Raw genomic sequence first — 57,671 nt, forward strand, 5'->3', positions numbered from 1 at the left:
CATATACACAGAAGTGCAAAACGACTTAAACTATCATCGTCTCTCCCCCTCAATGTGTATATGCTCCTGTATTATCTTGGTCAATTTGATGATGCAGCGCTGCATTTAACCCACTCGCTATTACATTTGCCATATCCTCTATAAAAGCATCTACTTCTTTTGGGGTCACCATTAAATTATGACCGAGAGGAGACAGTACTTCATAGATCAATTTTCTTTTTTCTTCTTCTTCCAACGTACCAATAGCACCTAAAAACATATTCCGACTTTTTTCATCCGGCATATCTTCTTCTGTTAATTTTTTCTTTTCTCCGAATGAAAATCCCGCTGGTAATAAAGACCGTGACGGCTTATGTCCCTCTTTCATCTCTCTTCCAAAGTGCTTCAAAATAAAATCGATCGTATCACTCGTAATAGAAACTGCGTCTACTACAGTTGGAACACCAATCGCAATAACAGGGATTCCTAATGTTTCTTTACTTAGTTCCTTACGTTTATTCCCAACACCAGATCCAGGATGAATCCCTGTATCCGAAATTTGTATCGTACTATTTACACGTTCAATAGAGCGTGCAGCTAACGCATCAATTGCAATTACAAAGTCTGGCTTCGTCTTCTCAATGATTCCATAAATAACATCGCTCGTTTCAATTCCTGTAATTCCCATTACTCCCGGACGAATTGCACTAACAGGCCTAAAACCTTCTTCTATACTTTCAGGCTGCAATTGAAACAAATGTCTCGTTACCAATACGTTTTCTACAACTATCGGTCCAAGTGCATCCGGTGTTACATTCCAATTCCCAAGACCAACAATTAAACAGCTCGCTTCTTTTGTAACGCCAACCTCTTCTAAGAAATAAGAAAATTCTTTCGCAAAAATACGCTCTACCTTTTGTTGCAGTTCCGTATCTTGTTGACGTATACCTTGCACTTCAAGCGTTAAATAATTTCCAGGTTTTTTACCCATCGATTCAGATGCAACTTCATCAATTGTTACTTTTGTAATTGTAATACCCTCTTCTTCCCTCTCTTTTACAATAACTCCTTGTACCCCTTCTTGTTCTTCTTGGCGTTCTTGCAACATTTGATGCGCTTCTACAGCAAGGTCAGTTCTAACACTATATTTACTTAAATCTAATGGTTCTTTCATCGTATCTCCTCCGTAATTCATAGTAAATATCGTTAGATTTCCCAAAGTTATATAAGGTCATTCTTTCCTTTACGTGAAATTTCATTGATATACTATTGCAATTCTCTTCACCGTTTGATAGAATATCACTTGTTCTATGTTAAGAATCGAGTCATTCGATTGCACCAGGGAGGTGAAAAGTATGGCAAACATCAAATCTGCTATCAAACGCGCTAAACTTAGCGAAGAGCGTCGTGCACATAACGCTTCTATCAAGTCTGACATGCGTTCTGCTGTTAAAACTGTAGAAGCTTTAGTTACTAATAACGATCTTGAAAATGCTAAAGAAGCTTTCAAAACTGCTTCTAAAAAACTTGACAAAGCAGCTCGTAAAGGTCTTATCCACCAAAACGCTGCAGCTCGTCAAAAATCTCGCTTAGCGAAACAAGTAAACGCGTAAGGCGTTTAAAAAACGATCCATTTGGATCGTTTTTTTATATACAAAAAAGTTCACGTAACAAGTACATGAACTTTTTTGTATCACTACATATGATTTAGCCGCAGCAGGAAAAACTCAAGCACAAGTTTCTTATCCATTTTCCCCGTCTTCATACTATAATCAGCTTCCGCTAATTCTATAATAACTTTTTTTAATTCTTCAAAAGAGAAAAACTTCGTTTGATTCATCGCCAACTTTACACGATACGGATGTACACCAATATGAGACGCGATTTGATTTTGTCCGTAACCACGTTGTTGCAACTCTTTCACTTGATGCAGCAAGCGGAATTGACTCACTAATAACGCAAGCAATTTAATCGGTTCTTCCTGCTGCGTAAATAATCCATCTAAAATTTGCATTGCACCCGCAATATCCTTTTTCACTACTTTTTCTGTCAAAGCAAATACATTTTGCTCCACAGACTTCGGCACAAGCTCTGTAACAAGTTTCGGTGTAATCTCTCCGCCCATACCAACGCATAACGTTAACTTGTCCATTTCCTTCGCCAACATCGTTACATTACTTCCCACAAGCTCTAATAACAAACTAACAGCTGCATTATCAATATGCACATGTACTTCATCAGCACGAGCACCAATCCATTTCTGAACATCTTGCACTTGCATCGCATTCGCTTCTACTACATCCGCTGTTTTCTTTAATAGTTTTGTAATTTTTTTTCGTTCATCGAGTTTTTCGTAAGGCGCAACAAAAACAAGAATAGAAAATGGAGAAGGTTCACCAATATATTCTTCTAAAATTTTTATATTTTGTTCTAACTTTTCTTTTTGTGAAGTTAAAAAAAGTGGTGATTTCATTAATAGTACTTTCCGTTCCCCAAAAAAAGGAAGTGTACGCGCATCCTCAACCACATCTTCTAAATAGGATTCTTCCAAATCGTATGTCACAACATTAAATTCTCGATCTTCCTCTTCAAGTGCTTCTGTTGTAATAAGCTTTATCGTTTCATTTATAAAAAACGCTTCCGTTCCATACAGTAAATATAACGGAGCAAACTGCTTCTTTTTAATTTTTTTATGTATATCACTCATACTTTTTTCCTACTCCCTAACTTGGCAATATATATTTATACTAATGCCCTAGCTTTTGTTTTACAAGTACAAAGGAACAGGCTTTACAACCCGCCCCTTTATTTATATTAAACGCCACGCAATAAGTCCCGGGTTTCTTATTGGTGTGCGGTAATCACCTTCCCTTTATTATTCACAATAAAAATCCGAGTATAAGTGCCAACTCTTAACATGCTTGGAAACGAAAAACTCATGTCACTTAACGAACTAGAAAGTAGTAAAAATACTCGGTTCCTCTTCATATGGAAATTGTAGATTTTTTTCTGACAATATTTTATACTAAAGTGGAATGTTGGGGAGGGATTCTAAATGAATGATTTTGAACAAAATGTTCAAAGTAAACGCAATGACGCTATTGATTCAGGGGTAGGATTTATCGTCTCATTTGGTTTTTTCGCAACACTTTTCATTATTGCAACTGTTATTAAATTCATCGGTTCTTAAAGGCTGCCATTTCATGGCAGTCTTCTCTTTTTCATCTATTATGTATTTCATCATATGTGATTTTACTTTTAAAGGTTCCGGTTTCCCCTTTAAAAACATAGGAAATAGCACCTTGTTTATCCGTTCGCCATATTTCAGTACCCATCTTCTCAAAACGCTCTATCACCTCCTTATCCGGATGTCCATACCTATTCCGTTCTCCCACAGAAACAATCGCTATACTAGGCTGTATAAGCCTCAAAAAAGGTGCTGTAGATGACGTTTTACTCCCATGATGCGCAACTTTTAAAACATCCGCCCGTAAATATGGATATGTCGATGCTAAAAGTTCCTCTCCCTCTTCTTCTAAATCACCTGTAAACAGCCATGTTAATCCTCCTAATTTGGCCCACATTACAATTGAAGAGTTATTTTCACTTTTTTCTTTCCCTTTCGGAGCTAGTATAAAAAATTCCGCTCCATTTATACTCCAACACTCCCCTTCTTCCACTATACTTATTTTCACTTCTTTTTCTAATGCTTTTTTCTTTAACACCTTTTCTAATACTGTCTCTTGTTTCTTTTGACCAAATACAACTTCTTTTACAGTTATATACGATAATAAATCCGATGCGGCACCTATATGATCCGCATCTCCATGCGTTATGATTAATTTATCAATTGTTTTCACACCTTCCTTTTGCAAAAAAGGAACAAGAATATCGTGACCAACAGAAAATTCATGCTTTTTCCGTTGCCATTCTTCTTTATTTATCCGAAGTGTTCCACCTGTATCAATAAGATAAACCCCTTTATCATATGGAAGTCGAATTAATATTGCATCACCTTGTCCAACATCAATAAATGTCACACTCCCACTCTCGCGAAAATACGGGTATACATAATGACACGTGCTAATAAAAAGAAAGCCACTCATGACTATGAACACAATTTTTTTCGGCATCCCTCTTTCCAAGACGATCAATATACTAATAATTATTACACAATATACAACTATAAGAAGTATGGGTGTTTGCCCGAAAACTAGGCGGGTAAACGGTAAGCTTTCACAGTAACTTAGTAAATTATTAGAAATAATTAAACCTACTGACAGTACATTCGCAAGTCCTTTTGCGAGAAATGGGATAATTGGTATAAATACCAGAATAATAATACTACATGGTAATACAATTATAGATAAAAATGGAACGTATATGAAGTTGAGGAAAATACTATATGGAGAAAAATAACCAAAATGATATAACAAAATCGGGGTACTAACGAGCTGCGAGATAATAGAAATATAAATAGCATTTCGAATTACTCCATTACTACGCCTTAGTAGTATCGGAGCAGATAAAATTAAAGCGAAACTACCTACAAATGAAAATTGAAATCCTATATTAAAAACAAGATATGGGTCGTATATAAGCATACATATAGCCGTTATACTTAAGGCATCTAAACTAGATAAGCGAACAGAACAAATGAAAGCACCCAACAATAAAACACCTGTTATAGAAGCTCTTATAACAGATGGTGATGCGCCTGCTATAATCATGTACACTGGAATACAAACAATTAGAAATACTGTCGCCATCTCCTTCGTCACACCACTTCTCAGTAAAACAAAGTAAACTATCACCATTAACAGAACAATATGCGACCCTGAAATCGCCAATAAATGCACAAGACCAAATTGCTGATACTGTTCTTCAACTTCAAACGTCATTTGTTGTCGGTCACCAAATAATAATGCATTCATAAAAGCACCTGATTGCTCTGGAAACATTTCTGTAACTTTAAAGATTATGTGCTGCCTATAAAAAAGAATCCATTGCACAAATGATAATGATGTTTTTTGGCACTCAGAAATATATGTAGCATGGAATATAAAATGAATATTTTGTTTATATAAATAATCTCGGTAATCAAAACCATGAAAATTCCGAGCAGTTTGCGGTTCTTTCCTCTCACCTTTGAATACACAGGATACTCCCGCATATAATTGTTGTAATTGTTTCTTTTCCAAGGCTGATTTCATTTTGTAACTTAACTGCACTGTATTTTTATTCTGATCTTCAAATTGAAAAGATAGGCGATCCCCATTAATAAGAGGTGTATTTTGTATCACCCCTCTTGTAGCTTCATAGGGCTCCCCTAGAGGCTTATTTTGCCCTTGAACATACGAAGTGTACATAGCACCACTAAAACACGCTATCATACAAAAAATGAAGGTTTTACGCGAAGTACGATATAAACAGAAGAAAACATATAAAACGAAACAACAAGCAATCCATAAAAATGACAAGGAAAAGGCGATTGCAATCCCCATTATAAAAGAGATTGCAATATAGCCCCATTGTTCATGCAACTTATACTCACTCCTTATAGCATCATTTTTGCTTTCGTGAATACATGCTGTAATTCTTCCATTGATAAATTATCTTTTTCGAAAGACGCAAATAATTCTTTTAACTCCGTATAACGTTTTTGCTCCTCTAATGCAGCAATATCATATTCTAGTGGAACGTGCTTCACTGTTACATTCGCTTGTTCAAATAACTCTATGGCGTATGGATGATTTTTATAATCCTGCGCATAATAAACCGCTGTAATACCACTTTGAATAATTGCCTTACAACATTGTAAACAAGGGAAATGCGTAACGTAAATTTCTGCTTCCTCTGTTTTCGCACCAAACTTGGCACATTGTAATAAAGCATTCATTTCTGCATGAATTGTACGAACACAATGATTATCAATGACATAGCATCCATCATCGATACAATGTACCCCACCTTTAATTGAACCATTATAGCCGCCAGCAATAATCCGCTTGTCACGAACGATTGTTGCCCCTACTGCAAGTCTTGTACATGTACTACGTAAAGATAACAAATGACTTTGCGTCATAAAATATTGATCCCACGAAATTCGTTCCATATTTTTCACCTTCTTTTTTGTCTACTTGTAGTGTAGCGAATGAAGAAAAACTTCGTCAATCTTTTACGGAATAATAATTTGATCTTTTATTTTTTCCAAAGACTTCACACCAATCCCATCAATCTCTAATAAATCTTCTATTTTCTGAAACGGACCATGTTCCTCTCGATATTTCAAAATACTTTCCGCTTTTCGAGAGCCAATGCCTGTGATTTTTTCAAGTTGCTCTTTAGAAGCTGCATTTATTTGAACTTTCCCTTCCCCCTTTGAAGAGGTAGCCACATCTTGCACTTGCTCATTTTTATTGGGTACATAAAGAATCATTTGGTCTTGTACAATTTGTGCTAAATTCACCTTCTTTATATCTGCCTCGGGCAAAAAACCACCCGCCTTTTCAACGGCATCCTTGAACCGATCCCCTTCTTTCATTTCATACACCCCCTCTTTAACAACGGCCCCTTTCATATCAATTAGTATTTTTTTCTGTTCCTTTGCATCTAATATTTTCGGTTTACTTTTTTTCTCTACATCTTTCGCCTGAACATCCGTTGCAATGACCGATCGCTCTGTATGCTGGTTTGTTTTCCAGAAAAAAAGAAAAAGTACAGTTACAATAATAGCTACTAACCCCAACCATTTTTTCGGAAAATCCCACATCATTTTACACCTCTAATCATAAATTTATAACATCATTCATATTGTTTAGGAGAAAGCTGTTACGAAGGAGGGATGAAACATTGAACATAGGAATTATAGGGACAGGAAACATGGGGAATATACTAATCGATGCATTTTTAGAGACCCGTGCTGTCAAACCTTCGTGCCTTACAATCATTAATCGGACGCCTGCCAAAGCATATCATATAAAGGAAAAATACCCTTCTATTCATATAGCCAAAACAATCCCAGAAGTACTCGAACAATCACAACTTATTTTTATTTGCGTTAAACCGAAAGATATATACCCTATCCTACAAAAATATGCTGAATATTTTTCTGATGAAAAGTGCTTAGTTTCTATCACAAGTCCAATATCCCCATCACAATTAGAGACACTTGTACCTTGCCACGTCGCACGTATCATTCCGAGCATTACAAACCGCGCCCTATCTGGCGCATCATTATTTACATTTGGAAGTAAATGCTCTGAAGAGTGGCAACAAAAACTACTTCGGCTATTCAAAAAAATTTCTACTCCACTTGTAATAGAAGAAGATATAACGCGCGTTTCATCTGATATAGCAAGCTGCGGCCCTGCATTCTTTAGTTATTTATTACAATGTTTCATTAACGCTGCTGTAGATAAAACAAATATTACACATGAAGAAGCTACTACTTTAGTAAGTGAAATGGTCGTTGGAATGGGGAAATTACTTGAAAAAGAGATTTTCACATTACCTACCTTACAAGAAAAGGTATGTGTCAAAGGCGGCGTTACAGGAGAAGGTATTCTAGTTTTAGAAGAACATGTTGGAGATATGTTTCATAAATTAATCGAACGGACACACGAGAAGTTTGATGAAGATTTAAAATGCGTTGATCAGCAATTCAATAAACACACATAATAAATACGCCATCGCCATTCCAAATCCTTTTTATTAATACGTATCTTTTTTATGCTACATTTTCACTAAAACTAGCATTTTTGTACTTTACATGTATCATCTTTTTAATATTCTAGAAATAAAATCAAATCTTTTCTAAAAAAACAAAAGCAACCTTATCGGTTGCTTTTGTTTTATCCATTCTTCTTCGCCATAAAAAAGATGCGCTCTGTTTGTTCTGTCACTTCAATTCGTTCAAAGTCTCCTGTGACGCGAAGCACTGTAAATCCAGCCTCTTCAAGCCATTTCGTTAATTCTTCAACCGAATATGCTCGTTGCACGTGACATTCATCAAAACGATGATATACATCTTCTTCTGGATCTTGTACAAAGAATGTCAAATCATGTTCCACACTATTGGATTCTTCTCCAGGGAAACAGTTCCAAATAAGTGATATTTCCTCGCCATTCACTGTATATGTTTCATTTTGAAATACGTGATGTATTTTATATAAAGAGTGTACGTCGAATAAAAACAAGCCATCTTGACGTAAATGATGGAAGACTCTTCTAAACGTTTCTTGCACTCCACCTTCTTGCAATACATAGTTTAACGAATCACAAAAGATTGTTACACAATCAAATTCACCAGGAACATCAAGTTCTCTCATATCTTGTTGATAAAAAGGAAGAAAATAACCTTCTCCTCCTAATTTCTGCTGTGCGACAGTTAACATTTCTTCTGAAAGATCGACACCAGTTAAATCATAACCTTTTCGCATAAGCGGTAGTGTTACGTTACCAGTTCCACATGCTACATCAAGAATTTTTGCCTCTTTCATGCCCGCATGCTGCAAACTTTCCTCTGTGAACTCTACCCATTTATCATACGGGACATCATTCATCAGTTCGTCATACAGTAATGCAAATTGTTCGTATTTCATTGATCTAACTCTTCAGTAATATCTTCACGTGGTACATCGCCCCATAGACGCTCTAAATTGTAGTGATCACGCTCATCTTTATGGAATACATGAGCAACCACATCACCAAGGTCTACTAATACCCAACGAGCCTCATCAAAACCTTCCATACGTTGTACATTAATTTCGAATTCATGCGCCTTCGCTTTAATTTCACGCGCAATTGCTTGCACCTGTTTATCAGAGTTTCCGTGACAAATAATGAAATAGTCTGCAATTGGTGAAATCCCTTGCATATTTAGTACAACCATATCTTCTGCTCTCTTATCATCAGCTGCTTTTGCTGCTAATACTAATAAATCTTTATCTTTCATTTAATAATTTCCTCCTTGATAACTGCATTGTATGTTTGGAATGTTAATGGATAAATCGTTTGATCTTTTTCCATTAAAAATTGAATTGTTCGCTTTAAAGCAAACAGTAACGCTTGATTTATATCTTTATATGCGAGTTTTCTCGCTTCTTCTACACCAGGAAACTTACGCCCCGGCTCAATGTAATCTGCTACATAAATCACTTTATCTAACATCGTCATTTTCTCATGACCACTTGTATGGTATGTAATAGCTTGCAAAATTTCAGGATCCGTAATGCCTACTTCTTTTTCTACTAAGTATGCCCCAACAGGTGCATGCCATAACTCTTTGTTATAGTGAAGTAGATCCTTCGGCAAACCTTCCCTCTTAATAATCTCTTCCATTTCTGAAATCGCTCTACATTTTGCATAATCATGAAAGATAGCAGCTGTTTCTGCCTTTTTCTCATCTACATCATATAAACGAGCCAGTTCAATCGCTGTTTCCATTACACCTATTGTGTGTACATAACGCTTTTCATGCATTTGTTGTTTAACAATATGAAGTGCTTCCTCACGATTCATACAACCCATTCCTCTCGATATATACCTGTACTTTTTCCGGAAGTAAATATTTGCACGTTTTCTTCTCCATATACCTCTCACGTAACAAAGAAGAAGAAACTGCAAACTCTGGAATTTCCACTTTTACAATATTATAAGGCGTATGCAATGTATAACCTGGTCTCGTAACTCCAACGAAAGTTACAAGTGTAAGTAACTTTTCAATGTTATACCACTTTGGCAAATACTCAACCATATCTCCACCAATAATAAAGTGGAACTGCACATCCGGATACTTTTCCGTTAATTGTAACATAGTGTCATACGTATAAGATGGGCCTTCTCTGTTTAGCTCTTCTAAACAAATTGAAAAGTATGCTTCTTCCTCAGTCGCAAGCTCTAACATCTTTAAACGACTTTCTACACTTGTAATATTCCGCCCTTGTTTATGTGGCGGAATTTGATTTGGCAGGAACCATACTTCTTCCAAGTCCAAAGCGTGATATACTTCATTTGCAATTAGCAAATGCCCATAATGAGGCGGATCAAATGTACCGCCAATGATGCCAATTTTTCTCAAAAGAAACGCCCCTTCCTTTTACATACAGCAACTCTCTTCCTATCAATTCGAAGAGAGTTCACTGTTAATAAAAGTTCAATTGGTTTCGCTCTCTACATCATTAAGCACTAGCAATAAAAGTACCGCATGCTAATCTTTTTATCGAGGAAGCTTAATTTGTTTATTTTCTCTTGATTCTTTATATAAAACAATTGTGCTTCCAATTACTTGAACGATTTCAGCACGTGCACCTTGTGCAAGTTCTTCTGCAACTTCACGACGATCGAATTCACAATTTTGTAGCACGCTCACTTTAAATAATTCACGAACCTCTAATGCTTCTCCAATTTGTTTCACCATATTTTCATTTACGCCGCCTTTTCCAACCTGAAAAATTGGTGTTAAATGATGTGCCTGTGCACGTAAAAATCTTTTTTGTTTTCCTGTTAACATATAATTAGCCTCCAAGCTTTCTCATTACTAATTGTTTCATTCTATCAATATTTGGCACGCGTCCTGTCCACATTTCAAATGCAAGTGCCCCTTGATAAACAAACATATCAATACCATTTTGAATGATTGCACCTTGCTCTTTTGCCTCACATAAAATTTTCGTTTCAAATGGATTATAAATTATATCTGATACAATTGTTCCTTCTTTTAACGAACAAATTTGTAATGGCGTATGTTCGACATGCGGATGCATACCTCTTGTTGTCGTCTGAATGATAATATCATAATTCCCTTGTTCTTCTGTCGCTTTTTCTAACGATAAAGCAACAGAATGAACATCAGCCGCACATGCAGCAATAAGTTCTTTCGCCTTATCGACTGTACGATTTGCTACATCAATTTCTTTCACACCTACATCAGCAAGAGAAAAATAAATAGCTCGGCTAGCACCACCAGCGCCAAGTAATAAAATACGTTTCTCTTGAAGTGGTTCACTACTAATTGACTGTAAGGCTCGGACAAAACCGATTCCATCTGTATTGTAGCCAATTAATTTTCCATCCTTATGAACCACTGTATTTACTGCACCAATTTGCCTTGCTAGTGGGTCAATCTCATCCAAATAATCCATAATAGCAACTTTGTGCGGAGTTGTTACATTAAATCCTGAAATACCTAACGCTTTTAAACCTCTTACTGCTTCCCCTAGCCCTTCTTCTACAAGAAACGCATGATAATGGGCATCCATATTCAAGTGTTCAAATGCATCGTTATGCATAACGGGCGATAATGAATGTCCAATTGGATTTCCGATTACACCATATAATTGTTTCATAAATCCCTCTCCATATTAAATTAAAGATTTACGCAATGAAACACTTACTCCTTTTGGTACGTGAGCAACAATTTTTGCTCCTGATTCGTTTACAGTAACCCATCCTAATCCAGAGAATACAACGTCCGTTTTCGGTTCACGAATATTAAACTCGTATTTCACCAGCTCAGGCATATTTTCTAATTCTTCTGGTGTTGGCGGGCTTAGTAAATCTCCGGCATGATTTTTATACAATTCATCTGCTTTCTCAAGCTTTGTACGATGAATTGTTAAACGATTTGAGAAGTGACAAGTAAACGCACGACGACCACCACTTACATAATCAAAGCGTGCCAATCCACTAAAGAATAATGTTTGTTCCTCATTTAATTGGAATACCATCGGCTTAATTTCTTTTGTTGGTGTAATAAGCTTTAAGCTTTCCTTTCCAACATAATGAGCCATTTGATGGTGGTTAATAATACCTGGCGTATCATATAAAGAAGATTCTTCGTCTAATGGAATATCAATTAAGTCAAGTGTTGTTCCTGGGAAATGAGATGTTGTAATTACATTTTCAGTCTCATCACTAAATTCTTTAATCATACGATTAATAAATGTAGATTTTCCTACATTCGTACATCCAACAACGTAAACATCTTTGCCGTCGCGATAATACTCAATAGCATCCGCTAATTCAGCAATCCCTTGTCCCTTCGCTGCACTAATTAAAAAGACATCCTCTGGCTTTAATCCTAACTGCTTTGCACTATAGCGCATCCAATGCTTTACTTTATCATGTTTTACTGACTTAGGAATTAAATCCGCCTTATTTCCTACAAGTAATACTTTATTATTTCCTACGAAACGATGTAAGCCAGGTAACCAGCTACCATTAAAATCAAAAATATCTACAATCTTGACTACTAATGCATCTGACCTTCCAATTCCATTTAGAATGCGTAGGAAGTCATCATCTGTTAGCGATACATCTTGAATTTCATTGTAATGTTTCAAGCGAAAACAGCGTTGACAAATCACTTGCTCTTTTTCTAAAGATGAGGCAGGCGCATACCCAACTTCATTTTTATTTTCTGTTTGAATTTCTACACCGCAACCAATACATTTAATTGTTTCAGTCAAACTTTATTCCTCCCAGTTAATTAAACCTTTTTTCTTCATATTTTTCATAATTCTTCGTTCAATTTTTCGATTAAAGCGAGTCACCAATCCATCAGTTTGCGCTACTGGCACAACTAAGATTGTATGAAGTCCTACACGATTTCCACCAAGCACATCTGTAAGCAACTGATCCCCAATTACTACAACTTCATCCGGCTGCAGGTGCATCTCTTGTATCGCACGCTTAAATGCACGAACAAATGGTTTACGTGCACTATGAATAAATGGAATATTTAATGGATCAGCAAAGTCTTTCACACGTTGCTCATTATTATTCGAAACGACCGTTACTTGAATGCCTTGCTCTTTCATTTTTAAAAACCACTCTTCAAGTTGCGGCGTTGCATTTGGACGATCCCATTCAATTAACGTGTTATCTAAATCAGTAATAACTCCTTTAATTCCACGTTTTTTCAAATCTTCTGGTTGAACATGATATACATTTTTCACATATTCATTTGGTAAAAATAATTTCAATTTCTTTCACCTCTTTGAGGATTTTTCATAAAATTTTTCGACAACATTTTTCGATATACAACCTGTGGATAAAATTGTACACACTTTCCACATTAATTTTTCAGTCAATTTGGAATTTACTAACAATCTATACACAATTTATCCACTGTGGTATGTGGATAACCACTTGTTTGTGACTGTCATATTTTTTTGGTACATTAAATGCAACAACGAATCAATCCTTATATTATTAGGAGGTGACTCACCTTGAAAACAAAACATATGGAACAGTTATCTACTGAGTTACTCACTGAGTCTTATTATAAAGCAAAAGAACTAAAATTAAATCCCGACTTCATTTTACTTATAAAACAAGAAATTATTAGACGCTCATTAGAGGACAAGCTTGCCAAATCTTCTTGAGTACATATAGATTACTAATAACCTGTAAAAAGAGCCATCCTACGATGGCTCTCGAATAAACAAGTACTCCCATCTAGGGGGATTTCATCATTAAGCATCTTTGTCCATAACTCTTATTTACGATTATAAAATCTTCTCTTTACTTGTGAGTTAATCGAGTAGCAATTTTTTCACCGAGACGAAGTTCTTGTCCGCTCTTCAAATTCTGCACTACTTCTATCATATCTTTTTCAAACAATAATACAACTGTTGAACCAAATGTAAAGTATGCCATTTCTTCACCTTTTTGAACAGTACTTCTTTCATGCAAAAGCTCAATACTATTAACAAACATAGCCCCTACTTTTACAAGTGCCATATGTTCGCCGTCACTATTCACTTCTGTAACAGAACGATAATTTTTTGACAGTGGTTCTTTACCGTATTCCATACCAGCTGCATTTACCGGATATGATTTTCTACCGAGTACAAATCTTTCAGTCACAGCCCCAGAAAGTGGACTATGAATGCGATGATAATGACTTGGACTCAAATAAATGACCATGTATGTACCGCCTGCATATCGCTTTGCACGTTCTTCATTACCTAGCATATCCACAATTGAATAACGCTTACCTTTAATATCAAATGTTTTTGTATCCTCAATAGGACCGTGGTCAGCAAAAACACCATCAACAGGGCTAACGATACTCGATGTATCTGTATCAATACTACGCTTTCCTTCTTTTAGCCTACGCGTAAATAAGTCATGCAATGTTCTATATTCCTTCAAACCCTTTTCCATCTCATCTTGATTAATTTGAAAAACTTTCGCATATGATGGAATTATGATGGAGCTCAAACGAGATTGTGCAAATTTACGTAATATATAAGAAGTAAAGCGACCATTTGTAAGTTCTATCATAAGTCGATATAATGTACGTCGCAAATTGCGAAACCTCCTAACCAGTCTATAACTTTAGTTTTCCCTTATTTTCTTTCTATATCATATGTAAAACTGGTTCTTATTCCCACATATCATATAGAACTGTTCATTATGCAAATCGAAAACTAAGTTAAGTATGGTATTATTCTTAAATTGTTTAGCACCCTCTAATATTACAGATAGAATCCGTCATTTTCAACAGTGAACATGTATTTCTTCTTAATACAACTCGTTTTCTTTCCTTATTTACAAAAAGAAAAGCAGCCCATTTTAAAATTTGGCTGCTTGCAATGCACATTATTCTTTCGCTTTTTTCTCTTTCTCTGCTCTTACAAATTCATGGAACATTTTCATTAACGCACGCTTTTCAATTCTTGATACGTAGCTCCTTGAAATACCAAGTGCCTTCGCAATCTCCCGCTGCGTTTTCTCCTTATCAAGCCCAAGTCCAAAGCGCTTTACGATAACTTCTTTCTCTCGTTCGTCTAAAATATCGATATACTCTTTAATCTTTTCTAACTCCATACTAAGCTGAATCATATCAATTACATCTTCAGACTCAGATTTTAATATATCAATAAGCGATATTTCATTCCCCTCTTTATCTTGCCCGATCGGATCATGAAGTGAAACGTCTTTTTTCGTTTTCTTTAGTACACGTAAATGCATCAAAATTTCGTTTTCAATACAGCGTGCTGCATACGTCGCAAGCTTTGTTCCTTTCCCTGCTGAATAACTCTCAATTGCTTTAATGAGCCCAATTGTACCAATTGAAATTAAATCTTCTGCATCTTCTCCTGTGTTTTCAAATTTTTTAACGATATGAGCTACAAGCCGTAAATTATGTTCAATTAAAAGATTTCTCGCTTGAGCATCACCTTGCTCCATTAACTCTAAGTACTTTCTCTCATCATCTGATGATAACGGCTGCGGGAACGCATTATTCTTCACATAAGAAACAAAGACAAACACTTCTCGAACCATATATCCAATTGCGGCGAATAGACTCAAACCTTTCACCTCCGCCAAAATAGTGGTCTTTATTATGTGTATGTGGGCGTGAGGTTGTTTGTGTCTGTACGATATCATTCCAATATGTTTTTACACATAATATTTGTCTCAAAAAGCTTTGCTACATATACTTAAACAAAAGATTGGAGAGTGGAATATGAAACATTTCATTACCCTCTTGTTCATAAGTAGCTTGTAAGAGATGAACTCCTTGTACGCTCTTGCAAGCTACTTGTACTACAAGGAGTGATTATACAAATATGAAATTTGAAAGAACACGTGCTTATACAAGGCACCAACGTCAGCGTACGATGCGCCGAAAGATGATTATCGTAAAACATGCATGAGGACATACACCTAAAACAGCTGGTATTTTTGCAAAAAGAAAAATTCACTGTTCCTGTGGAATGTGCACAACAAAGTGGAGAACAGAAGGACCACCTGCTAGTGTACAAAAGTGGTTATACAAAATCGATATATACGAAGAATAAATCGTTATTTCTAAAAAGAGGTCTTCTCTCGAAGACCTTTTCCTTATTCACTCCAAATTTTCTCCCCAGTATGCGCATCAATATAACGAATTTCTCGACTACAATCGAAGGATTCTTTATGATTTTCATCCGTTGTTTGTTTATACAGTAGTACGTAGTTCGTTTCCTCTACATCATTTTCTAAAAACCATTCTAAATTCACTCGCATGGCCCCTCTGTATATTTCTAGCGCTTTTTCTTTTGTTATTTTTATTGTTGTTTCATATGTAAGTAATTCTTTTATAAAGTTGCTAGACTCTCCGGAGTAGTGCATCACAGCACCATTTTCTGCATTGATATTGACCCTAAATTGGTTATACTCTGCTGGAATACCATTCACATATACGGAAAAGGTAAACCTTTCAATCCCATCTTCTGCTTCTTCACGTTCTTCCCAAAGACGTAGATATTGTGTGACATCTGGAATAACTTGTTCCAAAAATTGAAGTGCTTTTTGTATGCATTCCTCTCTAGACAGTATTTGCTTTACTTCATTATCGTCTGTCAGTTTTATAAAACCAGTTAATTCATTGGTAGATTTATCAATCATAACGCCAACAAAATTATTATATTTTAACATCGGTAAATGCTTTTTAAAAAATTCATTCATTAAATATGGATTCTTTTCTTCTTTCTGTTTCTGTAATTCCTCTTTCGGAACAAATTTCATCCTTATTTCATAATCATTTTCCTTCTCAGCTACTTTTGTAAAATTTTCTTTATCCCAATCAAACAAATCGAATATATCATCTTGTCGAATACCTTTTTTCGGGTTTTCAACAGCTACAGTTAGAGGCAATTTATAATGATCTGTTCCAAACAAATCTTTACCTGTACTTGCATCAATAAACGCATGACTAGGTTCTGGTTCATATACAAGATGATACCCTTTTACTTCCTCACCATTTTCATATTTACATGAAGAATGTGTTAAATCTACAAATACAAGTCTCATATCTTGTCTAGCTTTCAGATTTTCTAAAACGACGTTCTCCTCAACAATTTCACTTGGCCATAACGGTTTTTTCTCAATAGCTTTTTGTCCATTATAACGAAAATGTACAACATTGCCTGAAGGATGAACTCGCACAACACACCCTGCATTCGGTAATGGGTAGCCATTCACTTCTTGCATATAATTTACTTCTTTCCACCCACGCCTGTCATCCTTAACCGTTATATATGTATAAAACTCATATCCTTCTTTTGTATATTTTTTTAAGAATGCATTTGCAATCTCTCTTGCTTTATTCTCATCTATCGCTTCCTTACCACTCGAAAAATAAATTTCATCATCTATACTAAATTCAATTAAATTACCAGTATGTCTATTCAACGTAATTTGTATCGTTCTCTCCTCATCCTCTTTATGCTCCCACCATACTAGATGATATGGGTCATCCACACCTTCTTGATCATCTACAACAAGCCTATATTCATCTGGAATGTCAATCATATGAGCCACTTGCTCTTTTCTTTCTTTATCTTTTTGATTCATCATACCTCTCCTTGCGTTACAATTTAAGGTAATTATAACAAACAAATCCAAAACTTATTAATAAAAAAAGACTAGAGAAATCTCTAGTCTTTTACTTCGTTTCACGATGTAACGTTACTCGCTTTAATCGTGGACAATATTTTTTTAGTTCGATGCGCTCGGGATTGTTTCGTTTATTTTTTTTAGAAATGTAATTACGATCACCGCACTCCGTACAAGCTAATGTAATATTTACACGCATATGTAATTCTCCTCTCTTTCAAAGATTGCAACTAAAACGTAATGATTACGATTTATATATTATATAACTTCATTCTATTTGTCAATTACACAACAAAAGGATTCTAAATAGAACCCTTTTGTTTTTAGTAATCTATCATTTTGATGAAAACGATTCGTATGTAACGAACTCGCTAATTGGCTTTCGATATCCTCTAGGACGAATTTTAGTAGTATCACTTTTCCCTATCGTAACCATTAAAACAGGTACTATATGCCCTGGCATATTCAACTCATTTTGTACTGCTTTTTCATCAAAACCAATCATTGGACACGTATCATAGCCGTAATATTTAGCAGCGTACATAAAAGTCATTGCGCTTAACGAAGCATTTCTAATCGCTTCCTCTTCCATGAACCGCTCTCCTTTTCTTTCATATAACCCTTTCGTTTGCCTAATTGTATCTTCATATTCACATTCATCAATCATTTTTAAAACCTTCATACCAAAATAAATATTTTCAACATTTTGATACGCTCTCTTATCACCACAAACAAGCACTACAGCAGATGCACTCGCTACTTTATATTGTCCGAAAGCTAATTCTTTTAATTTTTCTTTTCGCTCTTGATCACGAATTACGACATAATGTGCATGTTGCAAATTATAACAAGAGGGGGAAAGCTTTGTTAACTCAAATATTTTTTTAAAATCCTCATCAGGGATTTCTATGCCTTGTATAAATTTCATTGCGGAACGCCTAGCAGTTGCCAATTCTTCAAAGTTCACCATATATCCTCCTTAATAACTATAAATTTAAATATACATTAATTTATACAAATGAATAAATCAAATTAAAACACTTTAAATTACAGATAATAATTATGATTTACAAAAAAAAGACAAAAAGCTGAAACAATTAGTTCATACGAAATTCACATGAATCTATTACTATAGAAGTTGTACATAGTGAATTTATTAACAATCACGTTTACTCATATAGAATCTCACTCGAAAGGAGTTGAAAGTATGAAAACTAAATATCGTTTTATGATCTCATCATTTGCTGCTTGTGCTTATATGATTTGGTATTTAGTATAAATAACAACCTCACTTGTAAATAGGAAAAGGTGTGTATATAAATGGAATATAATCAATCAACAGTTAACTACTGGAAAGCTTTTGTATTACCGTATACATTTGCTTTAGAAGAGTTAAAAACAAAATTTGAAATTATGAACCGGGAAGCTCAATTTTTAGAGGATTACAACCCGTTTGAACATATAAAAACTAGACTAAAACAACCTGAAAGTATTATAAAAAAGCTAGAGCGAAAAAACTTATTGCCAACAATTGAAAATGCTCAAACAAATTTGCAAGATATCATTGGTATTCGTATTACATGTTGCTTCGTAGAAGACATCTATCATTTAAAAGAAGTAATTCAAAAGCGTGAGGATATGGAAGTCATAGAAGTAAAAGATTATATCGCTAACCCAAAAGGAAACGGATATAAAAGTTTACACATGATTATTAAGTATCCCTTATCACTAAATTCTGGTACAAAAGATGTATTTGCAGAAATTCAGTTACGTACACTTGCAATGGACTTTTGGGCAAGTTTAGAACATAAACTTTATTATAAATATGAAGGAAATATACCTGAATATTTAAAAGATGAACTACATGATGCAGCAATGAAAGCTGAAGATCTTGATAATAAAATGGCAACAATTCGTCAAGATATTGATGACATTGAAGCATGCTCAAATCAAATTCTGTTACCACTATAAAAAAGGTTCTCTTCAAGGAGAACCTTTTTTATTTCTTCTCTATCGTGCGGACCTCTTCGATCTTCCAGGTCTCATCTTCTTTTCCAAGCGCATACTGTACTTTCTTTTGAATAGCAATTTCCCCATCTAATTCTTTTTCCTTTGTTTCAACAATAATATACCCTGCTTTACTAGCTTTCATATCTATATGTTCCAATTCAATTTTTTTATTTCCCTTTTGAAAAGCTGCTTCTTTTTGTGTTTTTAAGTCTTCGGCACTAGGTAGCTTCTTTGAAAATAACTCCATATGTTCAGCAAATTTTCGTTCATTCGTCGTCCGTACAAATGCCTCAATAACATCTTGAATAGACTGTTCTTCCTCTTTCGTTATCTGTACTTTTTCTTCAGTTTTTTTCGTAGTAGATTTTTGTTCTATATTATTCTCTTGAGGTTGACATCCAACTAGCAATAATACAAAGAATAGAAGAAAACTTAAATTCCGTAAAAAAAATCTCATCTGTCCATCTCCTAAAAAGAAAAGTGAGGCATTTTGCCTCACTTTCGTTCATAATTAGCGTCTTCCTTTATTCGGGTCGCCACCACCAACAATATCAAAGACACGTTTCGCTATATTTGTATTCTCTTGAACACCGGAGAATAAGTATTTACCTGGTCCAAATGCATATACGTTTACATCTTCACCTGTATGTCCACCTGTTGTCCACCCTGTAACCGAACGCTTATTGAAGATATCTTCAATCGCATTATCAATCTTCGTTACATCTTTTGATGGAGCTATATCATTTACAGCTTTAATTTCTTCTGGTGTTAATTGTAAATCGATATATTTTTTCAATGTTTCTTCTACATTTGCACCTTTTGCAATCTCATTTGCCATAAAGTCTGGTGTACGTTTTGCAGCTTTAATTGGATCTACTTTAAAGTTGTACTCACCATTCGCACCTAGAGATAATCCACCTGTAGCGTGGTCTGCGGTTGCAACGACTAACGTATTTTTATCTTTTTTCGCAAACTCAATCGCTGCTTTAAATGCTTTTTCAAAGTCCTCCATTTCACTCATTGCACCGACAATATCATTATCATGCCCAGCCCAGTCGATTTGACTTCCTTCAACCATTAAGAAGAAACCATCTTTGTTTTTGTTTAAACGTTCAATTGCTGCATTCGTCATTTCTTCTAGTGAAGGTGTTTTCTCATTGCGATCAATCATTTTATCTAAACCGCCTGGTGCAAATAAACCAAGGATTTGATCATTTTTATCATTTAACAATTGATCTCGATCTGTTACGTAGCTATAACCAGATTTCTTAAACTCTTCTGTAAGATTACGATCTTTTCTAACAAAGTTCTTTACACCGCCGCCAAGCATAACATCAACTTTATGCTTCCCTTTAATTTTTTCATCAAAATAATCATTTGCAATTGCGTCCATATTTTTACGGCTAATATCATGAGCACCGAAAGCAGCTGGTGTCGCATGTGTAATTTCAGAAGTCGCAACAAGTCCCGTTGATTTCCCTTTTTCTTTCGCTTGTTCAAGAACAGTTTTCACTTCTGCTTTATCATTATCAACCGCAATTGCCGCATTATATGTTTTAATCCCTGCTGACATAGCTGTTGCCGCTGATGCAGAGTCTGTAATATTTTCATGTTCATCTTCCGGATATGTTTTTTGTGTTCCTACAAGATGCTTATCAAATTCTGTAGATTCCATCTCGAATGTTTTTGGATTATCCTTCATATAACGATGAGCCGTCATATATGAAGGACCCATGCCATCTCCAATTAACACAATAACATTTTTAATCTTTGCATTGTTTCCGCTCTCATCTGCATTAACCTCACTAGAACGTGTAAAATTCCATGTTGCTACCGAAGTAACTGCTAACGACGCCACAACTGCAAATGGCCATGCTTTTTTTACAAACTTTTTCACTGTCTTGTCCCCCTAATTAGGTTATTCATTTCCCACTATCAAATTTAATAGAAGACTGTTAAGGGAAAATTAGTTATATGTAAATTTTTTGTTAACTTATGTAAATATCAGTTATAATTTGTATAAGTTTGTCTTTTCATATCAAGCATCGTTCCCTTTACAATCTAAATATAAACAAGTTGGATTTCCTTTAACGTAAACCTCTTATTTTACATTTCGAATCTATTTTTATGAAAACAAATAGAAATGTGGTGTACTTTTATGAAAATAGTAAAGCTAAATGAATCTTTCATTTTTGAATTACTCAATCTTTGCAAATCTGTTGGATGGTTACAAGATGAAATCTTTATGAAAAAACAATTCAAAATGTACCTCTCTATTGGCACACTTGTAGGTTATATTCATGAAAATAAACTCATTGCAACTGGAGGTGTATTTCCCTTTACAAGTAGCTTTTCTTCCATTGGCATGTTAATCGTTCATCCTCATTTTCAAGGACGAGGAATTGGACGTATGTTACTAGATAGCTGTTTGAAACACGCTCACTCAAAACAACCAATTGCACTTATTGCAACAAAAGCTGGCGAGCCCTTATACACATCATGCGGATTTCAAACAGTAACGACGATACATCGTTTTGAAAAACAAACTACTAAGACGAATACCATTCAAACACAACAAGTGAAAGAAAAAGACCTTATCTCTATTACCTCTCTCGATGAAATTGTAACTGGTGCCAATCGCTCTCTACTCTACTCATTATTATTACCAAGAGCTGTACACTCTTTTAAAATTGAGAGAAATAACTGTATAGAAGCTTTTTCCTTCTGTATACAGAAAGGGAATATTTTATGTATCAATCCACTTATCGCAAAACAAGAGGAAGATGCTATTCGATTATTAAAAAAGATTTGTGAGTGTTGGCATGGTATCGTACGAATTGATGTCCCGCATTCACAATTTACATTTCGTAACTTTCTTCAAACAGACAATTTCCAAGAAACGCTCCTTTCACCTCTTATGATAAAAAATGGTAGCCAACTTCCTGGAAATCGTAATATGCTATTTGCTGTGATAGATACAGCATTATGTTAGAAAGGAGACAACTAATTGAAGCAGTTTAGCTATTTTATGGTAGGTTGTCTTACTCTTACACTATTAGTAGGATGTATTGCAGCAGAAAAGCCAGTAGAACAAGTAAAACAAGTTAAAAATACAATTACAGCAAAACTAGCTACCGAGGAAAAAATGGTAGAAATAGACGGTCAAACGATTTACTTTAAAAAAATCGGTAATGAAAAACCACCTTTACTTATGATCCATGGATTTGGAGGATCATCAGATGGTTTCCAAAAGATTTATTCCGATTTAGCAAAAGATCATACGATTATTTCTGTAGATGCTTTAGGATTCGGGCGTTCATCTAAGCCGATGGATTTTTATTACTCTTTCCCAACTCATGCAAATTTGTATTATAAATTAATGAAAAAACTAGGGTATGATTCATTCGCAATATTAGGGCATTCGATGGGTGGAGAAATTTCTCTTAATTTAACATATTTATACCCTGAAGCGGTTACCCACCTTATTTTAACTGACGCTACAGGTGGCCCTCATACATTCGTTCATAAACAAGGATCACCAAAGCCACAGTTGTCGACTGATTTAAGTGCCGTTTCTTCAATTGCAGATTATGATGAGAGCAAAGTGAAATTCAAGCGTAATGATGAAGAGCATTATAATAAAATGAAGTTATGGCCTAGACGACTTAAAATCAATGCAAATGAAATGAAACAACCAACTTTAATTATATGGGGAAGAAATGATAGTAGCGTTTCTTGGAAAGAAGGAGAAACGTATCACCAATTCTTAACAAACAGCACTTTACATATTATTGAAAAAGGTTATCACGCACCATTTCGCCAAGAACCACAAGAATTTGTAGGGTATGTAAAAGACTTCTTTAACAATAATCCGATCCAATTTGAAAAATAACATAAACGGGTATCTCATTTTGAGATACCCGTTTTCATATATTAAGCAGCTTGCTTTTGACGTTTTTGAGTTTTTGATCCCAATACTTTCGGGATAATGAAACCATCCATTCCAAATTTCCCAGCGTTCATACCGGAAACAAGAACAAACATAGATAAGATAACCATCTCAGGGTTCACACCGATTGACCCACTAAACATATAGGAAAAGTTCATTACAAGGCCAAAAAAGACCGCTGTTTTTGTTAAACAGCCTACAATTAAACCAATTCCAACTAAAATTTCTCCCCATGTTACAAGTGTATTAAACAAATCTACATTTGGAATTGCAAATTCTTGTAAAAATGATGCCCACCAAGATTGAACAGCCGGTTGTGCTCCTTTAGATTTTTCAATTGCACCTTGTAAATAACCCGTTGCATCGAATCCTTTTCCTTGTAGTTTACCAATTCCAGCCATTAACCATGTGTAACCAAGATATACTCGAATTACTGCTAATACAAAAGAAACTGCTTTGTTTTCTCTTAAAAATTGAATAACCATATCTTCCTCCTAAAGGTGTAATTAAGTCAGTTACAGATAATATAATAACATTAGTTACTTATTTTTCAAACGTTAATTATGAATAATTTGTGTCATACATATTAAACATTAAAAACTAACGTTTATATAGTAACTTTTATTACCTATAAAAACTTGAACATATCATACCACAGCTGATAATCATTTTCATTGAAAAAATTGTAAAAAAAATGTGTGCTAAATGTGAAACGTATTTATTCTATATTTAAATAAATACGTCTCGCACTACTTATATAATCGAAAAGTATCGGTCTCTTCATCAATTAATCTCGCTTCTTGAAAGGCTTCTTCTAACGTTTTGTCATGGTTAATAACACTGTAAAATAAGCGTATTGTAAACATAAGCGCTGCATTCCCATCTACGTAATCTATCGACCCAATATACGATTTCGCGCCACTATATAAAAATGATTCTGCTAATTTCCCCTCCCCTAACGTGCACCCACTATTTACAATATGTGTATTATGCAATTTTGCATATTTATAAATTTCTTTCGCTCCAAAGTTCCCTCTCGGTTCATCTTGTTCGTAAATATCTTCACCTAACTCTTCCATGACAAACTTTCCTTCCTCACCATGAAAGCAAAAAACAACATAATTGATATCGTTATATAAGTTCTTTCCAGAAAGAATTTCCACGAAATCATTCGGCCTACCAATCCAAAATGTCACAACTCTTGCCCCAAAATATTCAAGCGATGCTCGGATTGATTGTGCCTCTAAATCAGAATTAAAGCCAACTACTAGTGCAACATTCAACATACACCCTCCATCCTATAATTAGATCTCCTCAATCAAACTTTTAAGGGATACATCCATTTTATATATACCCGTTTCTTTCAAAAAATCAGATCTAGTTAAAACGACTTTCTGTAAATATTGCCGATACGCTGTAATTGTCCCGTCGTGAGATACAATGCAAATTCTTTCCGCCCCCAGCTCATAACACCAAAGAAGAAATTCATCTACTATTTGCTGAAAACGATTCTCTGAAATAGTATTTATACCTTCCGTCCATAACTGCTTATTTGTACTTTTCGCAATCGAAAAATGTGGAAATAAATTTGTTATTATTCCTTGATCTACTATGTGATCACATGGTAATGTTTTCGCTCCTTCTCGATAAGGAAAAATACGTGGGGATGCATATGGATGAACGATTTTTTGACAAGCTACTTTCTCACTCCATATCGCCGCCGTTTGTAAAGTTCTAAGTGTAGGGCTAGCGATTAATATATCTGTTTTCTGTAATGGTACATTGAATTGAATGAATCCAGCCTGATTCCTTCCCTCATCCGTTAATGATGGATTCAACATTTGTAAACTTGCCGGCAAATCCTTTGTATGTTCTCCTTCACCGTGCCGAACAAAGACGAGTTTCATACCCATCCTCCTCTCTCCATAAAATCCTTCAACATAATTTCTTCCCTATCTCATTCATTATTCCTGCTATAAAAAAACAATATGTAAAAAACATTTGACATAAATAACAGGAAAATATTACAATTGCATGTGTAAAATACTTTTTACAAGGGAGAGGGGAATTATAAATATGAAATGGATAACCATCTTAATTGGAATGATTATATGGGGATATATAAACGGATTTTTTAGTAGTGATAAAACTGCTAATCCTTGGATTACAGATGATGAACGAGAAACAAAAATTAAACAGAAAGCAATTATTGCAAGCTGGTCCGGTGTTTTTATGTTTTGTACCATTAACCTCTTAAACAAATGGTTAGGTGTAGAAACAAACAATACATCACCTTACTTACCATCTTCTATCGCAACTATTTTAAAAGAAAATATAGAGTTACAAATTTTATTTATGCTATTTATTACGTATGGCATCTTTTACATATACTACCGAAGAAAATTAAGCGCTTAACTTTTTATCTCATGATTATCCTCCTAAATGGTTATAGTAATTAGGACGAAATGAAAGGAGCGATAGAAAAATGAGTAACTCGAATGATTTTTTAGATACACTGCATGAAAAACAAGCAAAAGATGAACAAAATAGAAAACGTCAGGGGAACGGAAACCCAGCGAAAAAGAAGCCAAATAAAACACATAAATAACAATAAAAAACCTGCCTAAAATTATCTTTTAGGCAGGTTTTTTATTCTTCTTTCACCGAGATAACATTTTCCCAATTCCATTTCTCGTAATACCACTCTGGTACATCTATATTTTCAATCCACTTCATTTCATGCTTCCCATCTTTATGAGCAAGCCATACATCCGCTTTCTTACGGTCTGAACGTATCCATATTAATTGATTACTATTATTCATGAAGAGCGGATGATAATCTCCTTGCCTATGAGTTGGCTTTGTAATTCGATGTTGTTCGTCGCTTGTACTATCGATTTCATATAAAGATGGTAGTGGTCTTTTTTCTGGTGGAGTTTCTATCCCCGCCTCTTTTGCTCGTGAAACGATAATTACGTTATCATTCTTCCATGTAAAATCCCAATCGACATATCCTTTCGGTGTAAATGTGTTCTGTTGAAGTGCTGGCAATTCTTTTACTTTTAAATGTTTATTCTCTAACGCAACTCTCCCGCTTCCTTCAATATAGGCCAATATATTGTTGGCTGGCGCCCATTTGAACCATTGTGTGTTTAATAACATTTGATCTACCTTTTCAAAACGACTACCATCTGCACGAACTAAGCAAAGCGTATTGCTATCAGCTGACCATGAAGCTGTCGGTACTGCTAAAAATGAAATCCACTTTTGATCTGGCGACCACTGAAAGCCACTTGCAACTAATGCTAGGAAATCATCATGTTCATTTGGTAATGCATACAAATGCTTCATTTTGTGAGGATTCATATGTGCATCTTTTTGTACTTCATATAGCTGGGCTCCTGTCCACCCTGTTGGAAGTAAATGTGCTTCAGAGGATACAAAAAACTTCTTTCCATCAGGATACCATGCATAATCTCCTACACCTGCCGATACATTTTCAAAATCTGTATTCTTTTTTTCTACATCAAATGTATTTAATGTACCTGTAAATATAAATGCAATTATATTTTCTGTTGGTGACCATTGATAATTCGATGCTTCTGAGTGAAACGGCGTAACTTTCTTTCCATCTTTCAGCCGATATAACTCAAGACTACCTTCTTTCTTTCCTTTTACATATGCCAGCCACTCTCCATCATGAGACCACTTTGGCCCTGTTATATACTCTCCTTTTGTAAGTTGTTTCTCTTTCCCCTCAACTTTAATCCAGAGGTCATGATGACGAATAAAAGCAATTTTCGCTTCATTATTTTCTGCGCTACTATTAATGATTGAACATAAAAATAAGACTAACATTGTACCAACGCTTACTATGAACCGTTTCATAATACCCCTCCATTTCCCTCATAGCATTCCTCAATGTCCACCTACAATATGTAAAAAATACCCATTCGACATAATCAGAAAAAATTTCCCAAGAAATTTTAAATTCATAGAGGATTGGTATGAATTATGTCGAAAATATAGTTTATCTAACATCCGATTATGTAATTCGAGATAAATTTGTAAGATTAATTTTCGGAATATTGACACTTTTTTTATCAGGGGGAGTTTCTATGAAAAAAACTACATCTACACTACTGAGTATGGCGCTCGTCTTTTCCAGTTTTGGAGCTTTAAGCGCCCATGCTGAATCACTGCAAAAAGAGAAGCAATTTAGTCCACAGTTAAAAACAAACATTACACAATGGGGAGAAAATAAAATTGCGCAAAATGTTGAAACAAAAACATCAAAAAAAATATCTGTCATTGTAGAATTGCAACATGCTCCACTCGCTTCACAAAGTAACATTCAACATGCTCCAGATTTACAAAATAATAATGCCCAGTCTTATCATGCGCAACTAAAAAAAGCACAAGAAGATACTACTAAGAAAATAAAAGAAAAAGCACCGAAAGCAACGATAAAAGAAACGTATAGTACGTTATTTTCTGGGTTTTCTATCTCTATCCCAGGGGATCAAATTACCGCTCTAGCTTCTTTACCTGAAGTAAAAGCAATTTATCCAAACTTAACATACAAATTACATGAAACGTCAAAAAGTCCGGCTAATCAAGAAACACCAAATATTGGAGGACCGACAGTTGGTGCGCCTGAAGCTTGGAATTTAAAAGATCCGACTGGCAAACCACTTGATGGAAAAGGAATGAAAGTCGCTATTATCGATTCAGGTGTAGACTATACACACCCTGATTTAAAAGCAAATTATATCGGCGGCTATGATACAGTCGATGAAGATAATGATCCGATGGACGGAAACGTACACGGTACTCATGTTGCTGGAATTATCGCTGGTAATGGAAAAATAAAAGGGATTGCTCCAAATGCCTCTATACTTGCTTACCGTGTCATGAATGATGGGGGTACTGGTACAACCAAAGATATTATTCAAGGTATTGAGCATGCTATTCAAGATGGTGCCGATGTTTTAAATCTATCTCTTGGTCAAGATTTAAATGTACCCGATCAACCTGTAACAATGACGCTAGAACATGCGGCGAAACTTGGTGTTACTGCGGTCGTATCAAATGGAAATGATGGACCCAAACCTTGGTCTGTAGATGCACCTGGGAATGCAAGTAGTGTCATCTCTGTTGGAGCATCTACAGTTTCTATTCCATTTCCAACATTCCAAGTAGCTGGTTCCAATAAATCTTACCAAGGATTACCGTTATCAAAATCGGATTTCCAAGTAGGAAACGATGCCCAGCTTGTATATGTTGGATACGGTAATCCAAGTGATTACGCTAAACAAGATGTAAAAGGTAAGTTCGCGCTTGTCTTACAAGGGACTTCGAGCACGTTAGTAAAAGCAAAACAAGCTGGCGCTCTCGGCGTGCTACTAATTTCTAACGAAAAAGAAATTAATATTATGCCAGAATATTTTGGTCGTGAAGAAGTAGCTCTTCCTGTTATGCAGCTATCCAATACGAATGGCGAAGAGTTGAAAAGTTTAATTACAAAACGAAAGAAAAATATAAAAATTGGACAACCAAAACAAACAGAACTTATTGGTAATTTTAGTTCAAGGGGACCATCACAAGGAAGTTGGCTTATAAAGCCTGATGTTGTTGCACCTGGCGTACAAATTACAAGTACAGTACCAAGAGGTGGCTATGAATCTCACAATGGGACAAGTATGGCTGCGCCGCAAGTAGCTGGAGCCGTTGCTCTATTACGTCAAATGCATCCTGATTGGACGACAGAACAATTAAAATCATCTCTTGCCAATACAGCCGAAACATTAAAAGACGTAAATGAAAACACATATCCTGTTATGACACAAGGATCGGGCTTAATTAATATTCCAAAAGCAGTAAAAGCGGACGCATTAGTTACACCAAACAATGTAAGTTTCGGTCTAATTAAACCAAATAGCGGAAAAGTAAAATTAACACAAAATATTACATTACAAAATCTTTCTAGCAAAAAGAAAAACTTTTCAACTCGCATTGAACTATTAGATACAAAAACGAAAGTTCAAACTTCTTTCGCTTCTTCTGTGAGCGTAAAACCGAATAGTAACATAGAAAAACCTTTTACCATTACTGTGGATAGTTCTTTGCCACAAGGTGTATATACAGGGAATGTATATGTAAAAGAACAAGGTAAGACAGAAGAAATACGTATTCCATTTACATTTAGCATTGATCCAAAAGAATACAAACGTATTGATGGCCTTGAAATTGTTAATTCTACTTTCAGTCCAAATAATGACCAAATACTAGATGACAACCTTATCAATTACTATTTAGTTACACCCGTTGAGGATGTAACGTTTCACGCTAATTTAATTACGAAAGACCGAGTAACCTATCAAGGTATCGTTTATCAAGGTAAAAATGAAACACCAGGTTATAAATCTTTCAAATGGAATGGTACAAAAGTTGGTGGATCCCCTCTGCCTGACGGCTTATACCAAATTGAAGCTGTTGCTTCTAATTCTGGTGGAGAAACGAAACAAACAGGGGCTGTGTTTGTCGACCGCACTGCACCTAAATTAACACACGAAGTTGATCAAGAAAATCTCATAATTAGAGGGAAAGTAACTGATATACTGTTAGATTGGATGACAGAATCCGGATGGGTTGCTCCAGGGCATCCTGTCACGATACAGTATGAAATTAACGGGAATGGTACATGGGAAAATGCATTCCTGAACCATTGGGAGAAAAACTACGAAATTTATTTCGATCGTAGTCAATTACAGCAAGGAAAGAATACAATTCACATTGTAGCAACTGATGCCGCTGGAAATACATCTAATTTGAATGTTGATTTAGAAGTGAAATAATTAAATTATTGTTGACAATCTTTTAAAAATAGTTTTATAATACGAAACATAGTTTAGTTGAACGAATTATATATCGGCTTTGAAGGAATACTAGTAGCGACTTATATCCCTGTCTCAGAGAACTGATGGTTGGTGTAAATCAGTACATATACAAGCGTGAATTACAATTCTGGAGCTTCTTTCCCGTAGTGCACATAGTGCATGAAGAGGAAGACGGATCTTTCCGTTATCTTAAAGTGAGTGGTAAACAATTTTTATGTTTACAATTAGGGTGGTACCGCGATTTTTATCGTCCCTATCGGATTTTCCGATAGGGGCTTTTTTGCGTCCTTCCCTTTTATACAACTTCATATATACGCATTGAAAGAATCGCAGTAGTATATTATATCCCTGTTACAGAGAGCTAGTGGTCGGTGGAAATTAGCACATATATAAGTACGAATTACAATTCTGGAGCTTCTTTTTCGTAGTGCTTTTATGCATGAAGGAAAAGACGGAGTTTTTCCGTTATCATGAATTGAGATGTAAGTGTATTTTCACTTACAAATAGGGTGGTACCGCGATTCTTTCGCCCCTATCGGATGTTCCGATAGGGGCTTTTTCTATTTCTCAAAGAAACAAATATTAAATAATTCCGAATCTTATGATAAAATTTTATAAGCGCTTACAATTTGAAAGGGGGTGATATAAGCTATACGAAACTCATATTCAATTTTATAGAAAACAAGGAGGATGTCTAAATGACAAAGAAAATAGAAATCCCATCGCATTTAAAACCATTCGTATCCACACAACATTATGATCAATACACACCGGTGAATCACGCTGTGTGGCGTTACATTATGAGACAAAATCATAGCTTCTTAAAAGACGTTGCCCATCCAGCCTATGTGAATGGACTACAATCATCTGGTATTAATATAGATGCAATTCCAAAGGTAGAAGAAATGAATGAATGCTTAGCACCAAGCGGCTGGGGAGCTGTAACAATTGATGGCCTTATTCCTGGCGTCGCATTTTTCGATTTTCAGGGGCACGGATTACTACCAATTGCAACAGATATTCGTAAAGTAGAAAATATCGAGTACACACCAGCTCCAGATATTGTACACGAAGCGGCAGGACACGCACCGATTTTACTTGATCCTACATATGCAAAATATGTGAAACGTTTTGGGCAAATTGGTGCAAAAGCTTTCTCTACAAAAGAAGAACATGATGCATTTGAAGCTGTTCGTACATTAACGATTGTCAAAGAAAGCCCTACTTCTACTCCTGATGAAGTTAAGGCTGCTGAAAATGCTGTAATTGAAAAACAAAACTTAGTTTCTGGTTTATCAGAAGCTGAACAAATTTCACGTCTTTTCTGGTGGACAGTGGAGTACGGATTAATTGGAAATATTGACGATCCAAAAATTTACGGTGCTGGTCTTCTTTCCTCTGTCGGCGAAAGCAAACATTGCTTAACAGATGCTGTAGAAAAAGTTCCTTTCTCAATTGAAGCTTGCACAGGGACAACTTATGATGTGACAAAAATGCAACCACAGCTATTTGTTTGTCAATCATTTGAAGAGTTAACTGAGGCGCTTGAGACGTTCTCTGAAACGATGGCATTCAAAACAGGTGGCACAGAAGGATTAGAAAAAGCAATTCACTCCGAAAATCATGCCACAACTGAGTTAAGTAGCGGATTACAAATTACGGGTACATTTACAGAAACAATTAAAAATGATGCCGGCGAAGTCATTTACATGCGAACAAGCTCTCCAACTGCATTAGCAATTCATAATAAGCAGTTGGCAAATCATTCTACCTCTGTACACAGTGATGGATTCGGGACACCGATCGGATTACTAAATGGTAATATCGCACTAGAAGATTGTACAGAAGAAAAGTTACATTCATTAGGCATTACAATTGGAAACAGCGCAGATTTTACTTTTGCAAGTGACATTCATGTAAAAGGAACAGTAACTGATATTGTAAAGAATGATAATAAAATTGCCCTTATCTCGTTTATAGATTGTACAGTTACTTATAAAGATCGTTTACTATTTGATGCTTCATGGGGCGCATTTGATATGGCTGTTGGCTCACAAATCACTTCAGTATTCCCAGGTGCCGCAGATGCAGCAGCATTTTTCCCAATGGATGAAGAAGTTCAAGAAATTCCTGCTCCACTTGTACTGAATGAACTTGAACGTATGTATCAAACAGTTCGAGATATTCGAAGTGAGGGGATTTTACACGACGCGCATATCGATCAATTAGTAGCAATTCAAGAAGTATTAAATACATTTTATGCGAAAGAATGGCTGCTTCGCCTTGAAATATTAGAATTACTTTTAGAGCATAACAAAGGGCATGAAACATCTGCAGCATTACTACATCAACTTTCTACTTTCACAACTGACGAAGCTGTAACACGCCTTATTAACAATGGTCTTACGTTACTTCCAGTAAAGGGTGTGAGAAATGATACTAAGATTAACTGAAGAAGAAGTTCGCGAGGAGTTATTGAAGGTAGATAAATGGATGGTAAAAGATGAGAAATGGATTGAACGAAAATATATGTTTTCCGACTACTTAAAAGGAGTCGAATTTGTCTCTGAAGCCGCCAAACTATCAGAAGAACATAATCACCATCCATTTATCCTTATCCAGTATAAAGCAGTTATTATTACTTTGTCATCTTGGAATGCAAAAGGTTTAACGAAACTAGATTTTGAGCTTGCAAAACAATTTGATGAACTATTTTTACAAAACGAAAATGCAATTATAAGAAAATAAAAAAAGAGAAGCCTTTTTAGGCTTCTCTTTTTATTTTGAAATGGATACAATGTCCAAATGGATCCTCGACTTGTAATATTCCATCTTTGTACGTAGCAATTTTGCCAATATTTTTTAAGCTTTCACATACTTGCTCTTTTTGTTTTTCATCCGCTAGTACAATTGTGAAATATTTCAAACCAACAGAACCTGGCATTTGCGGTGGTACCCCTTCACCTTGCCACGTATTTAAACCGATATGATGATGATAACCACCTGCTGATACGAACAACGCTCCATTACGAGCTGGGATCGTTATTTCAAAACCAAGACCATCAACATAGAAACGTTTCGCTTCCTCTAAATCAGCTACATGGAAATGAATATGCCCCATCACAGTACCAGCTGGAAATCCATTCCATGTACTTCCTTGCTGTAATAATTCTTCACCAGCTAACGGGTTACTAACAAATGGGAGTTCTCCATTCTCATCACGCCAAACTTCTTTTTGTCGATCATGATAAATTTCAATCCCGTTTCCATCTGGATCAGCTAAATAAAGAGCTTCACTAAAGTAATGATCGGCTCCACCATGTAGTGGATATACCATCTCTACAAGATGACGAAGAACATTCGCTAAATCCTGCCTACTTGGTAATAAAATTGCGTAATGATATAACCCTGTTCTTGCTCTTTGCTTCGGAAAAGCTTCTTTCTTTTCTTCAATGATAAGAAGTGGTTCATCATTTTCATTCCCAAATGTAACGACTGCTTCTTCTTCTTTTAGCACCTTCATACTTAGTACTTCCGTATAAAACTCTAGTGATTTCTTTACATTAGATACGTATAAATGAACAACATCAAGTGTTGTATCGGGATGAAGTTGAAAACTCATCTTGTTAGCCCCCCCATTTAAATTAATTCTTCTTTGACATTTTTTCTTTTAAGAAATTATCTACAAAACCATCAGCTTTTGCAACAAATAAGTATGCACCCATTGCTAATAATGCAAGTTCTAATTCGAAACCAGGATTTTTTCCATCTCCCAATAAACCAGCTGACCATTTCACTTTTACGATTGCCCCAACCATAACAAGTGCAAATAATAATCCAATATATCTTACACCTAAACCTAGAATTAATAATAGGCCTCCAACTAATTCAAATGTTGCTACACCGTATGCCAGTCCTCCTGGTAAACCAATGCTTGTAAACCATCCTGCAATATTGTCAATTCCTGATTGGAATTTTGTTAAACCGTGCATAAAGAACGTTACCCCTAACACGATACGAATAATTAAGTTACCAATATGTTGATTCATTTCTTTCTCTCCTTTATAGTTTTCTTATACAAAACTTTTATTCATATTAAAAAACATACACTAATTTTTTTTATTCGTCAATTCATTTTCATTGGGAAAAAATATATTTTTTTTGCTATGATACAAATAGTTGTTTACAAAAAGGAGCTTGATTTTATGAATATTGGTTCTGCAATACGTGAAATTCGTCAACGTAGAGGCATAACAATTGCACAAATTTGTGAAGGAACAGGTCTTTCTAAAGGCTTTATGAGTCAGGTTGAAAATAATAAAACATCACCATCTATCTCAACGTTAGAAACGATCTCAAATTTTTTAAACGTTCCCCTTCCCTATTTATTGTTAGAACAAAAAGATCGATTGAAAATTATTAAAAAAGAAGAACGAAAATACAGTGTATACGGCAAAGATGAGCAAAGAATTGAACATGTTGCGGAGCAAGGTGGCCTTCGCCTGAATCTCGTAGAAATTCCTGCCGGGTTTCCGAAAGAAAACTCACCAAATGCCCATGAAGGTGAAGAGTGCCATCTTGTATTACGCGGAAAGCTAGAAGTTCAACATGGTGAAGATATTGCAATTGTAGAAGAAGGTGATTCTTTCTCTTGGAATGCATGCGTTCCACATATTGTTCGTAATGTAGGAAAAGAATCCGCACTATTACTTATCTCTAGTCATGCGGAGAATCGAAAACGCGTTTACTAATCAATAAAAAAGAAGCCTGCTTCAAACAGGCTTCTTTTTTATTCTCGTATAATCCCGTAACTTGTCCCAACTAGCACCGTCTTTTCATGTTGATTGCGATAAACTGATTCGATTGAAACTTTTTTATACCCTTCCATTTGCTCTATATTTGTTAAAGTTAATTCACAAGTAATCGTATCCCCTGTAAAAACTGGTCTAATAAACTCACTTACTAATTCTCTTGCTATGTAATGTAACTCTTCGCCTACTTTCGTTCCAATGCTAGCAGTCAATAAACCATGAACCATTAATCGGCCATTCTCATCATATTCCATATGATGTCTCCCTTTATCACCTGTAATATTTGCAAATTCGAAAACTTCTTCCTCAGTAAATCTTCTTTCATATTTAAATACTTCCCCAACTTTTATACTCATTTTTATCCCCCTAATAATAAACTGAATTTTCTTTCATTTTATCATGAAATGAGTCTTAATTCATTTTCTATTACAAAAAATAATTAGAAATACTTATAACTGTATTTCTTTACTTTTCACCCATTTACCGATGACCATCTCTTTTTGCGATTTGGTATCCATAATACGCACATGTACCATTTCTGGATAACTCTCTAACTTCAAATCCACAACTTCTATAAAAATCAAAATTGTTCGCAGATGTATGTGCAAACCAATCACCATGGGGAAGCTTTTGTAAACAAAGAGCTACAAGTTTCTTACCCAATCCTTTCCCCCTATACTCACACTTCACAACCAAATTTACTATGTTAGCAACCATCATTTGATCAGAAATCACTCTAACCATCGCAACCATTTCTTCTTCATCCCAAATTGTGAAAGCCCATGTTGAATTTTCAAATGCAAGCGTAAATTTTTCAATTTGCCAAGAAGGGATATTATCATTACTCCAACCGGCATCTTCAAATAAAGTTTTAATTGCATATGCTGGTACTCCATTCGTTCCTTCACGGATAATAAGCCCATTATGGTAAATATACATGTAATCCCCCCTTTATTTTTATATACCATTCTTCAAAAGATGCAATTTACCTTTTTTCATCCAACTCGCTTAATCGAATAAACAAGAACATCCATCCCCTGAAATGAAGTTGTTTTCTCATAACTAAGCCCTGTTTTTCTAGCAACAAATATTGAGGCGGGATGGTTCGGATTAATAAGAGAAATTAATTTATTCATTTGTAATGCTTGGAAACCGTAGTCTCGAAATGCCGCAGCTGCTTCTTTCGCATACCCTTTTCCCCAATACTGAGGAAGTAACCAATAACCAATTTCAATTTCCTCTTTTCCATCTATCTTCTGCTTTACTAGTCCCGCATGACCAATTCGTATTCCCGTTTCCCTTTCAATCATTACAAATAAACCGAGACCATTTTTATAATTAGGAATTACCCACTCCTCCAAGCTTTTTTTGCATTGCATATATGTTTTTAACGTCCCATTTCCAATATAGCGCATTACCTTCTCGTTTCCCCATAGTGAAGCGTAGAACTGTAAATCATCCATTGTATATTTGCGAACTTGTAAACGATCTGTATGAAACATTTCTGCACTCCTTCCCACTAATGTGTTCTTTATTTCACGACCATATTTTACATGTATAATAAGTATTACTACCTATTATAAATGAACGAAACAAAAAATGCAGAATGTTCATTCTTTTACCCGATAAAAAAAGCAGTAGACAAATATTGTCTACTGCATCCATATCATAACTAGCACAAAGAAAACTACAATTGAGGGGGGTGTAGGATTTTCAAATATACTAGATACTTATCCCGTTCTAACGGGCGGTAAACTTTTCAATTATTTGAAAGTGAAAAGTTTACCGCACATAAGAACTTTTGCGGTCATTAAGAGAGCACTGTTAAGTAATCAAACACACGCTGTGCTTTTTCTCCACCCATTCGCGCATGTTGAAGAAGGGAAATACCATGTGGGCCAGATGCACGTAATGCTTCTGGTTGTGCTACTAAAATAGCTTGTACAACTTCTAACTCTCCAAGCATAGCTGCAGCAAAAATATCCATGCGAGCACCCTTTTCCAGTAAATAAAGAGCAATATCTTTACGACCTACATGTGCCGATGCTCCTAAGGCACTTTCCCAATCTAATCCGCCCCAATTGTAAGAGGCATGAAGTAAGCTGGGCGATTCAACCAACAGTTCCTGTACTTTTTCTAAATTTCCGTGAGCTGCCATAACAAATTCTCTTACTAACTCAGTGGTAATACGCTCTTCTGTATGCATCGCTCTTCTCCTTTTTTAGAAATTCGTTTCGGTGTAAAAAATGGTTTGTCACTTCCTTGAAAAATATCCACTTCTATACCAAATACATATTGAAACATTTCATGACATAATACTTCTTCTGGTACACCGTCATACTGAATCTCCCCTCGCTTTAATACGAGTAAACGATCACTATATTGAGTAGCTTGGTTAATGTCATGTAAAACCATTACAATTGTCATACCAAACTCCTCATTTAATCGTTTCACAAGTTCCATTACTTCCAACTGATGAACGATATCTAAAAAAGTTGTTGGCTCATCTAATAATAAAACATTCGTGCGTTGTGCTAGCGTCATTGCAATCCAAGCACGCTGCCTTTCTCCTCCTGATAAAGATTGTAAAAGACGATATTCATACCCTTCAAGATTTGTAACAGACAATGCCCAATTAACAATTTCTTCATCTTCTTTATTTAAGCGAACACTCCATGATTTATGGGGGCCTCTTCCAAATTCAATTAATTCTTTCACTGTTAAATCTAATTGATGATCATGCATTTGTGGTAACATCGCTAATTGCTTCGCTACATCGGCACTCTTCATCGTATGAATATTTTTCCCATCTAAAATGATTTCCCCTTCGCTTTGTTTAAGTAGCCTTGCCATTAAACGAAGCAAAGTAGATTTCCCCGATCCATTCGGTCCAATTAAACTAACAACTTCTCCAGCTTTAATATGTACATTCATATTTTGCATTTGAAATCTTTCAGAATGTGCGTAAAACACTTTTTCAACGGAAATCACGTTGTTTTCCTCCTCTATGAATTAAATATAAGAAGAACGGACCACCTAAGAAGGATAATAAAATACCAACAGGCAATTCGATTGGATCGAACCAACTTCGAGCTATCGCATCCGCAAAAACAAGTAATACCCCGCCGCCAAGACATGATAGAGGCAGCAAATATTTATAATCATTTCCAACTAATAAACGTAGCATATGCGGTACAACAAGACCGACAAACCCAATAAGTCCAGAAACACTAACTGCTATTCCAGCTAATAATGTACTTACTACGATTAAATAAAAACGACTTTTTTCCACGTTATGTCCTAATAACTTTGCCATTTCATCTCCAAGCATTAATAATCGAATATGCTTAATACCAAAGAAGGCTAATATAATAGCAAATATCGCATAATAAATAATCATATTTAAATGTGCCCAGCTTACACCACCAATGCCACCAGCTAACCACGGTAAAACAGATTGTACTTTGTCACTATGTAATAACATTAATGCTGACGTTGCAGCACCAATCAATGCATTAATCGACACACCGACTAAGACAATTCTTGAAGGTGGTGCCCCTTTTTGCCATGATAAAGCATAGATGACCATTGCTGTGATGAAAGCTCCTAAAAACGCCCCTAGCGGTAAAAAAGCCATGTGCTGAGGAAATAAAATCATAATTATAATTGCTACAAGACCCGCTCCAGATGAAACCCCGATAATACCAGGGTCTGCAAGAGGGTTTCTCATAACCCCTTGCAATAATGCACCTGATGCCGCTAAACACGTTCCTACTATAAATCCAACGAGCACCCTTGGTATACGAAGATCCCATACAATTCGATGAACTATCGAACCTTCATCTTGCACCCCTGTTAGGATGTCTCGTAAAGAAAAGGATAAACTTCCCGCGAAAAGACCGTAAAAAAGACCTAGAATCGTTAATACGACTAAAATAACTGCTATTCCCCATCTTTTTTTCGCAAAAGGATGTTCCTTTTCTCTTACTACTTCATTACTCTCCATACTTATCATTTCCTTACATCTTGTATACTTTTATACATAAAGTCCATAGCTTCTGTTACTTTTGTTCCAGGATTTGATCCAAATAAGTCTGGTGGTAAAATAACTACACGATTTTGTTTTACTGCATCTAAATTTTTCCACGCTTCATTTTTCATCATTTCGCCTTCAAATGCTTTTTTCACGCTATTCGGGTCTCCGTGTGTAATTAAATAAATTACATCTGGATTCGCCTCAATAATACGTTCTACACTTAGCTGTGCATATTGCGGATATTCTTTCATTTCTGGAAAACCAGCTGCAATATTTTTTCCGCCCGTTTTCTCTAAAATGTCACCTGACAGAGATGTTGGTAATGCTGCTAAATAAGTTCCTGGTGCTCCATACACTAGCAATGCTTTCACATCACTCTTTTTCTCATATTTCTTCATTTGATCATTCATTTTTTGATTCAGTTCTTTTGCTTTATCTTCTTTCTTCATTACTGCTCCGTATATTTCAATATTCTTTTGAATATCTTGTACAGAATTTGCAGTAGAAATGACTACTTTCGTCCCTTGACCTTCAACCGTTGGAACATTCTTTTGGAATCCATTGTTAGCAACAAGTACATCTGGCTTTAAGCTAGCAATTTGCTCAAAATTCGGCTGATGTGCATTCCCAATTACTTGCGCTTTCTTTAACTCCTCCGGAAGAGTTAATTTCGTATCTGGACGACCTATAATCTTTCCGCCTAAAGCATGAATAATATCCATATCACCCATACTTAATGTTGCAAAGCTCTCTGGTGTTTTATCGAATGTTACCTTTCTTCCCGATAGGTCGGTAATTTCGATTTTTTCTTTTCCTTTTTCTGTTTTGGTTGCAGATGCTTTGTCGTTTCCCTTTGCATTGCAACCTATTAATAAGAAAAATACAGATAAAATCGCTGTAAATAGCGTAATAGACTTTTTCATTCTTCCACCTCTAATTGATAATGAAAATCATTAACTGCTATTCTACTTTAATTGATAAAGATTATCATTGTCAACAAAAACGCATACATTTTCTTCAAAAAAAACAAAAAGCGCTACAAAAAGATCCTTTCTTTTTGTAGCGCTTTATTTAATACTATTACTCACATTCATTTTCCTCCAACTGGTCACGCATCACTTTTACACGCTGAAAGAAAAAGAACGATAAACTTAAAAATATAACGATGCTCCCCATCATAACAAAAAATTGTATCGTTTCTTTTGCTCCATTCGGAATCAATAAGCCAACCATTAACAATGTGCTTACAGCGAGAAGGATCTGTCCGAACCGAGTATAATCTTCTATTTTCCCTTGTAATTCTTTCATCATATTCTCACTCCTCCATTTCACTGTATCATATTCTATGAAACTGAAAGACAAGTAAATGCAGCCATTCGGGGAGATGTTTTCCAAAAGAAAAAGAGCCGCTTAATTGCGACTCTTTCCTATCTATTCCACACCTTTATATGCTTCCATATAAATTTCTTTCAACTCTGAAATGAGCGGTAATTTCGGATTAGCTGTTGTACATTGGTCTTCAAAAGCCCGTTCTGCTAATACTCCAACAACCTCTTCAAATTTCTCTTTATCGACTCCTTGCCCCATAATACTCATATTAATATTCAAGCTTTTTCCAAGCTCAATAATTGCTTGGACAAGTGATTCCACCCCTTCTGCTGCCGAACTTGCTGGAAGCCCGAGCATTCTCGCTATATGTGCATATCTTTCATCTGCCACAAAGTACTCATATTTTGGGAACAATGCGTGTTTTCTTGGCTTAATAGCATTATAGCGGACTACGTGCGGCATTAGAATGGCATTTGCGCGTCCGTGCGGAATATGGAATTCTGGTCCAATCTTATGTGCTAAGCTGTGATTAATACCGAGGAAAGCATTTGCAAATGCCATCCCTGCAATTGCAGAAGCGTTATGCATTTTTTCTCTTGCTTCTTCATCATTTCCATCTTTATATGCTCTCGGTAAATATTTGAATACGAGATCAATAGCTTTTAATGCTAATCCATCTGTATAGTCATTTGCCATAACAGACACATACGCCTCAATTGCATGTGTTAAAACATCCATACCAGTATCTGCTGTTACATGTGGTGGTACTGTCATTACAAATTGCGGATCAACAATCGCTACATCTGGTGTTAATTCATAATCTGCAAGCGGATACTTTATATTATTTTTCTTATCTGTAATAACCGCAAATGGTGTCACTTCTGACCCTGTTCCTGATGTTGTTGGAATGGCAACAAACTGCGCTTTATTTCCTAATTCCGGATATTTACATGTACGTTTTCTTATATCTAAAAATTTCTGTTTAATGCCATAGAATGATGTTTCTGGATGCTCATAGAATAACCACATCCCTTTTGCCGCATCCATAGCTGAACCGCCACCAAGTGCAATAATCACATCAGGCTTAAAACTTCTCATCATTTCCGCACCTTTAAAAACAGTTTCATCTGACGGATCTGGCTCGACCTCAAAGAACACTTCAACTTTCACATCATTTGCATGCTTACGTAAATAGTGCGTAACTGTGTCTACATAGCCGTGCTCAACCATTCCTGGATCCGTTACAATAAATGCGCGTGAAATGTTAGGCATATTTGCTAAATACGCCGTAGCATGTTTTTCAAAATAAATTTTTGGTGGCAACTTGAACCACTGCATATTCTTTTTTCTATTTGCCAGCCTTTTTATATTTAATAAATGAGTCGCTGTTACGTTTTGAGAAACTGAGTTTTTCCCGTATGAACCACAACCAAGTGTAAGCGATGGAATAAACCCATTATATATGTCACCTATTCCGCCTTGTGATGAAGGTGCATTTACAATAAGACGGCAAGCTTTCATACGTAAACCAAATTGTTTTTGTACTTCTTTATTTGTAGAATGAATGACTGCTGAATGCCCTAAACCTCCAAGATTCAACATTTCTTCGCAATATGTAAATCCTTCTTCTAATGAATTCGCTTTTACACAAGCTAATACTGGGCTCAGTTTCTCACGAGATAGTGGATACGCTGCCCCAATTCCTTTAATTTCAGCTACAAGTATTTTTGTATGTTCAGGCACAGTCATCCCAACTAATTCGGCAATATACTGTGCAGATTTCCCTACAATATCACTATTTACTGCACATGTATTTTCATTTATAACGAGCTTTTCTAATTTCTTTCTCTCTTCCTCTGTTACAAAGTAACAATTATTTGCAATCATTTCTGTTTTAACATCATCATAAATTTCTTTATCGATAATGATTGCCTGTTCCGATGCACAAATCATACCGTTATCAAATGTTTTCGATAAAATTAAATCATTAGCAGCTCGTTTTACATGTGCTGATTTCTCTATATAACACGGTACATTACCAGGACCTACACCTAGTGCTGGTTTACCAGTAGAATAAGCCGATTTCACCATACCAGCGCCTCCAGTTGCTAGAACGAGTGCGACACCATCATGGTTCATTAATTGTTTCGTTGCTTCGACAGATGGTCTTTCAATCCATTGAATACAATGCTTTGGCGCACCCGCCTTCACCGCTGCATCATATACTGTTTTGGCCGCTGCAACGGAACAATTTTGTGCAGAAGGATGAAATGCGAAAATAATTGGATTTCTCGTTTTTATCGCGATTAATGCTTTAAACATTGTTGTTGACGTTGGATTCGTTACTGGCGTTACTCCAGCTACTACACCGACTGGTTCCGCAATTTCTATTATTTCTTCATGAGGATCTTCATGAATAACTCCTACCGTTTTATCTTGCTTTATACTATGCCAAATATATTCAGTGGCAAAAATATTTTTTATGCATTTGTCTTCATAGACACCACGGCCTGTTTCTTCAACAGCCAATTTTGCAAGCGACATATGTTGATCAACACCTGCTAGTGCCATTTCATGAACAATGTTGTCAATCTGTTCTTGTGTAAAACTTTCTAATGCTTGTAAAGCTTCTTGACCGTTATTTACTAACGTATCAATCATCTCTTTTACCTCTTGCATTTCATTTACAACTTTCTCTTTGACTACCATGTAAATTTCCTCCTATTCTGTTATCACGGTCTTTATATGTCCCTATAGGTCATAAAAAGTCCCGATTAGCGAAAAAAATAGAGTTACCGTCCTACATGAATCCCATTGTTTGTGAAATATTTCACAAGTTTATTCGTGAATAACATTTCATGAATTCAATATACATGAAATCATTTCATTTGTGTATGTCTAATTTGTGAAATATTTCACAAATTAAAATAATAAAAATGCACTGCTCCACATTAGCAGTGCATTTTTATTATGCTAGCGCTTGTGCTAAATCTTCAATTAAATCTTCACCATCTTCAATTCCGACAGAGATACGAATTAATGTATCTGTAATTCCTAATTCTTTACGACGATCTGCTGGGATTGATGCATGTGTCATTTGAGATGGGATAGAAATTAAACTTTCGACTGCTCCTAGGCTTTCAGCAAGTGTAAAGTATTGCAGTTTCTCAAGTACTTTATTTAATGTTTCCTCACTATCTACATCAAATGAGATGATAGCACCAAATCCGTTTGCTTGTTCTGTTGCTAATTCATGGTTTTGATGTGATTCAAGGCCTGGATAATATACTTTATTTACTTTTGGATGATTATTTAAGAATTCAGCAATTGCGCGTGAATTCGTTTCATGTTCTTCCATACGAATTCCTAATGTTTTTAAACCGCGAAGTAGTAAGAAGCTATCTTGTGGTCCAAGAATACCTCCCGTTGAGTTTTGTACAAAGTGAAGGTCTTCTGCTAGTTGTGGGCTATTTACCACTACTAGACCTGCAACTACGTCACTATGACCTCCTAAATATTTCGTTGCGCTATGAAGTACAATGTCTGCTCCTAAAGAAATCGGCGACTGCCAATATGGCGTCATGAATGTATTATCAATAATTGTTAATAAATCTTTCTCTTTAGCAAGAGTAGATATTTTCTTAATATCAGTAATTTTTAGTAGTGGATTCGTTGGTGTTTCCACATAGATCGCTTTCGTATTTGGACGAATTGCTTCTACAACTTCCTCTAAATTTGTTGTATCTACAAATGTATGCTCAATACCGAAGCGGTTTAATACTTTCGTAATAACACGATACGTTCCGCCATAAACATCATCTGTTAAAATAACGTGATCACCTTTTGAGAACAACATAATTGTTGCTGTAATAGCAGCCATTCCCGAACCAAATGCAAATCCAGCATGACCGTTTTCTAATACGGCAATCATTTCTTCTAAAGCTGCTCGTGTTGGGTTGCCTGTACGTGAATATTCATATCCTTGATGCTTACCAACTGCTTCTTGTTTATACGTACTTGTTTGATAAATCGGTACGTTTACAGATCCAGTTGAAGGTTCTCCTATGCGAATACCATGAATTAACTTTGTCTTTGCTCTCATTTTTTATTCCCATCCTTTGTATATGTCTTTACTTAAATAGCGCTCACTACTATCAGGAAAAATCGTTACAATATTTGTACCTGGTGTTGCTTTCTCTGCCTCCAGTAAACTTGCATGAAATGCTGCTCCTGAAGAGCTCCCAACTAAAAGTCCTTCTTTTTGCGCTAATTCTTTTACTCGTAAAAATGCATTTCGATCAGAAATCGTATGAATTTTATCAAAATAAGATGTTTTCAAAAATGGTGGAATAAATTCAAGACCAATTCCTTCTGTTTCATGTGAACCAGCTTTACCACCATTTAAAATAGATCCTTCTGGTTCTACAATAACTGTTTTAATATCTATATTTTTTTCTTTCAAATAAGATGCAGTTCCCATGAATGTACCGCCGGTTCCTGCTCCAGCAACAAATATGTTAATCTCTCCATTCAATGCATTCCAAAGTTCAGGACCTAATGTTTTGAAATAAGCACGTGGGTTTGCTTCATTCGCAAACTGACTTGGAGAGTATGAATTCGGTATTTCATTTACTAACTCTTTTGCTTTTGCAATTGCTCCGGTCATTCCTTGCTCAGTCGGTGTATGCACGACTGTTGCGCCTAGCGCTTTCATTAATTCTTGTTTCTCAATACTAAATTTCTCTGGTACACAAACAATAACGCGTAAATCATGTTCTAACGCTGCAAGTGCCAGTCCAATACCAGTATTCCCAGCAGTCGGTTCAATAATTGTTCCACCCTGCGTGACAAGCCCTTTTTCTAGTGCGTCTTCGATTAATTCTCTTCCTAAACGATCCTTAACGCTTCCACCTGGGTTATAAAATTCAAGCTTCGCAAATAAACGGACCCCTTCTGGAAGTGAAAACCGAGTAACTTCTACAATTGGTGTATGACCAATTAACTCATGAACTCCACGATATACATTCATCGTGTTCTCCCCCTTATTTGCCAATAAAGAAAAGGCAACTGTATGTATTTTCTTTATATGAGACAGTTGCCTTTTTGTTACATTACTTTAACTCTTCTAGTACTTTTACGATAAAGTTTGTAGAATGAAGGGCTGCTTGATCTAAAAATTGATCAAATGAAACATTTGATTCTTTACCAGCAATATCGGAAAGTGCGCGGATGATAACAAACGGAACTTCGTATTGGTGGCACACTTGTGCAACAGCTGCCGCTTCCATTTCTACTGCATAAAGATTTTCAAATTTATCACGAATTGCTGCAACGCGGTTCGGATCACTCATAAATGAATCACCTGTTGCAATCATACCTTTTACAACTTGAATATTTTCTTCAGCTTGCATACATTTCTCAGCTAATGCAACTAACGCCTCATCAGCTTTAAATCCAGGCGGCATTCCTGGTACTTGGCCATATTCATAGTTAAATGCTGTTACATCTACGTCATGGTGACGAACTTCTGTTGAAATAACTACATCTCCAACATTTAGAGAATGATGGAATCCACCAGCTGAACCAGTATTAATTACTTTTTCAGGCTTATATTTTTCTAATAAAATTGTCGTTGACATCGCTGCATTTACTTTACCAATACCAGACTTTAACAAGATTACTTCATGTCCTGCTAATAGTCCTTTCGTAAATTCACAACCCGCAACCGTTTCTGTTTTTGCTTGTTCTAATTTGTCACGTAAAATACGTACTTCTTCTTCCATTGCTCCAATTACAGCAATTCTCAATCTAATCCCTCTTTCTATTGCTTAGTTGCCTCCATTACCCAAACGAAATGATTTAATCTCGTAAACGTTACATGGAAGCCATTGTTTTCAAATATAGTCTGCATGATCGGAATACGTGTATAGTATTCCGTTTGCAAATCGTTTGCTAACTGGTGAAAACCTCTTTGTTTTGCTGTTTCAACAGTTTTATCATATGCATCTTGATCTGCAAATATCGTATCAGCAAACACTATTTTACCACCTTTGTTTAGCAATTGACTATACTTCGCAACAGCTACATTTTTTTCATCATCTGTTAAATGATGAAATGCATAGGTGCTTACAATGGTATCAACTGAATTCGGAACTTCAAACGAAAGAAAATCACCTTCTGTAATAAAAAATTCCTTTGGCAATTTCTCTTTTGCAATCATGCGCATTTCACGCGACGGTTCTATACCGTAAACTGTACGACCGGCAAGTAATAATTTATTTGTTAAATTGCCAGTACCAACACCAAATTCTAATACGTTACCAAATGACTTGTTAACTACATCCTCTAAAATGTCCTCATAATGGGCGAAAACTTCTTTATATTGTATATCTTCGCCTTGTACGAATGAGTCGTACGTATGAGCCCACTCATCAAATAAACCATTAAATTCTGTGCCCATAAAAATTCCCCTTTTTCTTATCGGTTTTATCAGTATGATATTCCCTCTTTCTAAAAATGTCAATTGAAATGCACATGGTATTTCCTTCTTTTCTTTGTTACACTGTAGTTGATTACATAGGAGAGGGGGCATCTTCATGTCATTTACCTTTGAAATGTTAGAAGATAAAATAGAATTTTTTGAAGCGGGAGACTTAGCTTCCTTAGAAAGAAAAATTAGTGAACAAATTGATAATAATAAAGCACTTATGCTTGAAGTTCATCACATCTCGCATCAAATGGTTATGGATCCTGAAAGCAAAAGACCGTATTACAGCGCGGTTGTTCATTTTAAATTAAAGAAATTACGCTAACTAAAAAAGAGAAGCTCCTAGGAGCTTCTCTTTTTTAGTTTAGAGTTTGAACAAGCACTGGTTTCCAGCCCTCATTCTCTACCCAATCAATATTTACATAATATTTTTTACCTGATTGCTTATCTTGTACGTTGCCGTAAGCTTTATTCTTACCGTTATTTCCGATTCTATGAATAACCAATTGCTCTACCGGAACGTCGATTGCAGCGGAAATCGCTTGATTCATCTCATTCCAATCTGCTGTACCTTTGTTAAACGTCATCGCAGGTGTTGCACCTTGCTCTGTACCTACTGGCTTCCAAGAAGGTTTCGTATAAGCATCTGTTGCCTTTGGCTGTGTTTTTTCAGCTGCCACTTTCTCATTAGCTTTCGCTTCTTCTTCAGCTTTTTGCTTTTCTTCTTCAGCCTTTTGCTTCTCTTCTTCTTCCTTCTTCTTAGCCTCTGCCTTCTCTTGTTCGTCCTTCTTCGTCTCTTCTTTACCTTTAGCTTTCTCAGCTTTATTTTCTTTTGTTGTTTGCTGAGCTACCTTTTTATCATTAGAAGACGCTTGCTCTTTTGTGTCAGGAACGAACAATTGATATGCTACAATAGCTACTGCCACTAATACAATAGCGATTGCAATATTTAAAACACCGTTTTGACGACGTTTTTGTTGTTTCTGTTGGAATCTAGATCCTCCTGCCATTCTTCAAACCTCCATGCAGTTTTTCATACTTGCTATTGTAACATTAAATCTAGAAAGGTTGAACATTTACAATAATATTTTCATGAAATGAAAACATTTCACTATGAATTGCAAGATTACTTTTCATTCTCTAATCGATGGATTTCTTCTACGATATCTTTGAAAATGGATGTGACTTTATTTACACTGCTGTCCGTTTCTATATCAACGACAACTAAAGCATATCTTGGATTTTCATATGGAAAATAACCTGCAAACCAGCGATTGACCTTCATCCCTTTTCCTGTTTGTGCTGTCCCAGATTTTCCAGCGACACTTAGTGGCAACGACCTGAATGCTGCTCCTGTTCCTTTCTCTGTTATTACAACGCCTCTTAATAACTCTTGTAATGTTTTTACTGTTTCATAAGAAAGCTGTTTTCCATTTAATTTATGGTTTTCAAATGTAAAAAAGTCACTTCCATTTTTATACACTATTTTTTTAACAGCTTTCACTTCCATTTTTTCTCCATTCCTAGCAATCGTCGCCATCATATTAGCGATTGCTAGAGGTGATATACGTACATCTTTCTGTCCAATTGCTGTTTGCGCTACCGCTTTTTTACTAGTCTTATTTTCCTCACTCCCCCAGATAATAGCACTCTTCTCCTCTGGCATTTGCTCGAAACGCGATGTATGAAATACCGAACCGTTCCAACCAACCTTTCCAACTGCTCCTAAAGCCGCTACGTACGTTTCTAACACCATCTTATCCTTTTGTATTAGCTCGTTACCTAACTGTGAGAATGCCCTGTTACAGCTTCTAGCAAAGCTCCCTTTAAAACTAAGTGTTCCCATCAAAACTTGTGGGTCGTTTTCACCATATAAATCTTTATTACAATTAAATGTGCGATTCAATACATTTATATTTTGATCAATCGCTGCCGTTGCAACTACTGTTTTAAAAACAGAACCAGGAAAATGCGGTGTTAACATTTGATTTTCAAGTGTAGCTTTATATAATCTTTCGTTTTTAACCTGTAAAGATGGTTTGCTAACCATCGCTAGTATTTCATTTGTTTTTACATCAAGTAATACTAATCCCCCCTTCTTTATTTCACTTTTTTCAATTGTCTCTTCAGCTTTTTGCTGCAACTCTTTATGTAAAGTAGTTTGAATTGTAACTGGATAAAATGGATTTCCTGGCGAAGTGTATTTCGCCTGTTTTCCAAAAATCGGTTCTCCTTGCCGGTCCACTTGATACAATACTTTTGCCTCTCCATCAGTTAATAAAAATTCATCAAAAGATTGCTGTAATCCCGAAATACCAATTGGCGTTTGTTTTGAAATTTTTTCTACTTCTCCATATCGCTTTTGGAATTCTCGTTCATTCTCCCCCACTTCACCCACTAAATGATTTGTCCCTCCAGTTTGTTTTAATCGAACTTCAGCCGCTACAATGCCCAATACATTTAATTGATTAATCTTCTCCATCTGCTCTCGTACTAAAGGAAATGGCTCATTTCCTCTTTGGAGTATAAATGCATTTTTTTTATCTTTCATTTGTATTTTGATCTCTTGTCTCGACACACCAATGATATGCGCAATTTTCTTTAACATGTCATTTTTTATTTGTAAAAAAGGAAAAATAATTAAAACTGGGTATTTCTCTTCACCAATTTCTTTATCATTCCGATCTGTAAAATGTCCTCTTCCATTATCTACTGTAAGTGATTGTGTTCGTTGCGTAACGCTTCTTTCGATTAAATTAATATTTCGATCAGTAAAAGATTCAGTATCTATAATCTGTATTTGGAGTAAACGACAAAGTAATAAAAACATCACACATATAAAACAAATTAAAGCAACTGTAATTCTCCGTCTTATTTTCATAAAAAAACACCTCGTCTATTATAGTTTGGACGAGGTGTTTAACCTTTTATACAAATAAAAAAACCACTCGTTTTTACACGAGTGATTTTTATTATTTAACAGAGATAATCTCTACTTGCATTTCTCCGCCTGGCGTTTGAATTGCTACCTTCTCACCAATTTGCTTACCTAATAAGCTCTTTGCGATTGGAGAATCGTTAGAAATTCTTCCTTCGAATGGGTCAGCTTCCGCGCTACCTACGATTGTGTAAGCTTCTTCATCTCCATTTGGTAATTCTTTAAATGTTACTGTTTTACCTAATGTAACGACAGTAGATTCTTCGCCATTATCTTCGATGATAACTGCGTTACGAATCATGTTTTCTAATTGTGTAATACGTCCTTCTACGAACGCTTGCTCATCTTTCGCTGCATCGTACTCAGAGTTCTCAGAAAGATCGCCGAAGCTACGCGCGATTTTAATACGCTCTACTACTTCTTTACGTCTTACTGTTTTTAATTGCTCAACTTCGTTCTCTAATTTTTGCTTACCCTCTTGCGTCATAGGGTATGTTTTTTCTGTTGACATATTTTCCACTCCTTTTATATACCAATCCCCCGAAAAAAGAGGAGTTCCATATGAAAACTCCTCCGCTTCCATTGTTAGCGGAGGTTTCTAGTACCCTTGCACTAGCGGAGTTGTCACATACAACCCCGTATTTCCAATTCTTCTTTTAAAGAAGATATGTATGGAAAGTTGATATAAATATGCCCTCACCTATATATAGATGAGGTTGCATGCTTCATTGTATTCGATAGGAAGGGAAAAAATCCCTTCCTATCGTATATCTTTTACTATGCTATTACAAATTTACTTTTTGTTCAAGAATTGTTGCAATTTTTGTCACCATAATATCAATTGCAACATGGTTTTGTCCACCTTCAGGGATAATAATATCCGCAAATTTCTTAGAAGGCTCAATAAATTGATTGTGCATTGGACGCACAACAGTTACGTATTGATCAATAACTGAATCCATCGTACGACCGCGCTCTTTAATATCACGCTGCATGCGGCGCAGGATACGAAGATCTGCATCTGTATCAACGAATAACTTAATGTCCATCAACTCACAAAGACGTGGGTCTTCTAAAATAAGAATTCCTTCTAAAATGATTACATCTTTCGGCTCAACTGGAATAATTTCTTCTGAACGCGTATGCAATGTATAGTCATATACAGGCTTATCAATTTGCTCATATGCAAGCAACTGCTGCAAATGTTCAATTAACAGATCATTATCAAACGCAAGCGGATGATCATAATTTGTTTTTAAACGCTCTTCCATCGGTAAATGGCTTTGATCTTTGTAATAATAATCTTGCTCCAAGATTAAAATGGAATGACCTTTAAAATGGTCAAAAATCGCTTTCGTTACACTTGTTTTTCCTGATCCTGAACCACCAGCGATTCCAATTACAACAGGCTTATTCGTCCCCATTCGACTACCACTCTTTCTTATTGAAGTATGTTTTTGCGCATCATATTATTCACATACACTGGTTGATCCACTTTGAATTTCACGATTTGCAACGGATGTCTCGCTGCATCTAATTCGTTTCCATCCTCATCCCAAATTTTCTCCACCGTCTGCGTAAAGTTTTCTATTTCTGGTCCAAAGAACTCCACTTCATGTCCTGGTTTGAAGTGATTACGTTGCTCAAGCGTTACGATGCCCGTTTCTTCATTATAATCTAACACTAAACCAGCAAAATCATACGTTGTTTTCTTACTATGATTTCCAAACATTTGCTCTTGATGTCCTGGAACCCCTTCAAAGAATGCAGGAGCTGTATCACGATTTGCACATTTATCAAGCTCATCTAACCATTCTTGTTTAAACTCAAAGTTATCCGGATCCGCACAATACGCATCAATTACTTTGCGATATACAGTTGCTACAGTCGCTACGTAATGGATAGATTTCATACGTCCTTCAACTTTTAAGCTATCAATTCCAATTTCAATCATTTTCGGAATTGACAAGATTAAATTTAAATCTTTTGGACTCATCGCAAAGTGAGCATCTTCTTCTTGGAATAAAGGAAGCTCTTTTGCATCTTTATGTTGTGATACCGTTTGAACTAAGTCATAGTCCCAGCGACAAGATTGACAACAACCACCACGGTTAGAGTCACGCGCTGTCATATGGTTACTTAATGTACATCTTCCTGAATATGCGATACACATTGCACCATGGACGAATGCTTCAATTTCAATGTCCACTTTGTCTTTAATTTCTTTCATTTCTTCATAGCTTGCTTCACGAGCTAATACAAGACGATGTAAACCTTCTTCTTTCCAATACTGTGCTGCTTTCCAGTTGGATAGCGATTGTTGTGTACTTAAATGCACCTCAACAGAAGGCGCTACACGTTTACACGTCTCAATAATAAGCGGATCTGCAACGATAATTCCCGTTACACCAGCTTTTTCAATCCCTTTTAAATATTCCTCTAGCCCGTCCATATTTTCATTATGTGCGAAAATATTTGTTGTTACGTATATTTTCGCTCCATATTTCTTTGCAAATTCAACGCCTTCTGCCATATCTTCTAGCGTAAAGTTACCTGCATTAGAACGAAGACCAAATTCTTGTCCACCTAAATATACAGCATCTGCCCCATAATGGATAGCTACTTTTAATTTTTCTAAGTTACCCGCAGGGATTAACAGTTCAGGTTTCTTCACAATAACGCGCTTGCCATCGATCACTCGTGAAATTTCTTGTACAGTCATTTCCTACACCCTCCTCGTTTAGTAAACCGTTTCTTTAAAGAAGAATCCTGTATCTAATGGACGATTTACTGGTTGCATTTCTTCTATTTCTTTATATAGATCATCTTTCACGTCATAATACGCATCACGATCTTCCACACACAAATCAATCGCTTGACGATATTTCTTCGTTACTTCAATAATGTATTCAGAGCTTTTTAGTACACCATCGATTTTTAAGCTATCAACTTCAGCCTCAATTAGTTCCTCTAATTCATCGATGAAACAAATATCATTCGGACTCATAATGTGAGTACCATTTTCATCTTCATAAATTGGATATTTATTGTTACGCTCTGGGTCATACAAGAACATATTCTCTTCATATTTTTTCTTTTCAATGTCAAGATTACGTCCTTGATACTCAAAGTAGTTTCCTACTAACGAACGCTTCGATTGGAACATACAAGTCATACCGTGAATTTGCACTTCAAGTTCCACTTCAGCATTTTCTTTTAAATCAACAATTTCATCTAAGCTAAGCTCACGAGCTAATACAGCACGCTTCGCTCCTCTTTGACCCCAGTAGTTACAAGTGAACCAATTTGTTGCTGTCGTTTCTGTATTCCAGTGCAGTTGCATATTTGGTGCTACTTCACGAACAGCCATTAATACCGCTGGATCTCCGAAGACAATTGCATCTACATGTACTTCGTTTAAAAATGCAACGTAATCTGTTAATTCTTCTACTTTATCATTATGGAACATAGCATTCATTGCTACGTATACTTTCACACCATTTTCATGTGCAATTTTAACAGATTTTTTTACATCTTCACGTGAAAATTCCCCTGCTAAACGTAAACCAAACTTTTGTTCACCGATCATTACTGCATCTGCTCCTGCTTTCGCAAGAGGTTCGATATCCGCCACCGCTCTTGGCGTTACTAACAATTCAGGTTTCTTCATACCTTGGTCATCCTCTCTTTTTACTAACAGCTACTCCATCTCCAATTGGGAAAATCGTTGTATCATATCCTTCATGGTTCATAAGCCATTCATTGTACGTCTTAATACGACGGATTAAACCACGTGTACGTCTATTTTCAATTTTCTCTTTTGTCGTTACAAGACCATGGTACATAACATTATCTGAAATAATTACGCCACCAGGGTTTAATAACGGTTCATATAAGTCAAAAAAGCGACGATATTGTCCTTTTGCTGCATCAATAAAAATAACGTCAAATGTTCCGTGTTCTTTTACTTGTTCACCCGTCTCTAACGCATCACCGTATATAACTGAAATACGTTCTTTTACTGGGGAACGTTCTATATATTCAAGTGCTTTTTCATATCGTTCACGATTGCGCTCAACTGTCACAATGCGTGAATTTGGAATAGCTTGCATCATACGAATACTAGAATAGCCAATTGCTGTACCAAGCTCTAAAATGCTTTTCGGTCCAATTAAACGTAAAAATTGCAGCATAAATTCCATTCCAAGTCGATCCATAATCGGCACATGATTTTCTGTTGCATATTCTTCCATTTCAAGAATTAATTTATCTTTTGGATCAATAAATGATAATAGGTACTCGTTAACTGCATCCTCCATAAATGGTCCTCCTTATTTACATGGAGAAGTGCCTCTATGACGTCTTTTCACACATAGAATGCAATAAAAATACAAGCCAGCTTTACCCTTAGCTTGTACGTCCCGTTTTGATATTAAAAACGATTCTTCTGCCAGTTTTTAACCCGATATATTTTACCACAAAAAAGAGGGATGTGCGACCTTTTTCGCTATCCCTCCCCATTTCACTGTTTTTTCGTAATATATTTTTGCTTTAATGCATTATGCTCTTCTAATGTTTTCGCATAGTACACTTCACCACTTGGTGCAGCTAAGAAATAATAATAATCTGTTTGCGCAGGTTCTAACGCAGCTTCCACTGAATGTTTACCAGAGTTCGCAATCGGTCCAACTGGTAATCCTTTTACAACATACGTATTATACGGTGAATTCACCTTTAAATCCTCGTATAATACACGTTGCTTATGCTTTCCAAGCGCGTATAATACCGTTGGATCTGTTTGAAGGGGCATACCTTTTGCTAAGCGATTATAAAAAACACTAGAAATCTTTTGGCGATCTGTAAAACCAGTCGCCTCTTCTTCAATCAGTGAAGACAATGTTAAAAGCTGATGAACATCCCAGTTCTTCGCTTTCATTTTCGCCTCGTTTTGAACAATGATTGCATTTGTTTTCTCAAGCATTGGAATTACGATTTCTTCTAACGTTGTATCTTTCTTATAGAACGAATACGTCGCAGGATATAAATACCCTTCTAATGGATATTTAATATTACTATCAAAGATTTTATCCGTTAATAACTTCGGATACTTTTGCTGCATTTTTTGAATAAATGCTTTATCGTTTAATTGACGCGTAACATCATCTTTATTCCACTTTAATTCACTCGCAACCGTTTCTGCAATTTCAGTTACTTGCGCTCCTTCTTTTATCGTCACTTTATACAGAGCTGGACGATGTACATTACCAGATGACATTTGTTCAATGACATCTGAGGCACTCATTGAAGGATTTAATAAATATGTACCAGCTTGTAAGTTTTTTGATTTAGCCTTTGTATAAAAGCTAAAAACTGTACCGTTTTTCACAGCACCCTTTTCTTCTAAAATTTCACCAATTTTACTAGTAGATGATCCTTTCGGAATTTCTACTTCAATCTCTTTTTTATTCCCGCTATCAACTGGTCCTAATGCCGATGAAATATACGCATAGACTGAACCACAAACTAAAAGCAGTGCAATAATCGAAAATAAAAAAATGCGTCTACGCTTCTTTTTCACTTGATTCTCTATCAAAACTCTTCCTCCTTATTCAATTGTAGGCCATATGTACGTCTTTCTATACAACACGATGAAAAATCACAATAAACTTACCTATCATTTTTTGACAGATATTTTATTTTTCTACAATCCGTCTCATTATACTACAAAGGATTACACAGTTTCGACAAAAAATCTTTCATTTTACATATAAAAAAAGATGGACTATATATCGTCCATCTTCTCAGTACTTATTATTCAGCTTCTTGCTCATCAGCTAGAGTGTTGAACATTTCTTGTACCATTTCCCACTCTTCTTCAGATTCGATTGGAAGTAAAGTTCCGCCCTCTTCTTCATTTTGCTCATAAGCCATTGCATCATAAATTTGGTCTCCATCTTCGTCTACTTCACCGATTGGAGAGAAGACTACATATGATTTTTTGCCAAATTTTTCAGCATCAAAAGTGAAAACAATCTCACATAAATGTTCGTTACCTTTTTCGTCTACAATTGTAATTTGATTTTCTTCCATTTTGGTCACCTCTTATTTACTATCTAAAAATCCTTGTAAGATTACGACTGCAGCCATCTTATCGATTACTTGCTTTCGCTTCTTACGACTTACATCAGCTGAAATGAGTAGACGCTCCGCCGCCATCGTCGACAAACGCTCGTCCCACATTACAACGTCTAATTGTAACAGCTCTCGTAGGTTTTCTGCAAATTGCTGGCACGCTTCACCACGTGGGCCAATTGTACCATTCATATTTTTAGGTAAACCTACTACTATTTTGTCCACATTGTACTGCTTTACTAACTCAGAAATACGGTCAAAACCAAAGTGACCTCGTTCTTCGTTAATCTTGATTGTTTCCAATCCTTGTGCTGTCCAGCCCATTTCGTCGCTCATTGCAACTCCGACTGTTTTTGTACCTACATCTAAACCTAATATCCGCATAAACTACTCCTCACGATGATGTTTCAAGTAAGACTTCACAAGCTCTTCAATTATCTCATCACGTTCAAGTTTGCGAACGATGCTTCGTGCATCTTTATGGCGAGGTATGTATGCTGGATCTCCACTTAATAAATAACCGACGATTTGGTTAATCGGATTATAGCCTTTTTCTTGAAGTGCATCATACACAGTTAAAAGTACATCATTTACATGGACACTCTGTTTTTCATCTTGAATGCTAAACTTCATTGTTTTATCAAAACCGTCCATTTCAAGCACCTCACTTATATAGTAAGTATAGGGAGAAGAACTTCTCCTCTCCCTACCATTGTACACTACTATCTCTTTATTTTGAAACAGATTTAACGTACTCTTGTACAAATGCTAAAGCTTCTTCAACTTGTGCTGGGTTTTTACCGCCCGCTTGAGCCATATCAGGACGGCCACCACCGCCACCGCCACAACGAGAAGCTACTTCTTTCACAAGTTTACCAGCATGGTAACCTTGGCTAATTAAATCTTTCGTTACGCCAGCTAAAATGTTTACTTTATCGTCATTTACAGACACTAATACAACAACTGCAGACTCTATTTTATTTTTAAGGTCATCCATCATCGTACGTAAGTTGTTCATATCTGCAACATTTACTTTCGCTGCTAATACGTTTACGCCATCAACTGTCATTACTGAATCAGTTAAGTTTCCAGCTTCGATATTGCTTAATTTTGCAGCAAGAGATTCATTTTCTTTTTGAAGTTGTTTCACTTCAGCAAATAAGCCATCAACTCTCGTTAAAATATCTTTCGGATTTGTTTTCATTTTTCCTGCTGCTTCTTTTAATAAACCTACTTGATCGTTCATTAATTCGTATGCAGACTTACCAGTTACCGCCTCAATACGACGAGTTCCTGCACCGATACCAGACTCAGCAACGATTTTGAAAATACCGATAGAAGCTGTGTTATCAACGTGACAACCACCGCAAAGCTCTAAGCTGTAATCGCCTACTTGTACAACGCGTACAACATCACCGTATTTTTCACCGAATAATGCCATTGCACCCATTTCTTTCGCTTCTTCGATTGATTTTTGAGAAATCTCAACGTTAATACTTTCCCAAATTTTCTCGTTTACGATACGCTCAATTTTTTCTAATTCGTCAGCTTGTACTTGACCGAAGTGAGAGAAGTCAAAGCGTAAACGTTCAGAAGTTACAAGAGAACCTGCTTGGTTAACATGCGTTCCAAGTACATCTTTTAACGCTTGGTGTAGTAAGTGAGTTGCTGTATGGTTTTTCACAACGCTACTACGGTTTTTCGTAT

The 57,671-nt window shown here is 35.9% G+C and carries 65 protein-coding genes, 1 pseudogene and 2 other annotated features (1 of these 68 running past the window's edge); of the genes and pseudogenes, 15 read left to right on the forward strand and 51 right to left on the reverse strand.

What is annotated here, in order from left to right; all coding sequences use genetic code 11:
* Nucleotides 1-49 precede the first annotated feature (49 nt).
* A complete protein-coding gene (gene gpr, locus JDS92_RS08350) occupies nt 50-1,153 on the reverse strand; it encodes a GPR endopeptidase (RefSeq protein WP_000662628.1) in 1,104 nt (367 codons plus the stop codon).
* A 181-nt stretch (nt 1,154-1,334) separates the two neighbouring features.
* Between gpr and rpsT the strand changes: the two genes are divergently transcribed.
* Nucleotides 1,335-1,592, forward strand: coding sequence for a 30S ribosomal protein S20 (rpsT, locus tag JDS92_RS08355; protein WP_001274011.1), 258 nt, complete (start codon nt 1,335-1,337; stop codon nt 1,590-1,592).
* 83 nt (nt 1,593-1,675) lie between these two features.
* On the opposite strand, the gene holA is transcribed toward rpsT, so the two are convergent.
* On the reverse strand, nt 1,676-2,686 hold the full coding sequence (holA, locus tag JDS92_RS08360) for a DNA polymerase III subunit delta (RefSeq protein WP_199631807.1): 1,011 nt from the start codon (nt 2,684-2,686) through the stop codon (nt 1,676-1,678).
* Between the two features lie 348 nt (nt 2,687-3,034).
* Here holA and JDS92_RS08365 point away from each other — a divergent pair, with 348 nt between their 5' ends.
* Nucleotides 3,035-3,169: a YqzM family protein gene (locus JDS92_RS08365; RefSeq protein WP_000997609.1), complete on the forward strand. Its 135-nt coding sequence runs from the start codon at nt 3,035-3,037 to the stop codon at nt 3,167-3,169.
* 31 nt (nt 3,170-3,200) lie between these two features.
* On the opposite strand, the gene JDS92_RS08370 is transcribed toward JDS92_RS08365, so the two are convergent.
* The 3 genes from JDS92_RS08370 to JDS92_RS08380 form a co-directional block, all read right to left on the reverse strand.
* Complete coding sequence (locus JDS92_RS08370) at nt 3,201-5,522, reverse strand: DNA internalization-related competence protein ComEC/Rec2 (RefSeq protein WP_098137353.1); 2,322 nt, start codon at nt 5,520-5,522, stop codon at nt 3,201-3,203.
* Nucleotides 5,523-5,536: 14 nt separating this feature from the next.
* Nucleotides 5,537-6,094 (reverse strand): ComE operon protein 2, encoded by a 558-nt coding sequence (locus JDS92_RS08375; protein WP_000439772.1) that lies wholly within the window; start codon nt 6,092-6,094, stop codon nt 5,537-5,539.
* 63 nt (nt 6,095-6,157) lie between these two features.
* A complete protein-coding gene (locus JDS92_RS08380) occupies nt 6,158-6,754 on the reverse strand; it encodes a helix-hairpin-helix domain-containing protein (protein ID WP_000989943.1) in 597 nt (198 codons plus the stop codon).
* 77 nt (nt 6,755-6,831) lie between these two features.
* Between JDS92_RS08380 and comER the strand changes: the two genes are divergently transcribed.
* The gene (comER, locus tag JDS92_RS08385) at nt 6,832-7,659 is read left to right on the forward strand and encodes a late competence protein ComER (RefSeq protein WP_001020545.1); all 828 of its coding nucleotides are present in this window, start codon (nt 6,832-6,834) and stop codon (nt 7,657-7,659) included.
* Nucleotides 7,660-7,832: 173 nt separating this feature from the next.
* Here comER and JDS92_RS08390 read toward each other — a convergent pair whose 3' ends face one another.
* The 8 genes from JDS92_RS08390 to JDS92_RS08425 form a co-directional block, all read right to left on the reverse strand.
* Nucleotides 7,833-8,582, reverse strand: a complete 750-nt coding sequence (locus JDS92_RS08390; protein ID WP_097958101.1) for a class I SAM-dependent methyltransferase — start codon at nt 8,580-8,582, stop codon at nt 7,833-7,835.
* On the reverse strand, nt 8,579-8,935 hold the full coding sequence (gene rsfS, locus JDS92_RS08395; RefSeq protein ID WP_000653199.1) for a ribosome silencing factor: 357 nt from the start codon (nt 8,933-8,935) through the stop codon (nt 8,579-8,581). The genes JDS92_RS08390 and rsfS overlap by 4 nt, the downstream gene beginning before the upstream one ends.
* The gene (yqeK, locus tag JDS92_RS08400; RefSeq protein ID WP_001078252.1) at nt 8,932-9,501 is read right to left on the reverse strand and encodes a bis(5'-nucleosyl)-tetraphosphatase (symmetrical) YqeK; all 570 of its coding nucleotides are present in this window, start codon (nt 9,499-9,501) and stop codon (nt 8,932-8,934) included. The genes rsfS and yqeK overlap by 4 nt, the downstream gene beginning before the upstream one ends.
* Nucleotides 9,491-10,060 carry a nicotinate-nucleotide adenylyltransferase gene (locus JDS92_RS08405; protein WP_001226034.1) on the reverse strand — a complete coding sequence of 190 codons (570 nt, stop codon included), beginning with the start codon at nt 10,058-10,060 and terminating at the stop codon, nt 9,491-9,493. The genes yqeK and JDS92_RS08405 overlap by 11 nt, the downstream gene beginning before the upstream one ends.
* A gap of 138 nt (nt 10,061-10,198) precedes the next feature.
* Nucleotides 10,199-10,492, reverse strand: coding sequence for a ribosome assembly RNA-binding protein YhbY (gene yhbY / locus JDS92_RS08410; protein WP_000955228.1), 294 nt, complete (start codon nt 10,490-10,492; stop codon nt 10,199-10,201).
* Between the two features lie 4 nt (nt 10,493-10,496).
* Entirely contained in the window at nt 10,497-11,327 is an 831-nt protein-coding gene (aroE, locus tag JDS92_RS08415) for a shikimate dehydrogenase (protein WP_000812081.1), read from the reverse strand.
* 15 nt (nt 11,328-11,342) lie between these two features.
* Nucleotides 11,343-12,449 (reverse strand): ribosome biogenesis GTPase YqeH, encoded by a 1,107-nt coding sequence (gene yqeH / locus JDS92_RS08420; protein ID WP_000140803.1) that lies wholly within the window; start codon nt 12,447-12,449, stop codon nt 11,343-11,345.
* A gap of 3 nt (nt 12,450-12,452) precedes the next feature.
* Nucleotides 12,453-12,965, reverse strand: coding sequence for a YqeG family HAD IIIA-type phosphatase (locus JDS92_RS08425; RefSeq protein WP_000765312.1), 513 nt, complete (start codon nt 12,963-12,965; stop codon nt 12,453-12,455).
* A 246-nt stretch (nt 12,966-13,211) separates the two neighbouring features.
* On the opposite strand from JDS92_RS08425, the gene sda reads away from it, so the two are divergent.
* Nucleotides 13,212-13,367 (forward strand): sporulation histidine kinase inhibitor Sda, encoded by a 156-nt coding sequence (gene sda / locus JDS92_RS08430; RefSeq protein ID WP_000850093.1) that lies wholly within the window; start codon nt 13,212-13,214, stop codon nt 13,365-13,367.
* 139 nt (nt 13,368-13,506) lie between these two features.
* On the opposite strand, the gene JDS92_RS08435 is transcribed toward sda, so the two are convergent.
* Nucleotides 13,507-14,295, reverse strand: a complete 789-nt coding sequence (locus JDS92_RS08435) for a phosphatidylserine decarboxylase (RefSeq protein WP_001254986.1) — start codon at nt 14,293-14,295, stop codon at nt 13,507-13,509.
* A gap of 294 nt (nt 14,296-14,589) precedes the next feature.
* Nucleotides 14,590-15,303 carry an RNA polymerase sporulation sigma factor SigK gene (gene sigK / locus JDS92_RS08440; protein WP_000051382.1) on the reverse strand — a complete coding sequence of 238 codons (714 nt, stop codon included), beginning with the start codon at nt 15,301-15,303 and terminating at the stop codon, nt 14,590-14,592.
* Nucleotides 15,304-15,563: 260 nt separating this feature from the next.
* Between sigK and JDS92_RS30830 the strand changes: the two are divergent.
* Nucleotides 15,564-15,794, forward strand: a pseudogene (locus JDS92_RS30830) (hypothetical protein).
* A gap of 43 nt (nt 15,795-15,837) precedes the next feature.
* On the opposite strand, the gene JDS92_RS08450 reads toward JDS92_RS30830, so the two are convergent.
* The 3 genes from JDS92_RS08450 to JDS92_RS08460 all read right to left on the reverse strand — a co-directional run bounded on the left by JDS92_RS08450 (nt 15,838) and on the right by JDS92_RS08460 (nt 18,343).
* Nucleotides 15,838-17,334: a YcdB/YcdC domain-containing protein gene (locus tag JDS92_RS08450; RefSeq protein ID WP_140158583.1), complete on the reverse strand. Its 1,497-nt coding sequence runs from the start codon at nt 17,332-17,334 to the stop codon at nt 15,838-15,840.
* An 88-nt stretch (nt 17,335-17,422) separates the two neighbouring features.
* On the reverse strand, nt 17,423-17,572 hold the full coding sequence (gene rpmG, locus JDS92_RS08455; protein WP_001265617.1) for a 50S ribosomal protein L33: 150 nt from the start codon (nt 17,570-17,572) through the stop codon (nt 17,423-17,425).
* Nucleotides 17,573-17,707: 135 nt separating this feature from the next.
* On the reverse strand, nt 17,708-18,343 hold the full coding sequence (locus JDS92_RS08460; RefSeq protein WP_141402749.1) for a nitroreductase family protein: 636 nt from the start codon (nt 18,341-18,343) through the stop codon (nt 17,708-17,710).
* 350 nt (nt 18,344-18,693) lie between these two features.
* Between JDS92_RS08460 and JDS92_RS08465 the strand changes: the two genes are divergently transcribed.
* Complete coding sequence (locus tag JDS92_RS08465; protein ID WP_000456209.1) at nt 18,694-19,344, forward strand: GTP pyrophosphokinase; 651 nt, start codon at nt 18,694-18,696, stop codon at nt 19,342-19,344.
* 28 nt (nt 19,345-19,372) lie between these two features.
* On the opposite strand, the gene JDS92_RS08470 is transcribed toward JDS92_RS08465, so the two are convergent.
* On the reverse strand, nt 19,373-19,840 hold the full coding sequence (locus JDS92_RS08470) for a hypothetical protein (protein ID WP_001210412.1): 468 nt from the start codon (nt 19,838-19,840) through the stop codon (nt 19,373-19,375).
* 54 nt (nt 19,841-19,894) lie between these two features.
* The gene (locus JDS92_RS08475; RefSeq protein WP_000714919.1) at nt 19,895-21,280 is read right to left on the reverse strand and encodes an alkaline phosphatase; all 1,386 of its coding nucleotides are present in this window, start codon (nt 21,278-21,280) and stop codon (nt 19,895-19,897) included.
* A 261-nt stretch (nt 21,281-21,541) separates the two neighbouring features.
* Between JDS92_RS08475 and JDS92_RS08480 the strand changes: the two genes are divergently transcribed.
* Nucleotides 21,542-22,375, forward strand: coding sequence for a GNAT family N-acetyltransferase (locus tag JDS92_RS08480; protein WP_199631808.1), 834 nt, complete (start codon nt 21,542-21,544; stop codon nt 22,373-22,375).
* A 15-nt stretch (nt 22,376-22,390) separates the two neighbouring features.
* Nucleotides 22,391-23,275, forward strand: coding sequence for an alpha/beta fold hydrolase (locus JDS92_RS08485; protein WP_199631809.1), 885 nt, complete (start codon nt 22,391-22,393; stop codon nt 23,273-23,275).
* 41 nt (nt 23,276-23,316) lie between these two features.
* Here JDS92_RS08485 and JDS92_RS08490 read toward each other — a convergent pair whose 3' ends face one another.
* From JDS92_RS08490 to JDS92_RS08500, 3 genes are all read right to left on the reverse strand, one after another.
* A complete protein-coding gene (locus JDS92_RS08490) occupies nt 23,317-23,817 on the reverse strand; it encodes a DoxX family protein (protein ID WP_000236610.1) in 501 nt (166 codons plus the stop codon).
* A 264-nt stretch (nt 23,818-24,081) separates the two neighbouring features.
* The gene (locus JDS92_RS08495; RefSeq protein ID WP_199631810.1) at nt 24,082-24,618 is read right to left on the reverse strand and encodes a delta-aminolevulinic acid dehydratase; all 537 of its coding nucleotides are present in this window, start codon (nt 24,616-24,618) and stop codon (nt 24,082-24,084) included.
* An 18-nt stretch (nt 24,619-24,636) separates the two neighbouring features.
* Nucleotides 24,637-25,239 (reverse strand): histidine phosphatase family protein, encoded by a 603-nt coding sequence (locus JDS92_RS08500; protein WP_097855026.1) that lies wholly within the window; start codon nt 25,237-25,239, stop codon nt 24,637-24,639.
* A 169-nt stretch (nt 25,240-25,408) separates the two neighbouring features.
* Here JDS92_RS08500 and JDS92_RS08505 point away from each other — a divergent pair, with 169 nt between their 5' ends.
* Complete coding sequence (locus JDS92_RS08505; protein WP_000871278.1) at nt 25,409-25,747, forward strand: hypothetical protein; 339 nt, start codon at nt 25,409-25,411, stop codon at nt 25,745-25,747.
* Nucleotides 25,748-25,817: 70 nt separating this feature from the next.
* On the forward strand, nt 25,818-25,940 hold the full coding sequence (locus JDS92_RS08510) for a DUF4023 domain-containing protein (RefSeq protein WP_000071861.1): 123 nt from the start codon (nt 25,818-25,820) through the stop codon (nt 25,938-25,940).
* 41 nt (nt 25,941-25,981) lie between these two features.
* Here the strand turns inward: JDS92_RS08510 and JDS92_RS08515 are convergent, their stop codons facing one another.
* Nucleotides 25,982-27,220 carry an eIF2A-related protein gene (locus JDS92_RS08515; RefSeq protein WP_199631811.1) on the reverse strand — a complete coding sequence of 413 codons (1,239 nt, stop codon included), beginning with the start codon at nt 27,218-27,220 and terminating at the stop codon, nt 25,982-25,984.
* A gap of 230 nt (nt 27,221-27,450) precedes the next feature.
* On the opposite strand from JDS92_RS08515, the gene JDS92_RS08520 reads away from it, so the two are divergent.
* From JDS92_RS08520 to JDS92_RS08530, 3 genes are all read left to right on the forward strand, one after another.
* Nucleotides 27,451-30,189: a S8 family serine peptidase gene (locus JDS92_RS08520; RefSeq protein WP_199631812.1), complete on the forward strand. Its 2,739-nt coding sequence runs from the start codon at nt 27,451-27,453 to the stop codon at nt 30,187-30,189.
* 70 nt (nt 30,190-30,259) lie between these two features.
* Nucleotides 30,260-30,489 (forward strand) — a binding site (T-box leader).
* A gap of 51 nt (nt 30,490-30,540) precedes the next feature.
* Nucleotides 30,541-30,768 (forward strand) — a binding site (T-box leader).
* 161 nt (nt 30,769-30,929) lie between these two features.
* A complete protein-coding gene (locus JDS92_RS08525) occupies nt 30,930-32,684 on the forward strand; it encodes an aromatic amino acid hydroxylase (RefSeq protein WP_199631813.1) in 1,755 nt (584 codons plus the stop codon).
* Nucleotides 32,665-32,979, forward strand: a complete 315-nt coding sequence (locus tag JDS92_RS08530) for a 4a-hydroxytetrahydrobiopterin dehydratase (RefSeq protein WP_199631814.1) — start codon at nt 32,665-32,667, stop codon at nt 32,977-32,979. Before JDS92_RS08525 ends, JDS92_RS08530 begins: the two co-directional genes overlap by 20 nt.
* 16 nt (nt 32,980-32,995) lie before the next feature.
* Here JDS92_RS08530 and JDS92_RS08535 read toward each other — a convergent pair whose 3' ends face one another.
* Nucleotides 32,996-33,853: a VOC family protein gene (locus JDS92_RS08535; protein WP_000009832.1), complete on the reverse strand. Its 858-nt coding sequence runs from the start codon at nt 33,851-33,853 to the stop codon at nt 32,996-32,998.
* Nucleotides 33,854-33,875: 22 nt separating this feature from the next.
* On the reverse strand, nt 33,876-34,280 hold the full coding sequence (locus tag JDS92_RS08540) for a DoxX family protein (protein WP_001071553.1): 405 nt from the start codon (nt 34,278-34,280) through the stop codon (nt 33,876-33,878).
* Between the two features lie 156 nt (nt 34,281-34,436).
* Here JDS92_RS08540 and JDS92_RS08545 point away from each other — a divergent pair, with 156 nt between their 5' ends.
* Entirely contained in the window at nt 34,437-34,982 is a 546-nt protein-coding gene (locus tag JDS92_RS08545; RefSeq protein ID WP_199631815.1) for a helix-turn-helix domain-containing protein, read from the forward strand.
* 38 nt (nt 34,983-35,020) lie between these two features.
* On the opposite strand, the gene JDS92_RS08550 is transcribed toward JDS92_RS08545, so the two are convergent.
* The 13 genes from JDS92_RS08550 to JDS92_RS08610 all read right to left on the reverse strand — a co-directional run bounded on the left by JDS92_RS08550 (nt 35,021) and on the right by JDS92_RS08610 (nt 46,867).
* Nucleotides 35,021-35,398 carry a hotdog family protein gene (locus JDS92_RS08550; RefSeq protein WP_000025016.1) on the reverse strand — a complete coding sequence of 126 codons (378 nt, stop codon included), beginning with the start codon at nt 35,396-35,398 and terminating at the stop codon, nt 35,021-35,023.
* Between the two features lie 124 nt (nt 35,399-35,522).
* Nucleotides 35,523-35,981 carry a GNAT family N-acetyltransferase gene (locus tag JDS92_RS08555; RefSeq protein ID WP_000276121.1) on the reverse strand — a complete coding sequence of 153 codons (459 nt, stop codon included), beginning with the start codon at nt 35,979-35,981 and terminating at the stop codon, nt 35,523-35,525.
* A 56-nt stretch (nt 35,982-36,037) separates the two neighbouring features.
* Complete coding sequence (locus JDS92_RS08560) at nt 36,038-36,544, reverse strand: GNAT family N-acetyltransferase (RefSeq protein WP_000469138.1); 507 nt, start codon at nt 36,542-36,544, stop codon at nt 36,038-36,040.
* Between the two features lie 308 nt (nt 36,545-36,852).
* On the reverse strand, nt 36,853-37,248 hold the full coding sequence (locus JDS92_RS08565) for an ankyrin repeat domain-containing protein (RefSeq protein WP_199631816.1): 396 nt from the start codon (nt 37,246-37,248) through the stop codon (nt 36,853-36,855).
* On the reverse strand, nt 37,215-38,033 hold the full coding sequence (locus tag JDS92_RS08570; protein WP_000626361.1) for an ABC transporter ATP-binding protein: 819 nt from the start codon (nt 38,031-38,033) through the stop codon (nt 37,215-37,217). The genes JDS92_RS08565 and JDS92_RS08570 overlap by 34 nt, the downstream gene beginning before the upstream one ends.
* Nucleotides 38,020-39,048, reverse strand: coding sequence for a FecCD family ABC transporter permease (locus JDS92_RS08575; protein ID WP_141555917.1), 1,029 nt, complete (start codon nt 39,046-39,048; stop codon nt 38,020-38,022). Before JDS92_RS08575 ends, JDS92_RS08570 begins: the two co-directional genes overlap by 14 nt.
* A gap of 5 nt (nt 39,049-39,053) precedes the next feature.
* Nucleotides 39,054-40,001 (reverse strand): ABC transporter substrate-binding protein, encoded by a 948-nt coding sequence (locus JDS92_RS08580; RefSeq protein ID WP_000748487.1) that lies wholly within the window; start codon nt 39,999-40,001, stop codon nt 39,054-39,056.
* 157 nt (nt 40,002-40,158) lie between these two features.
* Nucleotides 40,159-40,386, reverse strand: a complete 228-nt coding sequence (locus tag JDS92_RS08585) for a YrhC family protein (RefSeq protein WP_033657341.1) — start codon at nt 40,384-40,386, stop codon at nt 40,159-40,161.
* Between the two features lie 123 nt (nt 40,387-40,509).
* Nucleotides 40,510-43,116 carry a bifunctional acetaldehyde-CoA/alcohol dehydrogenase gene (adhE, locus tag JDS92_RS08590; protein ID WP_000260456.1) on the reverse strand — a complete coding sequence of 869 codons (2,607 nt, stop codon included), beginning with the start codon at nt 43,114-43,116 and terminating at the stop codon, nt 40,510-40,512.
* A 259-nt stretch (nt 43,117-43,375) separates the two neighbouring features.
* Nucleotides 43,376-44,509, reverse strand: coding sequence for a bifunctional cystathionine gamma-lyase/homocysteine desulfhydrase (locus JDS92_RS08595; protein ID WP_001201921.1), 1,134 nt, complete (start codon nt 44,507-44,509; stop codon nt 43,376-43,378).
* A 3-nt stretch (nt 44,510-44,512) separates the two neighbouring features.
* Nucleotides 44,513-45,436 carry an O-acetylserine dependent cystathionine beta-synthase gene (locus tag JDS92_RS08600; RefSeq protein WP_199631817.1) on the reverse strand — a complete coding sequence of 308 codons (924 nt, stop codon included), beginning with the start codon at nt 45,434-45,436 and terminating at the stop codon, nt 44,513-44,515.
* 82 nt (nt 45,437-45,518) lie between these two features.
* Entirely contained in the window at nt 45,519-46,214 is a 696-nt protein-coding gene (mtnN, locus tag JDS92_RS08605; protein ID WP_001217044.1) for a 5'-methylthioadenosine/S-adenosylhomocysteine nucleosidase, read from the reverse strand.
* 14 nt (nt 46,215-46,228) lie between these two features.
* The gene (locus JDS92_RS08610) at nt 46,229-46,867 is read right to left on the reverse strand and encodes a class I SAM-dependent DNA methyltransferase (RefSeq protein ID WP_199631818.1); all 639 of its coding nucleotides are present in this window, start codon (nt 46,865-46,867) and stop codon (nt 46,229-46,231) included.
* A 136-nt stretch (nt 46,868-47,003) separates the two neighbouring features.
* On the opposite strand from JDS92_RS08610, the gene JDS92_RS08615 reads away from it, so the two are divergent.
* Nucleotides 47,004-47,219: a YrzA family protein gene (locus JDS92_RS08615; RefSeq protein WP_000010979.1), complete on the forward strand. Its 216-nt coding sequence runs from the start codon at nt 47,004-47,006 to the stop codon at nt 47,217-47,219.
* 34 nt (nt 47,220-47,253) lie between these two features.
* Here JDS92_RS08615 and JDS92_RS08620 read toward each other — a convergent pair whose 3' ends face one another.
* The 12 genes from JDS92_RS08620 to alaS all read right to left on the reverse strand — a co-directional run.
* Nucleotides 47,254-47,904, reverse strand: a complete 651-nt coding sequence (locus tag JDS92_RS08620; RefSeq protein ID WP_000897105.1) for a YrrS family protein — start codon at nt 47,902-47,904, stop codon at nt 47,254-47,256.
* A gap of 116 nt (nt 47,905-48,020) precedes the next feature.
* Nucleotides 48,021-49,775, reverse strand: coding sequence for a peptidoglycan D,D-transpeptidase FtsI family protein (locus JDS92_RS08625; protein WP_098710854.1), 1,755 nt, complete (start codon nt 49,773-49,775; stop codon nt 48,021-48,023).
* 91 nt (nt 49,776-49,866) lie between these two features.
* Complete coding sequence (gene greA, locus JDS92_RS08630) at nt 49,867-50,343, reverse strand: transcription elongation factor GreA (RefSeq protein ID WP_000102593.1); 477 nt, start codon at nt 50,341-50,343, stop codon at nt 49,867-49,869.
* A 274-nt stretch (nt 50,344-50,617) separates the two neighbouring features.
* A complete protein-coding gene (udk, locus tag JDS92_RS08635; protein ID WP_000537080.1) occupies nt 50,618-51,256 on the reverse strand; it encodes a uridine kinase in 639 nt (212 codons plus the stop codon).
* 17 nt (nt 51,257-51,273) lie between these two features.
* Nucleotides 51,274-52,554, reverse strand: a complete 1,281-nt coding sequence (locus tag JDS92_RS08640) for a peptidase U32 family protein (protein WP_000217960.1) — start codon at nt 52,552-52,554, stop codon at nt 51,274-51,276.
* A gap of 18 nt (nt 52,555-52,572) precedes the next feature.
* Nucleotides 52,573-53,502: a peptidase U32 family protein gene (locus JDS92_RS08645; protein ID WP_000742797.1), complete on the reverse strand. Its 930-nt coding sequence runs from the start codon at nt 53,500-53,502 to the stop codon at nt 52,573-52,575.
* 7 nt (nt 53,503-53,509) lie between these two features.
* Nucleotides 53,510-54,151, reverse strand: a complete 642-nt coding sequence (locus JDS92_RS08650) for an O-methyltransferase (protein ID WP_000389100.1) — start codon at nt 54,149-54,151, stop codon at nt 53,510-53,512.
* A gap of 203 nt (nt 54,152-54,354) precedes the next feature.
* Nucleotides 54,355-55,425 carry an endolytic transglycosylase MltG gene (gene mltG, locus JDS92_RS08655; protein ID WP_000572128.1) on the reverse strand — a complete coding sequence of 357 codons (1,071 nt, stop codon included), beginning with the start codon at nt 55,423-55,425 and terminating at the stop codon, nt 54,355-54,357.
* Nucleotides 55,426-55,643: 218 nt separating this feature from the next.
* Entirely contained in the window at nt 55,644-55,922 is a 279-nt protein-coding gene (locus JDS92_RS08660; protein ID WP_000392249.1) for a DUF1292 domain-containing protein, read from the reverse strand.
* A 12-nt stretch (nt 55,923-55,934) separates the two neighbouring features.
* The gene (gene ruvX / locus JDS92_RS08665) at nt 55,935-56,348 is read right to left on the reverse strand and encodes a Holliday junction resolvase RuvX (RefSeq protein WP_001221202.1); all 414 of its coding nucleotides are present in this window, start codon (nt 56,346-56,348) and stop codon (nt 55,935-55,937) included.
* A gap of 3 nt (nt 56,349-56,351) precedes the next feature.
* The gene (locus JDS92_RS08670; RefSeq protein ID WP_000348591.1) at nt 56,352-56,618 is read right to left on the reverse strand and encodes an IreB family regulatory phosphoprotein; all 267 of its coding nucleotides are present in this window, start codon (nt 56,616-56,618) and stop codon (nt 56,352-56,354) included.
* 76 nt (nt 56,619-56,694) lie between these two features.
* Nucleotides 56,695-57,671 carry the final stretch of an alanine--tRNA ligase gene (alaS, locus tag JDS92_RS08675; protein ID WP_199631819.1) on the reverse strand. Its footprint extends 1,666 nt past the window's final position, so the window shows 977 of its 2,643 coding nt (coding positions 1,667-2,643); its start codon lies off the right edge, out of view; the stop codon is at nt 56,695-56,697.

It is taken from the genome of Bacillus cereus group sp. N12, assembly GCF_016483575.1.
GTDB lineage: Bacteria > Bacillota > Bacilli > Bacillales > Bacillaceae_G > Bacillus_A > Bacillus_A toyonensis.

Bases quoted from the DNA above. Each gene is read 5' to 3' on its own strand.
- gpr (WP_000662628.1), bottom strand. From the start codon at position 1,153: ATGAAAGAACCATTAGATTTAAGTAAATATAGTGTTAGAACTGACCTT.
- rpsT (WP_001274011.1), top strand. From the start codon at position 1,335: ATGGCAAACATCAAATCTGCTATCAAACGCGCTAAACTTAGCGAAGAG.
- holA (WP_199631807.1), bottom strand. From the start codon at position 2,686: ATGAGTGATATACATAAAAAAATTAAAAAGAAGCAGTTTGCTCCGTTA.
- JDS92_RS08365 (WP_000997609.1), top strand. From the start codon at position 3,035: ATGAATGATTTTGAACAAAATGTTCAAAGTAAACGCAATGACGCTATT.
- JDS92_RS08375 (WP_000439772.1), bottom strand. From the start codon at position 6,094: ATGGAACGAATTTCGTGGGATCAATATTTTATGACGCAAAGTCATTTG.
- JDS92_RS08380 (WP_000989943.1), bottom strand. From the start codon at position 6,754: ATGATGTGGGATTTTCCGAAAAAATGGTTGGGGTTAGTAGCTATTATT.
- JDS92_RS08390 (WP_097958101.1), bottom strand. From the start codon at position 8,582: ATGAAATACGAACAATTTGCATTACTGTATGACGAACTGATGAATGAT.
- rsfS (WP_000653199.1), bottom strand. From the start codon at position 8,935: ATGAAAGATAAAGATTTATTAGTATTAGCAGCAAAAGCAGCTGATGAT.
- yqeK (WP_001078252.1), bottom strand. From the start codon at position 9,501: ATGAATCGTGAGGAAGCACTTCATATTGTTAAACAACAAATGCATGAA.
- yhbY (WP_000955228.1), bottom strand. From the start codon at position 10,492: ATGTTAACAGGAAAACAAAAAAGATTTTTACGTGCACAGGCACATCAT.
- aroE (WP_000812081.1), bottom strand. From the start codon at position 11,327: ATGAAACAATTATATGGTGTAATCGGAAATCCAATTGGACATTCATTA.
- JDS92_RS08450 (WP_140158583.1), bottom strand. From the start codon at position 17,334: ATGATGAATCAAAAAGATAAAGAAAGAAAAGAGCAAGTGGCTCATATG.
- rpmG (WP_001265617.1), bottom strand. From the start codon at position 17,572: ATGCGTGTAAATATTACATTAGCTTGTACGGAGTGCGGTGATCGTAAT.
- JDS92_RS08460 (WP_141402749.1), bottom strand. From the start codon at position 18,343: ATGGTGAACTTTGAAGAATTGGCAACTGCTAGGCGTTCCGCAATGAAA.
- JDS92_RS08465 (WP_000456209.1), top strand. From the start codon at position 18,694: ATGGAATATAATCAATCAACAGTTAACTACTGGAAAGCTTTTGTATTA.
- JDS92_RS08470 (WP_001210412.1), bottom strand. From the start codon at position 19,840: ATGAGATTTTTTTTACGGAATTTAAGTTTTCTTCTATTCTTTGTATTA.
- JDS92_RS08480 (WP_199631808.1), top strand. From the start codon at position 21,542: ATGAAAATAGTAAAGCTAAATGAATCTTTCATTTTTGAATTACTCAAT.
- JDS92_RS08490 (WP_000236610.1), bottom strand. From the start codon at position 23,817: ATGGTTATTCAATTTTTAAGAGAAAACAAAGCAGTTTCTTTTGTATTA.
- JDS92_RS08495 (WP_199631810.1), bottom strand. From the start codon at position 24,618: ATGTTGAATGTTGCACTAGTAGTTGGCTTTAATTCTGATTTAGAGGCA.
- JDS92_RS08500 (WP_097855026.1), bottom strand. From the start codon at position 25,239: ATGAAACTCGTCTTTGTTCGGCACGGTGAAGGAGAACATACAAAGGAT.
- JDS92_RS08505 (WP_000871278.1), top strand. From the start codon at position 25,409: ATGAAATGGATAACCATCTTAATTGGAATGATTATATGGGGATATATA.
- JDS92_RS08510 (WP_000071861.1), top strand. From the start codon at position 25,818: ATGAGTAACTCGAATGATTTTTTAGATACACTGCATGAAAAACAAGCA.
- JDS92_RS08515 (WP_199631811.1), bottom strand. From the start codon at position 27,220: ATGAAACGGTTCATAGTAAGCGTTGGTACAATGTTAGTCTTATTTTTA.
- JDS92_RS08520 (WP_199631812.1), top strand. From the start codon at position 27,451: ATGAAAAAAACTACATCTACACTACTGAGTATGGCGCTCGTCTTTTCC.
- JDS92_RS08525 (WP_199631813.1), top strand. From the start codon at position 30,930: ATGACAAAGAAAATAGAAATCCCATCGCATTTAAAACCATTCGTATCC.
- JDS92_RS08530 (WP_199631814.1), top strand. From the start codon at position 32,665: ATGATACTAAGATTAACTGAAGAAGAAGTTCGCGAGGAGTTATTGAAG.
- JDS92_RS08535 (WP_000009832.1), bottom strand. From the start codon at position 33,853: ATGAGTTTTCAACTTCATCCCGATACAACACTTGATGTTGTTCATTTA.
- JDS92_RS08540 (WP_001071553.1), bottom strand. From the start codon at position 34,280: ATGAATCAACATATTGGTAACTTAATTATTCGTATCGTGTTAGGGGTA.
- JDS92_RS08545 (WP_199631815.1), top strand. From the start codon at position 34,437: ATGAATATTGGTTCTGCAATACGTGAAATTCGTCAACGTAGAGGCATA.
- JDS92_RS08550 (WP_000025016.1), bottom strand. From the start codon at position 35,398: ATGAGTATAAAAGTTGGGGAAGTATTTAAATATGAAAGAAGATTTACT.
- JDS92_RS08555 (WP_000276121.1), bottom strand. From the start codon at position 35,981: ATGTATATTTACCATAATGGGCTTATTATCCGTGAAGGAACGAATGGA.
- JDS92_RS08560 (WP_000469138.1), bottom strand. From the start codon at position 36,544: ATGTTTCATACAGATCGTTTACAAGTTCGCAAATATACAATGGATGAT.
- JDS92_RS08565 (WP_199631816.1), bottom strand. From the start codon at position 37,248: ATGCATACAGAAGAGCGTATTACCACTGAGTTAGTAAGAGAATTTGTT.
- JDS92_RS08575 (WP_141555917.1), bottom strand. From the start codon at position 39,048: ATGGAGAGTAATGAAGTAGTAAGAGAAAAGGAACATCCTTTTGCGAAA.
- JDS92_RS08580 (WP_000748487.1), bottom strand. From the start codon at position 40,001: ATGAAAAAGTCTATTACGCTATTTACAGCGATTTTATCTGTATTTTTC.
- JDS92_RS08585 (WP_033657341.1), bottom strand. From the start codon at position 40,386: ATGAAAGAATTACAAGGGAAAATAGAAGATTATACTCGGTTCGGACAG.
- adhE (WP_000260456.1), bottom strand. From the start codon at position 43,116: ATGGTAGTCAAAGAGAAAGTTGTAAATGAAATGCAAGAGGTAAAAGAG.
- JDS92_RS08595 (WP_001201921.1), bottom strand. From the start codon at position 44,509: ATGAGAGCAAAGACAAAGTTAATTCATGGTATTCGCATAGGAGAACCT.
- JDS92_RS08600 (WP_199631817.1), bottom strand. From the start codon at position 45,436: ATGAATGTATATCGTGGAGTTCATGAGTTAATTGGTCATACACCAATT.
- JDS92_RS08610 (WP_199631818.1), bottom strand. From the start codon at position 46,867: ATGGGCACAGAATTTAATGGTTTATTTGATGAGTGGGCTCATACGTAC.
- JDS92_RS08615 (WP_000010979.1), top strand. From the start codon at position 47,004: ATGTCATTTACCTTTGAAATGTTAGAAGATAAAATAGAATTTTTTGAA.
- JDS92_RS08620 (WP_000897105.1), bottom strand. From the start codon at position 47,904: ATGGCAGGAGGATCTAGATTCCAACAGAAACAACAAAAACGTCGTCAA.
- JDS92_RS08625 (WP_098710854.1), bottom strand. From the start codon at position 49,775: ATGAAAATAAGACGGAGAATTACAGTTGCTTTAATTTGTTTTATATGT.
- greA (WP_000102593.1), bottom strand. From the start codon at position 50,343: ATGTCAACAGAAAAAACATACCCTATGACGCAAGAGGGTAAGCAAAAA.
- udk (WP_000537080.1), bottom strand. From the start codon at position 51,256: ATGGGGACGAATAAGCCTGTTGTAATTGGAATCGCTGGTGGTTCAGGA.
- JDS92_RS08640 (WP_000217960.1), bottom strand. From the start codon at position 52,554: ATGACTGTACAAGAAATTTCACGAGTGATCGATGGCAAGCGCGTTATT.
- JDS92_RS08645 (WP_000742797.1), bottom strand. From the start codon at position 53,502: ATGAAGAAACCTGAATTGTTAGTAACGCCAAGAGCGGTGGCGGATATC.
- JDS92_RS08650 (WP_000389100.1), bottom strand. From the start codon at position 54,151: ATGGAGGATGCAGTTAACGAGTACCTATTATCATTTATTGATCCAAAA.
- JDS92_RS08660 (WP_000392249.1), bottom strand. From the start codon at position 55,922: ATGGAAGAAAATCAAATTACAATTGTAGACGAAAAAGGTAACGAACAT.
- ruvX (WP_001221202.1), bottom strand. From the start codon at position 56,348: ATGCGGATATTAGGTTTAGATGTAGGTACAAAAACAGTCGGAGTTGCA.
- JDS92_RS08670 (WP_000348591.1), bottom strand. From the start codon at position 56,618: ATGGACGGTTTTGATAAAACAATGAAGTTTAGCATTCAAGATGAAAAA.